At 64.8% G+C, this 57,247-nt stretch carries 54 protein-coding genes and 1 tRNA gene (2 of these 55 cut by a window edge); 15 read left to right on the forward strand and 40 right to left on the reverse strand.

Features of this window, described 5'->3' with window-relative positions:
• On the reverse strand, positions 1-675 hold the 5' portion of the coding sequence (locus tag CXX84_RS14495) for an AI-2E family transporter (RefSeq protein ID WP_189337607.1). 657 nt of this gene lie to the left of the window's left edge; only the first 675 of its 1,332 coding nucleotides appear in the window; it begins with the start codon at positions 673-675; its stop codon lies beyond the left edge, outside the window.
• 39 nt (positions 676-714) lie between these two features.
• A complete protein-coding gene (locus CXX84_RS14500) occupies positions 715-1,674 on the reverse strand; it encodes an aldose 1-epimerase family protein (RefSeq protein WP_102977424.1) in 960 nt (319 codons plus the stop codon).
• Positions 1,675-1,775: 101 nt separating this feature from the next.
• Between CXX84_RS14500 and galT the strand changes: the two genes are divergently transcribed.
• Positions 1,776-2,933, forward strand: coding sequence for a galactose-1-phosphate uridylyltransferase (galT, locus tag CXX84_RS14505; RefSeq protein ID WP_102977425.1), 1,158 nt, complete (start codon positions 1,776-1,778; stop codon positions 2,931-2,933).
• Positions 2,930-4,117, forward strand: a complete 1,188-nt coding sequence (galK, locus tag CXX84_RS14510) for a galactokinase (RefSeq protein WP_189337608.1) — start codon at positions 2,930-2,932, stop codon at positions 4,115-4,117. Before galT ends, galK begins: the two co-directional genes overlap by 4 nt.
• Positions 4,118-4,212: 95 nt before the next feature.
• Here the strand turns inward: galK and CXX84_RS14515 are convergent, their stop codons facing one another.
• On the reverse strand, positions 4,213-5,112 hold the full coding sequence (locus CXX84_RS14515; RefSeq protein ID WP_102977426.1) for a Bax inhibitor-1/YccA family protein: 900 nt from the start codon (positions 5,110-5,112) through the stop codon (positions 4,213-4,215).
• A 347-nt stretch (positions 5,113-5,459) separates the two neighbouring features.
• Between CXX84_RS14515 and CXX84_RS14520 the strand changes: the two genes are divergently transcribed.
• The 4 genes from CXX84_RS14520 to CXX84_RS14535 are packed head-to-tail and all read left to right on the forward strand — an operon-like array spanning position 5,460 to position 9,591.
• Entirely contained in the window at positions 5,460-6,755 is a 1,296-nt protein-coding gene (locus CXX84_RS14520; RefSeq protein ID WP_223253103.1) for a branched-chain amino acid ABC transporter permease, read from the forward strand.
• A 9-nt stretch (positions 6,756-6,764) separates the two neighbouring features.
• On the forward strand, positions 6,765-7,733 hold the full coding sequence (locus CXX84_RS14525; RefSeq protein WP_102977428.1) for a branched-chain amino acid ABC transporter permease: 969 nt from the start codon (positions 6,765-6,767) through the stop codon (positions 7,731-7,733).
• Complete coding sequence (locus CXX84_RS14530) at positions 7,730-8,821, forward strand: ABC transporter ATP-binding protein (protein WP_102977429.1); 1,092 nt, start codon at positions 7,730-7,732, stop codon at positions 8,819-8,821. The genes CXX84_RS14525 and CXX84_RS14530 overlap by 4 nt, the downstream gene beginning before the upstream one ends.
• The gene (locus CXX84_RS14535) at positions 8,818-9,591 is read left to right on the forward strand and encodes an ABC transporter ATP-binding protein (RefSeq protein ID WP_102977430.1); all 774 of its coding nucleotides are present in this window, start codon (positions 8,818-8,820) and stop codon (positions 9,589-9,591) included. The genes CXX84_RS14530 and CXX84_RS14535 overlap by 4 nt, the downstream gene beginning before the upstream one ends.
• Positions 9,592-9,660: 69 nt before the next feature.
• Here the strand turns inward: CXX84_RS14535 and CXX84_RS14540 are convergent, their stop codons facing one another.
• The 24 genes from CXX84_RS14540 to CXX84_RS14655 form a co-directional block, all read right to left on the reverse strand.
• A complete protein-coding gene (locus CXX84_RS14540; protein WP_102977431.1) occupies positions 9,661-11,016 on the reverse strand; it encodes an ABC transporter substrate-binding protein in 1,356 nt (451 codons plus the stop codon).
• Positions 11,017-11,224: 208 nt separating this feature from the next.
• A tRNA-Leu gene (locus tag CXX84_RS14545) sits at positions 11,225-11,298 on the reverse strand.
• A 20-nt stretch (positions 11,299-11,318) separates the two neighbouring features.
• Positions 11,319-12,263 carry an N-acetyltransferase gene (locus CXX84_RS14550; RefSeq protein WP_102977432.1) on the reverse strand — a complete coding sequence of 315 codons (945 nt, stop codon included), beginning with the start codon at positions 12,261-12,263 and terminating at the stop codon, positions 11,319-11,321.
• A gap of 134 nt (positions 12,264-12,397) precedes the next feature.
• Positions 12,398-13,885, reverse strand: a complete 1,488-nt coding sequence (locus CXX84_RS14555; RefSeq protein ID WP_102977433.1) for an NAD(P)/FAD-dependent oxidoreductase — start codon at positions 13,883-13,885, stop codon at positions 12,398-12,400.
• Between the two features lie 59 nt (positions 13,886-13,944).
• A complete protein-coding gene (locus CXX84_RS14560) occupies positions 13,945-15,360 on the reverse strand; it encodes a S8 family serine peptidase (protein ID WP_102977434.1) in 1,416 nt (471 codons plus the stop codon).
• Between the two features lie 5 nt (positions 15,361-15,365).
• Entirely contained in the window at positions 15,366-16,313 is a 948-nt protein-coding gene (locus tag CXX84_RS14565) for a Ppx/GppA phosphatase family protein (RefSeq protein ID WP_102977435.1), read from the reverse strand.
• Positions 16,310-16,981 carry a DUF501 domain-containing protein gene (locus CXX84_RS14570; RefSeq protein ID WP_102977436.1) on the reverse strand — a complete coding sequence of 224 codons (672 nt, stop codon included), beginning with the start codon at positions 16,979-16,981 and terminating at the stop codon, positions 16,310-16,312. The genes CXX84_RS14565 and CXX84_RS14570 overlap by 4 nt, the downstream gene beginning before the upstream one ends.
• A gap of 28 nt (positions 16,982-17,009) precedes the next feature.
• Entirely contained in the window at positions 17,010-17,705 is a 696-nt protein-coding gene (locus tag CXX84_RS14575) for an FtsB family cell division protein (protein ID WP_102977437.1), read from the reverse strand.
• 125 nt (positions 17,706-17,830) lie between these two features.
• Positions 17,831-19,111, reverse strand: a complete 1,281-nt coding sequence (gene eno / locus CXX84_RS14580; protein ID WP_102977438.1) for a phosphopyruvate hydratase — start codon at positions 19,109-19,111, stop codon at positions 17,831-17,833.
• Between the two features lie 132 nt (positions 19,112-19,243).
• Positions 19,244-19,837, reverse strand: a complete 594-nt coding sequence (locus tag CXX84_RS14585; RefSeq protein ID WP_102977439.1) for a MazG nucleotide pyrophosphohydrolase domain-containing protein — start codon at positions 19,835-19,837, stop codon at positions 19,244-19,246.
• A gap of 73 nt (positions 19,838-19,910) precedes the next feature.
• Positions 19,911-21,047, reverse strand: a complete 1,137-nt coding sequence (locus CXX84_RS14590; protein WP_102977440.1) for an adenosine deaminase — start codon at positions 21,045-21,047, stop codon at positions 19,911-19,913.
• Positions 21,048-21,086: 39 nt separating this feature from the next.
• Positions 21,087-21,815: a DedA family protein gene (locus CXX84_RS14595; RefSeq protein WP_102977441.1), complete on the reverse strand. Its 729-nt coding sequence runs from the start codon at positions 21,813-21,815 to the stop codon at positions 21,087-21,089.
• A 126-nt stretch (positions 21,816-21,941) separates the two neighbouring features.
• A complete protein-coding gene (locus CXX84_RS14600; protein WP_102977442.1) occupies positions 21,942-22,571 on the reverse strand; it encodes a DedA family protein in 630 nt (209 codons plus the stop codon).
• A 6-nt stretch (positions 22,572-22,577) separates the two neighbouring features.
• On the reverse strand, positions 22,578-23,909 hold the full coding sequence (locus tag CXX84_RS14605; RefSeq protein WP_102977443.1) for a thymidine phosphorylase: 1,332 nt from the start codon (positions 23,907-23,909) through the stop codon (positions 22,578-22,580).
• The gene (locus tag CXX84_RS14610; RefSeq protein WP_102977444.1) at positions 23,906-24,343 is read right to left on the reverse strand and encodes a cytidine deaminase; all 438 of its coding nucleotides are present in this window, start codon (positions 24,341-24,343) and stop codon (positions 23,906-23,908) included. The genes CXX84_RS14605 and CXX84_RS14610 overlap by 4 nt, the downstream gene beginning before the upstream one ends.
• On the reverse strand, positions 24,330-25,655 hold the full coding sequence (locus tag CXX84_RS14615) for an ABC transporter permease (RefSeq protein WP_102977445.1): 1,326 nt from the start codon (positions 25,653-25,655) through the stop codon (positions 24,330-24,332). Before CXX84_RS14615 ends, CXX84_RS14610 begins: the two co-directional genes overlap by 14 nt.
• Positions 25,652-27,025 (reverse strand): ABC transporter permease, encoded by a 1,374-nt coding sequence (locus CXX84_RS14620; protein WP_102977446.1) that lies wholly within the window; start codon positions 27,023-27,025, stop codon positions 25,652-25,654. Before CXX84_RS14620 ends, CXX84_RS14615 begins: the two co-directional genes overlap by 4 nt.
• Positions 27,018-28,592 carry an ABC transporter ATP-binding protein gene (locus CXX84_RS14625; protein ID WP_102977447.1) on the reverse strand — a complete coding sequence of 525 codons (1,575 nt, stop codon included), beginning with the start codon at positions 28,590-28,592 and terminating at the stop codon, positions 27,018-27,020. The genes CXX84_RS14620 and CXX84_RS14625 overlap by 8 nt, the downstream gene beginning before the upstream one ends.
• 176 nt (positions 28,593-28,768) lie before the next feature.
• Positions 28,769-29,839: a BMP family protein gene (locus CXX84_RS14630; protein WP_102977488.1), complete on the reverse strand. Its 1,071-nt coding sequence runs from the start codon at positions 29,837-29,839 to the stop codon at positions 28,769-28,771.
• Between the two features lie 296 nt (positions 29,840-30,135).
• A complete protein-coding gene (locus CXX84_RS14635; protein WP_102977448.1) occupies positions 30,136-31,146 on the reverse strand; it encodes an NADP-dependent oxidoreductase in 1,011 nt (336 codons plus the stop codon).
• Complete coding sequence (locus CXX84_RS14640; protein WP_102977449.1) at positions 31,143-31,571, reverse strand: organic hydroperoxide resistance protein; 429 nt, start codon at positions 31,569-31,571, stop codon at positions 31,143-31,145. The genes CXX84_RS14635 and CXX84_RS14640 overlap by 4 nt, the downstream gene beginning before the upstream one ends.
• 58 nt (positions 31,572-31,629) lie before the next feature.
• Positions 31,630-32,064, reverse strand: coding sequence for a MarR family winged helix-turn-helix transcriptional regulator (locus CXX84_RS14645; RefSeq protein WP_102977450.1), 435 nt, complete (start codon positions 32,062-32,064; stop codon positions 31,630-31,632).
• A 99-nt stretch (positions 32,065-32,163) separates the two neighbouring features.
• On the reverse strand, positions 32,164-33,363 hold the full coding sequence (locus CXX84_RS14650) for an amidohydrolase (RefSeq protein ID WP_102977451.1): 1,200 nt from the start codon (positions 33,361-33,363) through the stop codon (positions 32,164-32,166).
• Between the two features lie 70 nt (positions 33,364-33,433).
• Positions 33,434-34,567, reverse strand: a complete 1,134-nt coding sequence (locus CXX84_RS14655; protein WP_102977452.1) for a mannose-1-phosphate guanylyltransferase — start codon at positions 34,565-34,567, stop codon at positions 33,434-33,436.
• Positions 34,568-34,851: 284 nt separating this feature from the next.
• Here CXX84_RS14655 and sdhC point away from each other — a divergent pair, with 284 nt between their 5' ends.
• The 5 genes from sdhC to CXX84_RS14680 all read left to right on the forward strand — a co-directional run bounded on the left by sdhC (position 34,852) and on the right by CXX84_RS14680 (position 39,313).
• Positions 34,852-35,232 (forward strand): succinate dehydrogenase, cytochrome b556 subunit, encoded by a 381-nt coding sequence (gene sdhC, locus CXX84_RS14660; protein WP_074446982.1) that lies wholly within the window; start codon positions 34,852-34,854, stop codon positions 35,230-35,232.
• A 3-nt stretch (positions 35,233-35,235) separates the two neighbouring features.
• Positions 35,236-35,697, forward strand: a complete 462-nt coding sequence (locus tag CXX84_RS14665) for a succinate dehydrogenase hydrophobic membrane anchor subunit (protein WP_102977453.1) — start codon at positions 35,236-35,238, stop codon at positions 35,695-35,697.
• 108 nt (positions 35,698-35,805) lie between these two features.
• The gene (gene sdhA / locus CXX84_RS14670; RefSeq protein WP_102977454.1) at positions 35,806-37,605 is read left to right on the forward strand and encodes a succinate dehydrogenase flavoprotein subunit; all 1,800 of its coding nucleotides are present in this window, start codon (positions 35,806-35,808) and stop codon (positions 37,603-37,605) included.
• Position 37,606: 1 nt separating this feature from the next.
• Positions 37,607-38,389 carry a succinate dehydrogenase iron-sulfur subunit gene (locus CXX84_RS14675; protein ID WP_102977455.1) on the forward strand — a complete coding sequence of 261 codons (783 nt, stop codon included), beginning with the start codon at positions 37,607-37,609 and terminating at the stop codon, positions 38,387-38,389.
• A 153-nt stretch (positions 38,390-38,542) separates the two neighbouring features.
• Entirely contained in the window at positions 38,543-39,313 is a 771-nt protein-coding gene (locus CXX84_RS14680) for an alpha/beta hydrolase family protein (protein WP_102977456.1), read from the forward strand.
• 36 nt (positions 39,314-39,349) lie between these two features.
• On the opposite strand, the gene CXX84_RS14685 is transcribed toward CXX84_RS14680, so the two are convergent.
• The gene (locus tag CXX84_RS14685; RefSeq protein WP_102977457.1) at positions 39,350-40,651 is read right to left on the reverse strand and encodes an ABC transporter substrate-binding protein; all 1,302 of its coding nucleotides are present in this window, start codon (positions 40,649-40,651) and stop codon (positions 39,350-39,352) included.
• Between the two features lie 121 nt (positions 40,652-40,772).
• Here CXX84_RS14685 and CXX84_RS14690 point away from each other — a divergent pair, with 121 nt between their 5' ends.
• The gene (locus tag CXX84_RS14690) at positions 40,773-41,717 is read left to right on the forward strand and encodes a glycoside hydrolase family 43 protein (RefSeq protein ID WP_102977458.1); all 945 of its coding nucleotides are present in this window, start codon (positions 40,773-40,775) and stop codon (positions 41,715-41,717) included.
• Between the two features lie 62 nt (positions 41,718-41,779).
• Positions 41,780-43,978, forward strand: coding sequence for a hypothetical protein (locus tag CXX84_RS14695; RefSeq protein ID WP_189337613.1), 2,199 nt, complete (start codon positions 41,780-41,782; stop codon positions 43,976-43,978).
• A gap of 64 nt (positions 43,979-44,042) precedes the next feature.
• Here the strand turns inward: CXX84_RS14695 and CXX84_RS14700 are convergent, their stop codons facing one another.
• From CXX84_RS14700 to glyA, 10 genes are all read right to left on the reverse strand, one after another.
• Complete coding sequence (locus tag CXX84_RS14700) at positions 44,043-45,113, reverse strand: YihY/virulence factor BrkB family protein (protein ID WP_102977459.1); 1,071 nt, start codon at positions 45,111-45,113, stop codon at positions 44,043-44,045.
• 37 nt (positions 45,114-45,150) lie between these two features.
• Positions 45,151-45,858: a 2'-5' RNA ligase family protein gene (locus tag CXX84_RS14705; protein ID WP_223253104.1), complete on the reverse strand. Its 708-nt coding sequence runs from the start codon at positions 45,856-45,858 to the stop codon at positions 45,151-45,153.
• A gap of 4 nt (positions 45,859-45,862) precedes the next feature.
• Entirely contained in the window at positions 45,863-46,906 is a 1,044-nt protein-coding gene (gene trpS, locus CXX84_RS14710; protein WP_102977460.1) for a tryptophan--tRNA ligase, read from the reverse strand.
• A gap of 19 nt (positions 46,907-46,925) precedes the next feature.
• The gene (locus CXX84_RS14715) at positions 46,926-47,759 is read right to left on the reverse strand and encodes an exodeoxyribonuclease III (RefSeq protein ID WP_102977491.1); all 834 of its coding nucleotides are present in this window, start codon (positions 47,757-47,759) and stop codon (positions 46,926-46,928) included.
• Positions 47,760-47,769: 10 nt separating this feature from the next.
• On the reverse strand, positions 47,770-48,330 hold the full coding sequence (locus tag CXX84_RS14720) for a hypothetical protein (protein ID WP_102977461.1): 561 nt from the start codon (positions 48,328-48,330) through the stop codon (positions 47,770-47,772).
• A gap of 62 nt (positions 48,331-48,392) precedes the next feature.
• Positions 48,393-49,226 (reverse strand): ABC transporter permease, encoded by an 834-nt coding sequence (locus CXX84_RS14725; protein WP_102977462.1) that lies wholly within the window; start codon positions 49,224-49,226, stop codon positions 48,393-48,395.
• Entirely contained in the window at positions 49,223-50,068 is an 846-nt protein-coding gene (locus CXX84_RS14730) for an ABC transporter permease (RefSeq protein WP_102977463.1), read from the reverse strand. Before CXX84_RS14730 ends, CXX84_RS14725 begins: the two co-directional genes overlap by 4 nt.
• Positions 50,061-51,044 carry an ABC transporter ATP-binding protein gene (locus CXX84_RS14735; RefSeq protein WP_411266218.1) on the reverse strand — a complete coding sequence of 328 codons (984 nt, stop codon included), beginning with the start codon at positions 51,042-51,044 and terminating at the stop codon, positions 50,061-50,063. Before CXX84_RS14735 ends, CXX84_RS14730 begins: the two co-directional genes overlap by 8 nt.
• Before the next feature lie 144 nt (positions 51,045-51,188).
• Complete coding sequence (locus tag CXX84_RS14740) at positions 51,189-52,094, reverse strand: bifunctional methylenetetrahydrofolate dehydrogenase/methenyltetrahydrofolate cyclohydrolase (protein ID WP_102977464.1); 906 nt, start codon at positions 52,092-52,094, stop codon at positions 51,189-51,191.
• A 4-nt stretch (positions 52,095-52,098) separates the two neighbouring features.
• Positions 52,099-53,397 carry a serine hydroxymethyltransferase gene (gene glyA / locus CXX84_RS14745; protein WP_102977465.1) on the reverse strand — a complete coding sequence of 433 codons (1,299 nt, stop codon included), beginning with the start codon at positions 53,395-53,397 and terminating at the stop codon, positions 52,099-52,101.
• Between the two features lie 273 nt (positions 53,398-53,670).
• Between glyA and purU the strand changes: the two genes are divergently transcribed.
• Positions 53,671-54,531: a formyltetrahydrofolate deformylase gene (gene purU, locus CXX84_RS14750; protein WP_102977466.1), complete on the forward strand. Its 861-nt coding sequence runs from the start codon at positions 53,671-53,673 to the stop codon at positions 54,529-54,531.
• Between the two features lie 59 nt (positions 54,532-54,590).
• Positions 54,591-55,109: a gamma carbonic anhydrase family protein gene (locus CXX84_RS14755; RefSeq protein WP_102977467.1), complete on the forward strand. Its 519-nt coding sequence runs from the start codon at positions 54,591-54,593 to the stop codon at positions 55,107-55,109.
• Here the strand turns inward: CXX84_RS14755 and CXX84_RS14760 are convergent.
• Both CXX84_RS14760 and CXX84_RS14765 read right to left on the reverse strand, forming a co-directional pair.
• A complete protein-coding gene (locus CXX84_RS14760; RefSeq protein WP_189337609.1) occupies positions 55,106-56,839 on the reverse strand; it encodes a flavin monoamine oxidase family protein in 1,734 nt (577 codons plus the stop codon). The genes CXX84_RS14755 and CXX84_RS14760 overlap by 4 nt on opposite strands.
• A gap of 5 nt (positions 56,840-56,844) precedes the next feature.
• Positions 56,845-57,247, reverse strand: the 3' end of a protein-coding gene (locus tag CXX84_RS14765; RefSeq protein ID WP_102977468.1) for an amino acid permease. Its footprint extends 1,136 nt past the window's final position; only the last 403 of its 1,539 coding nucleotides appear in the window; its start codon lies off the right edge, out of view; its stop codon occupies positions 56,845-56,847.

Raw genomic sequence — 57,247 nt, forward strand, 5'->3', positions numbered from 1 at the left:
CCGTGCCTTCCTGGGGAGCAGCCGGACCAGGAAGACCCAGATGCGGTCGCCCTCCAGCAGGAAGAAGATGAGGATAAACAGCGCAAGGATCAGCCCGGCGGCAAAGTGTCCGGCTGTGCTGCCGAAGGACAGTGCCCCGCTGACAATGCTGCTGGTGTTGTTCTGGAGGGCAGTGGTGGCGTCCTGCAGGTACTGGTCCATCTGGGCCGCGGTCAGGTGGAGCGGCCCGTCGGACAGCCAGCCCTGGATCTGCTTGACTCCTGCGAGGGCCTCCGACCAGAGTTCCCCGAATCCTGAAACCAGTTGGCGCCCAACCAGGGCCAGTGATCCGCCGATCAGGCCGATAAAGCCCACAACGGTCACGGCAACGGCGGCTCCGGGCGGCAGCCTGTGGCCTTTGAGCCACCGCACCACCGGACTGAGGAGTCCGGCCAGCAGGGCAGCCACCATCACCGGGATGATGAGGAAGCTGATGCGGCTCAGCAGCCAAACCAGCGCTCCGCCCACCAGGAGGATGAGTCCCACCCGCCAGGCCCAGGATGCTGCTATCCGCACACCGTAGGGTATGTCGCGGTCCAGTTCACGGTCAGCGAGGACCCGTAAGGGCTGGCTGGAGGCCGGCAGTTGCTGGGCCGGAGTAGGGCGGGAGGTAGCGGCATCCTCTGCTGGCGTCATAGGTTCATCCTTCACCAGCGGACGCCTATTCGGAAACCGCTACCCCCGGGGCCCGGGGCTGTAGTCAATGCCCCAATCAACACTGAAGGATTTCCCCGGGACCAGCCAGTGCAGGCCGTCGCCTGAGTTGAAGGCGTTGGCCGGACCTGTCATGGGTTCAACGGCAACGGCCCGGACGCGCCCCGGGTACTGGGTGCTGACAAAGACGTGGACATACCGGCAGGCCTCGTCCTGCCACAGGCTTACCTGCCTCCCGTCCGGCGCTGAAAGCGTATGCCGCGCCCTGCCCTCCTCGTACGTCAGGTCCGTCAGGGCGACGTCAACGGTGATCCCGGCAATGTTCTGGCCTGACCGGAAGTCAGTATCCCCGTGCACCGGCGCGGAGCTGCGGGGAATCAGACGGTCATCAGCCACCAACCGGGTATCGGCAGCTACCGTCAGGACGAGTTCCTCAATGGGCGCGTCGCCGAGCCTGAGGTAAGGGTGGGCGCCCAGGACGAAGGGCGCCGGCTCTTTCCCGTCGTTCAGCAGGGTCTGGCGCACCGCAAGCCCAAGGTCATCGGTGAGCTGGTACTGCACCCGGTGCCGGAGCAGGAAAGGGTAGCCATGCTGCGGAAAGATGGTGGCCTCAAGGGTGACAGAGTGCTCCGACTCGTCCACCAGGGAATAGGCGGCGTTTCGGAGCAGTCCGTGGCTGGCGTTGTTCCTGGCGACCTCGGTGATATCCAGTTGCTGCTTTTTTCCGTTGAGGAACCATGTTCCGTTCTCGACCCGGTTGGCCCAGGGCGCGAGTGTTATGCCGGCAGCACCCGGTGCAATTTCATCATCGCCGTAGGTCTCCGTCAGGAGCATCCCTCCCCTGGTGAAGGAGCGCAGGCCTGCGGCAAGCTCTGTTACCACGGCCAGGGCGTCGCCCCGGCGGAGCTCATACTGCCTGCCTGTGGCATAACCCTGAAGGGTGGACCCGGCTGGGGATTCCTGGGCTGAACTGGAAGTCATGAGCTTTACCGTACCCCGGTCCTGCTCCCCGGGCACCAGTAAGCGGTGTGCGGTTTTGTTGTTAACTATTCTTTTTTGATCGAATGTGCCAGACTTTTCCCATGACAGGAATCACGAGCACCAGCCTTTCCGATGGCAGGGAGCTGATCTATTTCGACGACGCCGGGGCGCCAAAGTCCCGCACCGCCGAGCTGACCACCGACCACCGGGGCCTTCCCCCGCGGGGAGAACCTGGGGAGGTCCGCTACGACGCGCTGACGGATGAGTGGGTGGCCGTGGCCGCACACCGCCAGACCCGCACCCACCTCCCGCCGGCGGACCAGTGCCCCATCTGCCCCACCACCGCCGGCAATCCTTCCGAAATCCCTGCTGCAGACTACGACGTGGTGGTGTTTGAGAACCGGTTCCCGTCCCTCGGCCCTGCGCTGGGCCCGATACCGGATGAAACAACCTGGGGTACCAAGGGGCCCGCGTATGGCCGCTGCGAGGTGGTGGCGTTCACGCCCTCACACACCGGATCCTTCAGTGAACTGGGCGAAGTCCGCGCCCGCACCGTTATTGAAGCGTGGGCGCACCGCACGGAAGCCTTGAGCGCGCTCCCCGGCATCAAGCAGGTCTTCCCGTTCGAAAACCGCGGCGCGGACATCGGCGTAACGCTCCACCACCCTCACGGCCAGATCTACGCGTACCCCTACATCACGCCCCGCGCAGGAGTGGTTGGGGCGGCCGCCAGGAAGTTTTATGATGCGCAGGGCGGCCGGGATACGCTCACGGGTTCCCTGTTGCGCTCCGAGCGCGAAGACGGCAGCAGGATGGTCCTCGAGGGCGAAAACTTCAGCGCCTACGTCCCTTTTGCTGCCCGGTGGCCGCTGGAGATCCATCTGGTGCCGCACCGCCAGGTTCCGGACCTGGCGGCCCTGAGCGGCGAAGAGAAGGATGAACTGGCGTCCGTCTACCTCGACCTGCTCCAGCGGGTGGACGCCCTGTATCCCACGCCCACCCCGTATATCTCTGCCTGGCACCAGGCTCCCCTGGATCCTGTCCTGCGGCCCGCCGGCTACCTCCACCTCCAGCTGACCTCCCCGCGGCGGGCAGCCGATAAGCTCAAGTACCTGGCCGGGTCGGAGGCCGCCATGGGCGCTTTTATCAACGACACGACCCCGGAGAGCGTCGCCGAGCGCCTCCGCGCTGTCAGCCGTCCGTCTTCCGCCGCAATCCCCGCCGCCCTGGCGGCCATGCCCGAAGGAGCCCACGCTTGAACACCGCACACGACCCCCTGGCCACCCGCGCACAGGCGGGGACAGAGGACCTGGCTGCCCGGTTCGCCAAGGAGTTTGGCGGGAACCCGGACGGTATCTGGCAGGCACCCGGACGGGTGAACCTCATCGGTGAGCACACGGACTACAACGAGGGCTTCGTCCTTCCCTTCGCCATCGACCGTACAGCCCGCGTGGCCGTCAAAGTCCGCCCCGATGCCTCCGTACGGCTGCTCTCCACCTTTGGGGACCAGGGCGTCGTGACCGCCACCCTTGGCTCCCTGCGGCCGGGATCCGCCAAAGGCTGGACCAAGTACCCGCTCGGCGTGATGTGGGCCCTCAGGGAGCGCGGGATCGACGTTCCGGGCATGGACCTGCTGCTCGACTCAAACGTTCCCCTGGGAGCGGGCCTCTCTTCATCCCATGCCATTGAATGCGCCGTCATTTCGGCGCTGAACGACCTCACCGGGGCGGGGCTCGAAGCAGAGGAAATGGTGCTGGCAACCCAGCGCGCGGAAAATGACTTCGTCGGCGCTCCCACAGGGATCATGGACCAGTCCGCCTCGCTCCGGGGCTCGGAAGGCCATGCGGTCTTCCTGGACTGCCGTGACCAAAACGTCCGCCTGGTTCCGTTCGAGACGCGCCCGGCGGATCTTGTGATGCTGGTGATCGATACAAAGGTCTCGCACTCGCACGCCGACGGCGGTTACGCTTCGCGGCGTGCATCCTGCGAGCTGGGCGCCGAGGTAATGGGAGTCAAGGCGCTTCGCGACGTCCAGGTGGGCGACCTGGCGGAAGCCGCCGGCCTCCTGGACGAGGTCACCTTCAGGCGCGTCAGGCATGTGGTCACCGAAAACGACCGCGTGCTCCAGACCGTGGAGCTCCTGGCCGGTGAGGGACCTGCCGCGATTGGTCCCCTGCTGGACGCCAGCCATGCCTCCATGCGCGATGACTTCGAGATCTCATGCCCTGAGCTGGACCTGGCAGTCGAAACCTCCCGCGCCAGCGGTGCTATCGGTGCCCGAATGACCGGTGGCGGTTTTGGCGGTGCAGCCATAGCGCTGACGCCGGTGGGCTTGGAGCAGGCGGTGCGTGACGCCGTCGTCAAGGCCTTCGCAGACGCGGGCTACAAGGTGCCGGACATCTTCACGGTGTCTCCTGCGGCAGGAGCCCGGCGGATCGCTTAGCGGCTTCCGGAACTGCTCTTAACAGCTGAGGGCCCCACCGTGCGGTGGGGCCCTCAGCCGTTAAGAAAGGCTCGACGGCGGGAGCCGCCGGGGTGTTACTCGTCCCCGCGCAGAATGGCCAGCAGGCGGATGATTTCCACGTAGAGCCATACCAGCGTCACCGTCAGGCCGAAGGCGGCCGTCCAGGAGAAGCGCTGCGGAGCACCGCTGCGGACGCCCGCCTCGATGCTGGTGAAGTCCATGACCAGCGAGAAGGCCGCGAGGCCGATGGCCAGGATGCCGATAACGACGCCGATGATGCCGCTTCGCAGTCCGAACGGTTCCGTGGTCAGGCCCGTCACCATCATGATGAGGTTCACCACGGAGAACAATGCGTAGCCAACCATGGCGATCATGAAGAACTTCATGGCCTTTGGCGTGGCGCGTACCTTGCCGCTCTTGAAAAGGAGGAGCGTCACGGTGAAGACGGACAACGTGCCGAGGACAGCCTGAAGCCCCACTCCCGGGTACATGGTGTCCAGGACCCGGGTAAGTCCACCGAGGAAGAGGCCTTCAAGGCCTGCATAGGCAAGAATCAGCGCCGGCGACGGCTGCTTCTTGAAGGTGTTCACGAGCGCCAGCACGAAGCCGCCCAGTGCGCCCACGATCATGAGGAGCGAAGCGAGGCCCATGCTGACGAACATGGTGACGGCGGCACCGACGAGCAGCACTCCGAGGCAGGCCGCGGTCTTGACGATGACGTCGTCGAACGTCATCCGGCCGGTGTCAGCCGGGCCGGCAGCAGGCTGGTTGTACATCTGCTGCAGCTGTTCGTTGGTCATATTCTGCGGCTGGCCGTAGGCCTGCTGGCCATACGGCGCCTGTCCGTACGGCTGCTGGCCGTAGGGGGCCTGGCCGTACGCCTGCTGTCCGTAGGGAGCCTGCGGAACAGGCGGTGCCTGGGTGGCTCCACGGAAGCTCTTTCCGTTGAAGATCGGGTTGCCGCCAAGTGCCATTACGGGATTCCTCCATAGGGATGTGTTGTGAACCTTAAGGTTTACGCTACCAATTCTCACGTAATTGCACCCGCAAAAGTTCCCTGCCGGATCAGGAGCGCGGAGTTGTTATCCGATCGCTACCAACAGCACTTGAACCTCGTCATATCCCGCTACTTCCGCGCTGTAGCATAAGCCAAGCAGGGTGACGGAACTCACATATGTGGTGGTGCCGGGCCTGAGGGCATCGTTCCATCCCTGCATCCGTTCGCAGCGGCTGCAATGGCGCAGCCGAGACCACCCCCAAGTGGAGGTTTTTCAATTTGAGAAGTACACCGCAAGGCCCGCCGGCTGGAAGACGTCGAGGGTTGCTGAGAGTACTGGGAGCCATCAGCGCTTCCATCCTGGCGATCCTCCTCGTGGCCGCACCGGCATCCCAGGCCACTTCCCCGTCACCGACACCATCCCCGTCGAACCAAACCTTCCAAAACAACATCAGCGGATTCCTCCGTGATGACACCCGCGCACCCCTGGCAGGCGTGACCATCACGGCCACAAAGGACGACTTCACCGGTACCGCCACGTCGTCCGCGAACGGAGCCTGGAGCATCGGAGTGCCGGAGCAAGGCACCTACACCGTGGAACTGGACGAAGACACCCTGCCGGAAGGCATCGCCCTGGCAGAGGGCCAGGAAAATCCCCGCGACGTCACCTTCAGCCAGACGTCAAACCTGTCCGTCATCTTCGCCTTCGGCAAGGGCATCGTGGTGCAGCAGCAGGACTTCGGGCAAAACCTGCTCAACCGGCTCGTGGCGGGGTTGAGCTTCGGCCTTCTGCTTGCCCTCGCCTCCGTAGGATTGTCCCTCATCTTCGGCACCACCGGGCTCACCAACTTCGCCCACGGTGAGATGGTGACACTGGGCGCAGTGCTGGTATTCGCATTCAATGCCCTGGGCCTTCCGTTCTGGCTTGCCGTTCTTCTGGCACTGCTGGGCGGCGGACTCTTCGGGTACGCCCAGGACAGAGGGTTGTGGCGGCCGCTGCGCCGCCGCGGCACCGGCCTTGTACCCATGATGATTGTCAGCATCGGCCTTGCACTGGCTGTCCGCTACGTCATCCAGTTCTACTTCGGCGGCGCCACCCAGCAACTGCCGTTCGCACAGAGCCCCGAAATCCAGCTCGGACCGGTCTCCATTTCGCCGAACAACCTCTGGTCCCTGGGGATCAGTGCAGTGGTGATCGCCCTGATCGGCATCGTGCTGCTCAAGACCAGGCTGGGCAAGGCAACCCGCGCGGTGGCGGACAACCCCGCCCTCGCAGCAGCCTCCGGCATTGACGTGGACTCGGTGATCCGGATTGTCTGGATCACCGGCGGCATGCTCGCCTCCCTGGGCGGCATCCTGTGGGCCTACTACCGTCCGGGCGTTACTTTCGACATGGGCTCCGCCATTCTCCTGCTCATCTTCGCCGGCGTCACCCTGGGCGGACTCGGAACAGTCTTCGGGGCCCTGATCGGCTCCATCATCGTGGGTATCTTCGTGGAGCTGACCACAGTGTTCGGCCTCGCCGCGGACCTTAAGTACGTGGGCGCCCTGTTCATCATGATCGTTGTCCTTCTGTTCCGGCCCCAGGGGATCCTGGGCCGGCGCGAGCGCGTGGGTTAGGAGACAGCCATGGACTTTGGATTCATTCTTGCCAGCGCTGCCAGTGAGATTTTCAGCCCGACCACGGCAGCGTATGCCCTGGCCGCGCTCGGCCTTGCCGTGCACTTCGGTTACTCCGGCCTGCTGAACTTCGGGCAGGCCGGCTTCATGGCGGTGGGAGCCTACGGCTTCGCCATCTCCACCCTCAGCTTCGGCGTGCCCTTCTTCGTGGGACTGCTGATAGCCATCATTGCCTCGTCAATTTTTGCCCTGTTGCTTGGCATTCCCACCTTGCGGCTGCGGGCGGACTACCTTGCCATCGTGACCATCGCTGCAGCGGAAATCGTCCGTTACATCGTGACCACCAACCAGCTCACCGCCGTGACCGGATCCGCGAACGGCCTGGCAGCCTTCGAGGGCGGGTTCTACAGCATGAACCCCTTCCCTGAAGGCTCCTACTTCGGCATGAACAACCGCGACTTCTTCATCCGGGTGGTGGGCTGGGCGCTGGTGGCGGTCTGCTGCACCCTGGTATGGCTGCTGATGCGCAGCCCGTGGGGACGTGTCCTCAAGGGCATCCGCGAGGACGAGAACGCAGTCCGTTCCCTGGGTAAGAACGTCTACGCCTACAAGATGCAGGCGCTGATCATCGGTGGTGTCCTCGGAGCACTCGCCGGTATGATCTTCACCCTCCCCCGGGGTGCGGTCCAGCCGGCGAACTACGGTACCGAACTGACGTTCTTCCTCTATACCTGCCTCCTGCTGGGCGGCCTGGGAACCGTGCTGGGGCCGGTGATCGGCGCCATGATCTTCTGGGTTGTGCTGTCACTGACCCAGGGCATCCTGTACGGCCTGATCGAGTCAGGTGCCGTCACCTGGCTGAACACGGTCCAGGCCGGGCAGCTGCGGTACATCCTGGTTGGCGTCGCCCTGATGCTGTTGATGATTTTCAGGCCCCAGGGCGTCTTCGGAAACAAGAAGGAGCTGGCGTTCGCATGAGCATGCACAGCGAAGAAACCACACCTGCCGGGCCCGGCGGGCTGGATTACATGACGGACACCCGTCCCATCGCGGCAGGTGAGGCCGGACCCGGCTGTAAGAAGCGGGATCCCATCGTGGTGGCGGAGAACGTCACGCGGAGCTTTGGCGGAATTAACGCCGTCGACGTGAACTACCTCGAAATCCCCCGTCACAAGATCACCGCGCTGATCGGCCCCAACGGCGCCGGCAAGACAACTCTCTTCAACCTCCTGACCGGCTTTGATACACCCAATACCGGCAAGTGGCAGTTCGAAGGCAAGAGCCTCGCCGGAGTGTCTCCCTACAAGGTGGCGCGGATGGGCATGGTGCGCACCTTCCAGCTCACCAAGGTGATGGGCAAGCTGACCGTTATGGAAAACATGCGGCTTGGTGCCGCAAACCAGCCCGGCGAGCGGCTGTCCAAGGCGCTGTTCAAGGGCATGTGGGGCGGCCGGGAGAAACAGATCACCAACGAGGCCAACGTCCTGCTGGAGAAGTTCAAGCTCGACGCCAAGAAGGACGACTATGCGGCATCGCTCTCGGGAGGGCAGCGCAAGCTCCTGGAAATGGCGCGGTCCCTCATGGTGCGGCCCAAGCTCGTGATGCTCGACGAACCCATGGCCGGAGTCAACCCGGCCCTGACGCAGTCGCTGCTGGACCACATCAAGAATCTCAAAGCGGAAGGCATGACGGTCCTGTTCGTTGAACACGACATGCACATGGTCCGGCACATTGCCGACTGGGTGGTGGTCATGGCCGAGGGCAAAGTGGTGGCTGAGGGTCCCCCGAATGAGGTCATGAAGAACCCTGCCGTCATCGACGCCTATCTTGGCGCCCACCACGACGTGGACCTCGGCGACTCCGAGGGCCTCAAGGAACTCGCAGCCGAACTCGAGGCTGACGAGGAATCGATCGTCGGCACCGAAAATGCCGGGATCATCTCGCTGGACGTTGTGGCCGCGGAGGCTGAGCAGAAGCGCCGGGACGGGGAACAGTCCGGCAGTGACAGGCCGCGGGGCCGCCATGGAAGCACGGACACAGGCAGCACAGAGAAGGACGCCCAATGAGCAGCACCAGCGCGGCACCGGCCGCACAGCCCGTGAGCGACAGCGGGTCCGTCGTCAAGGTCACCGACCTTGTCGCGGGCTACCTTCCCGGGGTGAATATCCTGAACGGCTGCAGCATCGAGGCCAGAAAAGGTGAGCTGATCGGGATCATCGGCCCCAATGGAGCCGGCAAGTCGACGCTCCTGAAAGCCATGTTTGGCCTCGTGAAGGTCCATTCCGGCACTGTGGTGGTGCGCGGCCAGGACATCACCGGGTTGAAGGCGAACAAGCTGGTCAGCCGCGGAGTAGGGTTCGTCCCGCAGACAAACAATGTGTTTGCCACCCTGACCATTGAGGAAAACCTGCAGATGGGCATGTTCCAGCGGCCCAAGGACTTCGCCGAACGGTTCGAGTTTGTGACCGGCCTGTTCCCTGAACTGGGCAAGCGCCGGGCACAACGGGCCGGTTCACTCTCCGGCGGTGAACGCCAGATGGTGGCAATGGGCCGTGCGCTGATGATGGATCCTGCCGTGCTGCTCCTGGATGAGCCTTCTGCCGGCCTCTCCCCCGTGAAGCAGGACGAGACCTTCCTGCGCGTCCACGAGATCAACCGCGCAGGCGTGTCGGTCATCATGGTGGAACAGAACGCCCGGCGCTGCCTGCAGATCTGTGACCGCGCCTACGTCCTGGACCAGGGCCGGGATGCCTACACCGGTACCGGACGGGAGCTCATGAAGGACCCCAAGGTCATCCAGCTCTACCTCGGCACCCTGGCCGACACCGTGGAGTAGGCCCAGCCACTACACAAGGAAGCCCCCGTCCTGCTGGACGGGGGCTTCTTTGGTGTTCAGGAAGGTTTCCTAGAGCTGGCCGAACTCTTCCTTGACTGCGGTGTACTTGTTGTCATCCTGGTACTGGTAGATGCCGATGTACGCCTCGGTCGGGTCCCCGGCGTCGGAGAAGGTTACAGGTCCGGACTGGCCGTCGTAGTCAGCGTCCTTGCCTTCCCTGATCAACGTGACACAGGCGGCGTAGGACGTGCACTTCTCGCCGCCTTCGGAAACTTCCTTGAGCTTGGCTGCGATGTCCACGCCCTTGGTGCTTCCGGCTGCCTCTGCGGCCAGTGAAATCAGGTTGACGGCATCGTAGGACTCGCCGGCGTAACTGTAGTCCTTGAGTGCCGGGTCGATGGCGAGCAGCTTCTTCTTGAAGTCTTCCTGGGCGAACGTGCCCGGGATAGTGCCCTGCGCGCCCTTCAGGGTGCCCGGCTGGAAGTCCTTGCTGTAGTCGGAGGTGTTGCCGTCCACCAGGAACATCTGGGTGGGCTGGACGCCCTTGCCGGTCATCAGCGGAACGATGCTCTTAGCCTGGTCAAAGGTGATCAGGGCGATGGCATCCGGCTTGGCGGCAATAATCTTGTCCACCTGGCTGCTGAACTGGGTGTCGCCCTCATTGAAGAGTTCTTCCGCCACAACCTGGCCGCCTGCTGCCTCAAATGCCGACTTGATATTGGTTGCCAGGCCCGTGCCGTAGGCGTCGTTGAGGACAATCATGCCCACGGTCTGCGCCCCGCAGGTGGCCATGTAGTTGCCGAGCACCTTGCCTTGGAGGACGTCCGAGGGTGCTGTGCGCCAGTACAGGCCCTTGTCATCCCACGTGGTGAAGTCCGGCGAGGTGTTGGCCGGCGAGAACTGGATAACACCTGCGCCGGTGATCTGGTTGATCACTGTCTTGGAAACACCCGAAGATGCCGCACCGATGATGGCGCTGACGCCCTGGCCCAGCAGCGCGGAGGTGGACTGGGTGGCGATGTCGGTCTTGGTGTCACCGGAGTCGCGGTGGATTACTTCAACCGGCTTGCCCAGGACGCCCCCGGCCTTGTTGACTTCATCGATGCCGAGGTTGACGCCGGCGATTTCGGGTGGACCGAGGAATGCCAGGGATCCGGTGGTGGGAAGCAGCGAACCAATGCGGAGCGGAGTTTCAGTGGTGGCGGTTGACGGCGGTACAGAGGGAGTCTCCGCAGGCTGGCTGGCGGCTGCGCCTCCACCGCCTTCAGGCGCCGGACAGGCGATTCCTGACGCTGATCCGGTGGCGGACGACTCGGTCGCCGTGGGTGTGGACGAACCGCCGCAAGCCGTTGCCATAAAGGCGACGCCGATGCCAAGCGCTGTCAGCTTGGCAACACGGGTTCCCGCCTGGGGGAATAAAGTCATTTACGAGCTCCTCGATCTAAAGGTGCGAACGGCCTTTGACACGAAAAACCAGGTGTTCCTGATTTAGCTTCAAGCTAGTGCAAATCGGAGCCGAAGATAAGTGACTGAGGTCACATCCTTATAACAGTAGTTGCATATGTGGAATTAAATGCGGGAAGCCGCCCCCGGTGGGACGGCTTCCATTTCCTGCGCCTGCTGACACTGCTTGTACCCCAGGTGGGACTCGAACCCACAACACGCGGATTTTAAGTCCGCTGCCTCTGCCAATTGGGCTACTGGGGCGCCCGGTCAATGGTATCCCGTCAGATGAGTGCGAAGGGTTCGGCGTACCGGAAAGTGCCATGGACGCCTCCGGGCCAGAGCGCCAGTGGCAACAGCTGGAAGTAGTCGCCCCACGATGGATCGGGCGGGAGTACTCCCAGCGAGGCGGCGGGGACAAAACCAAAGCGCGAGTAGTATTCGGGGCTGCCCAGGAGGGCGATGCCGCTCTCCCCTGCCGCGTTGGCCCGCTTGATGGTTTCCCTCATCAGGAGTGAACCTATGCCATGGCGCTGGAGCCTCGGCGTGACCCCGAGCGGACCCAATCCCAGCAGCCCGTGGTCACCCACCCAGCCCCGGGTGCTGATGACATGGCCCACCACCGCGTTGTCCTGGACTGCCACCACACTGAGATCGGGCAGGTACTCAGCGGCCTCGAAGAGCCCGGCGAGCACTTTAACTTCCAGGGGCTCGCCGTCCGCGGGAAGACCGGTGGCAGGTGAGATGGCAAAGGCTTCGGCTGTGAGGGCCAGGATGGATTCCCGGTCACCGGGCGCCTCTGTGCGGACCAGTACCTGGGGCCGCGGCGCCTGGCTGCTGCGTGCGGACAGCCCGGCAAGGGTCTCAAGCGCCCGGGGCGCATCCGCGACCGGGACGAGCAGGTGGTCATGGTGGAAACCGGCCAGGACGTTGCAGCTGATCATGGCGCCGGCCAGGGCCTTGCTGACAGCCGCGGTCAGGCCCACTGCTTCCAGCGCGGAGTGGACCTGCAGTGTGATCCAGGCGCCCACGAAACTGTAGGACAAGCCTTCCCTGTCAGCCACTGCCCGTGGCAGTACCACCGTGAGCCCTTCCGCTTCACGGACTGCCGCCGCGACATCAGGTACCAGCGGCTTTCCGTCCGGCCACAGGACGTAGACGTACTCGCCGTCGCGCTGCACCGGCTGCATCGCCGCCAGCAGTGCCTCGAGGTTCTTTTCGCCAGTCATGGTGCCAGTCTAGAAGGCCGGCACCAACGGAGCGGTCTGTCCCCCGGCCGGAACCTGACCTGCTTCAAGAAACGCAAAACGGCGGCTGCCCCTCGTGGGGACAGCCGCCGTCTGGCGCTTACTGGGCGTGTGCCTTACTTGGCCTTGGCCGCCACGGCTTCCTTGGCGTCAGCAGCCGCCGGGGACGTTGCCGTGGAGCCGGAGCCGCCGGCCACGGGGGCGGGGGCCGGAGCCGGAGCAGCAGCCGGCTTGGGCGCCGGGGTGGCTGCCGCGACAAATGCGCCGCGCGGGTTGTCCAGGTCCATGAGCTGCGTGGTGTCACGGCCCGCAAAGAAGCTGAGGAGCCAGTTGATGATTACCCGGAACTTGCGTTCGAAGGTGGGCATTGCCAGGCCGTGGTAGCCGCGGTGTGCCAGCCAGGCAAGTCCGCCCTTGAGGCCGATGCTGCCCACCAGGTTGATGTTGGCAACACCCTTCCACTGGCCAAAGCCGGCCACAGCACCGAGGTTCTTGTGCTTGTAGTCCTTCAGCGGCTTGTCCCAGCGGGAGGCCCACAGGTTCTTGGCGAGGCGCTTGGCCTGGCGGAGAGCGTGCTGGGCGTTGGGGACGCAGGTGCCGTCGGGCAGGCCCTTGCCCGTGAGGTCCGGCACGGCGGCGACGTCGCCGGCTGCCCAGGCGTTGTCGATGATGCCTTCGTCGCCGGACACGCGGAGGTCCGGGAGGACGCGGACGCGTCCGCGCGGCTCCAGCGGGAAGTCGGTGGAGCGGACCATCGGGTTGGCCTGCACGCCTGCGGTCCAGACGAGGGTGTCGGTTTCAAACTCCTGGGCGGGGGTCTTGTCCGGGAGGTTGATCAGCTTGAGGGAGCCTTCGGCGTTGTCCAGGGAGGTGTTCAGCAGCACCTCGATGCCGCGGCTGCGGAGGTGCTCCACAACCCATTCAGCCTGCTTTGCGGTAACTTCCGGCATGATCCGGCCCATGGCTTCAACCAGGACGAAGCGGACTTCCTCCTGCTTGATGCGCGGGTTGTTCCGCACGGCGGCCCGGGCGAGGTCTTCCATCTCCGTGATGCACTCAATGCCGGCAAAACCGCCGCCCACGACGACGAAGGTCAGGGCGCGGGCACGGGCAACAGGATCGGTCATGGTTGAGGCAACTTCGATGCGCTCCAGGACCTTGTTGCGGAGCGCAACGGCTTCCTCAATGGTTTTCAGGCCGATGCCCTTGTCCGCAAGTCCCTTGATGGGGAAGGTACGGGTGATGGCCCCGGCGGCGAGGACGACGTCGAAGTAGGGAACCTCGAAGTTTGCGCCACCGTCAGCGGGAGCCACGACGGCGGTGCGGTTGGCGTGGTCGATCGAGGTGACGCGGCCCTGGATCAGTTCCGTCTGCTGCAGGTGCTTGCGGTGGGACACCACGGCGTGGCGGGCCTCGATGTTGCCGCCGGCCACCTCCGGAAGGAAGGGCTGGTACGTCATGTAGGGCAGTGGATCCACGAGGGTGACAATGCCACCGGCATTCGCGATCTTCTTCTGCAGTTTGAGTGCTACGTACAGGCCGACGTACCCGCCGCCGACGACGAGTACCCTGGGACGGTCCTGGAGCTGTGGGGTGGTTGCCATGGTTTTAAGGATACAACAGTTTGTGAAAATCTTCACTAGCTGAAGTGGGCGCCCGTAACTTAGGGGTTGGGACCAGTTTCCACCTTCTCCGCCACCCCGGTTTCGGCGTCTTCATGGAGCAGGGCAGGGTTCCTGGCGGCCCGCCTCAGCTGGATGGCGGCTGCCCCGATGATGGCAACAAAGAGGACGGAAAAACCGATCACGACGGCGGCGCTAACGGCAGTGTCGCGCTGGGAGGGCGCCTCCGCCACGGGTACCGTCGCTTCAGGCAGCGTAGGTGCTGCGCTGGGGACGTCGGCGGTGGGCAGCGGGGCGGGAGTGGCAAGGTTTCCCCGGCGGTGTACACGGATCCACTCAGCAATGGAGCCCAGCGGGTTGGCTGCAACCTCCGGGACGGTGTCCTTCAGCGCGGCCTCGGCGTTCAGCACCCCGAAGCCGTAGAGCGGGTCCTTGCCCGGCGCACCCGCGTCCTTGGCTGTAGTAATAATCCGGTTGATGACCTGCTCGGCACTCATCGCCGGCCATTTGGAGCGAATCAGTGCCGCTACGCCGGCCACGATAGGAGTGCTGCCGGAGGTTCCGGCCCACTCGGCATAGCCCCCGCCCGGTACGCCGCCGAGCAGGGTTTCAGCCGGCGCAGCCACACCGATACTGATGCCCTGGGAGGAGGCGTCTACACTTGCTGCCCCTTTCCGGTCCAGCCCGGCAACTGTCAGGACACCGGGGATGGTGGCCGGCGCCCCCACCTGGATGTTGCCGCCAATACGGTTTCCCGCAGCGGCAACGATCACCACGTCCTTTTGCTCTGCGTAAAGGAACGCCGCGTCCCAGCTCTGCGGCCACTGTGGCGTAGTGCTCCCCAGCGAGATGTTGATGACCCTGGCGCCGTTGTCCACCGCCCAGCGCACGGCCTCCGGGATCTGGTCCTGGTCGCTCTTGCCGGAGGGATTGCTGGACCCCAGCCAGGTGGAGACGGAAAGGATCTGGGCTTCGGGGGCCACGCCCACCATGCCGTCAGGTGCCACCCCGGAAGGGGACGGCGCCGGACTGGGGCCGGGACTGGGACTCCCACTTGGGCTGGGACTCGGGCTTGCCGGCTGATGGCCGCGTCCGGCCAGCATCGTGGCCACCAGGGTGCCGTGCTCAGGTTTGATGCCCACGCCTTTTTGTCCGTCCGGACGGCCCGACCCTGATGCGTCGTAGCCTCCGGCTACAGCGCCCTTCAGGTCCGGGTGCGACGCGTCCACTCCGCTGTCGATGACGGCCACCTTAACGCCGGCGCCTTTGGAAACCTCCCAGGCCTTGGTAATGCCGGACTCGGCCAGCCAATACTGCTTGTCCCGCCATTCATCCGCCTGCGCTGCAGGAGCCGCAAAGAGCCCGGAGGCCAGGCAGCAGGCAACGAGCGCCAGCGCCAGCAGGGCCGACGCCGCCTTGCGGAGCGGGGGCGCTGCCCGTGGAGTAAGGAAGGGCATGTTTGTCAGCCGATGCTCAAGGCAATGCCGTCGAGGATGTCGTGTTCGCTGGCCATGGCGGTGGCGATCCGGCCGCCGGTGAGCTCCCCCAGCTGTTCCAGGATGCGCCCCCAGACGAGTCCGCCGGCTCCGATGACGTCCACCCGTCCAGGATGCATGTACGGCAGGGCGGCCCGCCGGGACCGCGGCATTGCCAGGAGATCGGTGGCGGCTGCGCGGACAGTGTCCAGTGGGAGTTCGGCGCCGTGGATCGCATCCGGTGAGTATTCGGTCAGTCCCAGCGCATGCGCGGTAATGGTGGTGATGGAACCGGCAACCCCGACGACGGCGGTGGCGCGTTCCAGCGGAACCTCCTGGCGGGCACGGGCAACGGCCGCGTCCACGTCAGCTTGCGCGGCTGCTATTTGGCCGGCAGCGGGAGGATCATCCCGGAGGTGGCGTTCCGTGAGGCGGACGCAGCCGATGTCAACAGACTTTGCGGCCGTGACGCCTGCGGCTGTACCCATGACGAACTCGGTGCTGCCGCCGCCCAGGTCCACCACCAGCACTTCCTGCCCGTCCAGGACGGGCAGCACGCTGCTGGCTCCGGCGAAGGACAGGGCGGCTTCCTCGTCGCCCGAAATTACTTCCGGTTCAACGCCAAGCAGGTCCCGGATTCCATCCACGAAGACGTCGCGGTTCCGCGCGTCCCGGCTGGCCGAGGTTGCAACGAACCGGATTTTGGTGGCTCCGGAAGCCCGGATGAGCCGGGCGTAGTCGGCGGTTGCAGCGAAGGTGCGTTCCAGTGCCTCGGGCGCGAGCTCGCCCGTGGCGTCCACTCCCTGGCCCAGCCGGACCACCCGCATTTCCCGGACCACGTCCCGAAGGCGGATGCTGCCATTGTTCCGCTCGACGTCAGCGATCAGGAGGCGGATGGAGTTTGTGCCGCAGTCAATGGCGGCCACGCGCGTCATTCCACGGCCCCTGCGGCGTCGGCCGATTTCCGGACCGGCGCCGGCCGGCCCACGATGTCCGGCAGGCCCTGCGGCCCGTGCCGGCTGAGGTCCCGGGAAGGAACCTCACCTGAGGTGTCCCAGGCGCCGTCGCAATAGCACGTGTCTGCGGTCCACCACTCGGTGATCCTTGCCAGGGCTTCATCTCCCAGGGGATTGACGCCCGGGCCGGCCGCCAGCGAATGCCCCACCAGGACATGCAGGCACTTGACGCGGGTGGGCATACCCCCGGCCGAGATGCCGTCAATTTCGGGTACAGGGCCAATCCCGGACCGCGCGCCAATGGCATCACGATCCGCAAGATATGCCTCATGCGCCAGGCGATACCGGGCGGACAACGCCTCATCGCCGGCCAGCTGCTCATTCATCTCGTTCATGACACCTGCGGCCTCAAGCCGCGAAACTGCCGAGGTGATCACCGGGTGGGTCAGGTAGAACGTGGTGGGGAACGGCGTTCCGTTGCTGAGCCGCGGGGCGGTCGCTGCCACCAGGGGATTGCCGCAGACGCAGCGTGCAGGAATTTCCACCACGTCACGGACCGGCCGTCCCAGCTGGCGGCTCAGTACTTCCAGGTCGTGCACGGATGGTTGGCGGGATTCGTCCCGGGCGGCTGCCGTGTTATTTTCCACTGTGGCGGGCCGTCCTTCCTGTTGCGGTTCAGTCTGTAGCCGCGCGCGTAATGGACTCCCACAGGGAATCCACCCACGGCAGATCGGCGGGGTCTTGTGCTGCTGCACCGGTCTGGCTGCCGGTCTCTCCGGCCGGAAGATCGCTGCCGAAAACCCAGTAGCCGGTTTCTCCCGGCATAACCATGTTAATGCGGTCGCGTGCCTGCTGTTTCACGTAGTTGGGATCCTGCCAGCGCGAGACCTGCTGCCGGAGGACGTCACCTTCCGCCTGGCGAGCAGCGATATCTGCATTCAGGGCGTCGATCTCAGCCTTCTTGTCGAAGAAGATCTTGACCGTGGGCGCGAGCATGATGGTGATGGCAATCATCACCACGGCAAGGGCAAGCATTCGCCCGGAGAAGGCCTTGGCCGGTACGGGCTGCTGGTCGTCGTCGTCAGTCTCGGGGTGCGGGTGCCTTGCGGATTGTCCGGTAGCGCTGCTCCCCTTGCGGCCGCCCGCCTGCCGGCTGCCTCTGCCGCCATGCGGCTCGCGGCGTCCGGTTGCCGGGCCGGCCGGTCGCTTACCGGCAGGCGGCGGACTGGCGGGCTGCGGGCGGGCTGGTTCCCCTGCCTTGGTGTCCTTGCCCGGGCCAAATTCCGCCCGGATGATGTCCGCGCCGTCGGAAGCTTCCGTTGCGGAGCGGGGTGGGGCAACCTTGGGAACTTTGGGACGGCGGGTAGCCATGACACTCCTGAAACGCGCAGCCTGCCTGGGCCGCCACTATCTGTGCTGAAACAAGTGCTGCTTGAAAAAGCAACGGTGGCTATGGTCTTCCAACCATAGCCACCGTTCAGTGCTTTACGCGGCTACTAGCCCTTGAAACGCGGGAAGGCGCTGCGGCCGGCATAACGTGCGGCGTCGTCGAGTTCCTCTTCGATGCGCAGCAGCTGGTTGTACTTGGCAACGCGCTCGGAGCGGGCCGGTGCGCCGGTCTTGATCTGGCCGGCATTGGTGGCTACCGAGATGTCGGCGATGGTGGTGTCCTCGGTTTCGCCGGAACGGTGCGAGGTGATGGTGGTGTAGCCGGCGCGCTGGGCCAGGCTGACAGCATCCAGCGTCTCGGTCAGGGAGCCGATCTGGTTGACCTTGACCAGCAGCGAGTTCGCGGTCTTGGTGTCGATCCCGCGCTGCAGGATGGCGGGGTTGGTGACGAACAGGTCGTCGCCCACCAGCTGCACCTTGTCGCCGATCGAGTCGGTGAGGGTCTTCCAGCCGTCCCAGTCGTTCTCGTCCAGCGGGTCTTCGATGGAGACCAGCGGGTAGTCGGCGACGAGTTCGGTGTAGTACGCGCTCATCTCGGCGGAGGTCAGCGACTTGCCTTCGAACTGGTAGGCGCCGTTGGTGAAGAACTCGGAGGAGGCAACGTCCAGGGCCAGTGCGATGTCCTTGCCGGGGGTGTAGCCGGCGTTCTTGATGGCTTCCTGGATCAGGTCCAGTGCTGCGCGGTTGGACGGCAGGTTCGGGGCGAAGCCGCCTTCGTCGCCGAGGCCGGTTGCGAGGCCCTTTTCCTTGAGGACGGACTTGAGGGCGTGGTAGACCTCAACGCCCCAGCGCAGGCCCTCGGAGAAGGTCTCGGCACCCAGCGGAACGACCATGAATTCTTGGATGTCGACGTCGGAATCGGCGTGGCTGCCACCGTTGAGGATGTTCATCAGCGGGACGGGCAGGACGTGGGCGTTCGGGCCGCCGAGGTACTTGTACAGCGGCAGGTCAGCGGAGGCAGCGGCTGCGTTGGCGACGGCCAGGGAAACACCCAGGATGGCGTTGGCGCCCAGCTTGCCCTTGTTCGGGGTGCCGTCCAGGTCCAGCATGGCCTGGTCGATGCTCCGCTGGTCGGTCGCGTCGAAGCCGGTCAGGGCCGGGGCGATCTGGTCGATGATCGCGTCGACGGCCTTCTGGACGCCCTTGCCGAGGTAGCGGCCCTTGTCGCCGTCGCGCAGTTCAACGGCCTCGTGCTCACCGGTGGATGCACCGGAGGGAACTGCCGCGCGGCCGATCTGGCCGTCGGAGAGCAGAACCTCAACTTCTACGGTCGGGTTGCCACGGGAATCGAGGATCTCGCGGGCGTGGATGGCATCGATAAGCGCCATGAATTTGCTCCTTATGGGCGATTAACGGGGGGATCTTGCAGAAAGACTCGACGTACTCGTCACTGACCAGCGTAGTCGAGAGTGGTCCGGGTTACGGAAACTCCTCCAGCCCCGGACGTCATGATGGCGGGGTTATCCCGGTGCCGCCGGCGGCGGAGCCTGCTCCTGGTAGCGCCGGACAGCGCCACGCAGGGCACGCTCAGCATCCAATCCGCTGCCGTGGGCGGAATAGACGACGGCGAGCAGCAGCTCCCCCAGCTCATCCTCCGAGGCGAAGGGACCGGCTTCCACCGGTGGCCGGGATTCGCGGCAGCCCGCCCTGGCCGCCCTGTCGATGGACTTTTGCGCACGGGCGAGTGCCGGGAGGGCCTGCGGGATCCCTTCGAAGGGATCCCGCCGCTCCGGCCGCTCCGCCCGCTTCACGGCGTCCCATTTCTCCACAATCTCAGTGACAGTTGCGGGAAAGGCCTCCTGGAGGGAGCCGTCCGGGCGGAACACATGGGGGTTGCGGCGGACCATTTTGGCACGCAGGCCGCGTGCGACGTCGTCGAACCTGAAAGCACCCCGTTCCTCGGCAAGCCGGGCGTGGAGCACCACCTGCAGCAGGACGTCGCCCAGCTCACCGAGCAACTCGGCGTCGGGATGCCGCGCCTCGATTGTTTCGGCAACCTCGTAGGCCTCCTCGAGGAGGTACTCCACCAGGGACGCGTGCGTGAGCGCACCCATCCAGGGACAATGCTCACGCAGCGACGCGATCGTGGACAGGAGCTCCCCCACCGGCGAGCCGTCGTCCGCCTCGCTAGCCAAGGTTCGCGTAGGCGTCGTTGATGTACTCCACCAGCGCTTCCTTCTCCTCGAGCGGCAGGAAGGACGCCTCGGCGGCGTTCAGGGTCAGCTCCAGCAGGTCGTCGAGATCGTAGTCGAAGGTTTCCACCAGGAGGTCGAATTCGTCGGTCAGGGTGACACCGCTCATGAGCCGGTTGTCCGTGTTGACGGTGACGTTGAAGCCGAGCTGGTACAGCATGTCCAGCGGGTGGCTTTCGATGCCGTCGCCGAACCCTGCGATCGCGCCGGTCTGCAGGTTGGAGGAAGGGCAGATTTCCAGGGCGATGCCCCGGTCCCGGATCCAGCTGGAGAGGTCACCCAGGGTCACCAGGCCGATGGTGTCCCCGGTGTCGTCATCGTCGTCGAACTCCACCAGAATGTCTTCGGCGATCCGGACGCCGTGGCCCAAGCGCAGGGCACGGCCGTCCACCAGCGCGGACTGGATGCTTTCCAGCCCTGCAGCCTCACCCGCGTGGACGGTGGCCGGGAAGTTCTGCTGCGCGAGGTAGGTGAAGGCGTCCTTGAAGCGGGAGGGCAGGAAGCCGTCCTCGGCCCCGGCGATATCGAAGCCGACTGCCCCCTTGTTGCGGTGGCGGACGGCGAGTTCTGCGATTTCCTGGCCGCGGTCCGCGTGGCGCATGGCGGTGATGAGCTGGCCCACCTGGATCTCGCGTCCGCTCTCCCCCACGGCCTCGACACCGGCTTCAAGCCCTTCCTGCACAGCCTCCACTGCGTCATCCAGCGAGAGGCCTTTCTGGAGGTGCTGCTCAGGGGCCCACCGCACCTCGCCGTAGACCACGCCGTCGTCAGCGAGGTCTTCAACGAACTCCTTGGCCACGCGGAACAGGCCTTCGTGGGTCTGCATGACAGCAACGGTGTGGTCGAAAGTTTCCAGGTAGCGGACCAGCGAACCTGAGTTGGCGGACTCACGGAACCACTCGCCCAGCGCCACGGGATCGGTGGATGGAAGGGTGTGGCCAACTGCTTCCGCGAGTTCGATGATGGTTGCCGGACGCAGTCCTCCGTCCAGATGGTCGTGGAGGGAGACCTTGGGCAGGTTCTTCAGGTCGAAGTCAATGGCAGGGGCAGCGTCAACAATGGGCTCAGTCACGTTCCCACCTTAGGGTGGCCCGTGGTCCAAAGCCAGCCGCTACTGTGCCGTGGGTTCGCCGTCCCCGGCAGCGGAAGCAAGGACGGCTGAACTGCCGTTCTGTGGGTCGCGGGCGCCGGACGGGCCGCCGTCGAGCCAGCCATCCACCTCCCCGGCATCCTTTCGGGCGAGATGCTTGTGCCACCACCGGAGCACGTGGTCCAGGAGGATGCCCAGCACGATCGCGAAGACAACGGCGATGCCGGCGCTGAGGAGCGGGTTGTGGTGCAGCCACGGGAAGGAGCTCGCCAGCAGCCCGATGCCGATGGAATAGCCCACCCAGGTGACGCAGGCGAAAGCGTCGAGCAGGAAGAAGCGGCGGTGCGCATAGCCGGTACTGCCTGCGACGTAGTTGACGGCCACCCGTCCCCAGGGAATGTACCGGGCGGTGAAGATCAGCACGGCTCCGCGCTTTTCCAGTTCGTAGCGCGCCCAGCTGAAGGCTTTCTGCACTCTGCGGCGGCGCATCCACTTCCACCGGTTCAGGCCGATGCGCCGGCCCAGCATAAACGCCATGTTGTCCCCGGCGATGGCTCCCACCAGGGCTGTGAAGCCGAGGATCCAGAGATTGGGTTCCCCGCTGTGCCGGGAAAAGGCGGCAAGTGCCACGATCAGGGTCTCGCTGGGAACCACCATGGCGAAGCCGTCGACAAAGAAGAACGCCAGCAGGACCGGGTAGATCCACCACTGGCCCGCTGCATGGAGCACGGCCTCATTAATAAACTCCACGCAGGTCTTGCTCCTATGCAAAATGGCCCAGCCGTCAGTGACGCAGCCAAAGCGGAAATCGTTCCTAAGTCTCCCACGGCCAAGGCGCCATTCGCTACGCCCTCACCTGCTGGAACAACGGTTCACCTACGCTTCAGGTTCCTTCATCCGCTCCATCATGGACGTCCGGTGGCGGACACGGTTGATGGCCAGATCCACCACGATGCCCAGCGCCACGGCACACACGATGGCGATCACGGCACCCAGCAGGTGGTTGTCCTCGAACCATTGGCCGAAGAAGAGTCCGATTCCCACCGAGTAGCCCGCCCACAACGTTGCCGAAAGGAACGTCAGCCCCACAAAGCGAACGTGCGGATACTGCGTCACGCCGGCGGTAAGGTTCACCGCCACCCGTCCGATCGGGACGAACCTGGCCACGAGGATGAGCGACGCCGGCCGCTTCCGCAGTTCACGCCCTGCCCACCTGAAAGCACTCTGCATCCGGGGTCCGCGCATCCAGGACCAGCGCCGGGTACCCACCCTGCGGCCAATCAGGTAGGCGATGTTGTCCCCCAGGAATGCACCCAGCGCCGCCACCAGCATCAGGAGCCAGGGGTTGGGAACATCGGCGGTGGCGGCGACGGCAGACAGGCCCACCACCACCGATTCGCTCGGAATGGGCGGGAAAAAGCCGTCAATGACACAGCAGGCGAGGACCACAAACAGCACCCATGGCTGTCCGGCGGCGGCGAGGATGAAGTCATTGATGGCCTGCATGGGTTCCTATGCTATGCGGTCAATGATCAGCCGTTGTGCAGGCCGCGACCCCTCCGGTGCGATAACCACCGCGTGTTCCAGGGCTTCCCTGGCCCGGGCAAAGCGTTCCGGAGTGTCCGTCAGCAGGGTCATCAGGGGTTCCCCGGCACGGACGACGGCGCCGGGCTTGGCGTGCATCCGGACTCCCGCGCCTGCCTGCACGGCGTCTTCCTTGCGGGCCCGTCCCGCACCGAGGCGCCAGGCTGCAACACCGACGGCAAGGGCATCCAGCTCCACGAGCACCCCGTCCGCAGGGGCGTAGACCACCTCGGATTCGCGGGCGACGGGAAGGGAGGCCCGCGGATCCCCGCCCTGGGCTTCAATCATGCGGTTCCAGACGTCCATGGCGCGGCCGTCCTTGAGGGCAGCGGCCGGATCGGCGTCGTGCACTCCTGCACACGCGAGCATTTCCTGGGCCAGCCTGACCGTTAGCTCCACCACGTCGGCAGGACCGCCCCCGGCCAGTACTTCCACGGATTCCTCCACCTCGATGGCATTGCCCGCGGTGAGCCCAAGCGGGGTGTTCATGTTCGTGAGCAGGGCAACCGTGTTCACGCCCGCGTCCTTGCCCAGCGCCACCATGGTCTCCGCGAGTTCGCGGGCCCTGGCCTCGTCCTTCATGAAGGCCCCGCTGCCTACCTTGACGTCCAGGACCAGCGAGCCGGTACCCTCGGCGATTTTCTTGCTCATGATGGAGGAAGCGATGAGCGGGATGGCCTCAACCGTGCCGGTGACGTCCCGCAGGGCGTAGAGCTTCTTGTCTGCCGGTGCCAGGCCTGCACCGGCAGCGCAGATCACCGCACCCACATCCTGCAGCTGGGCCAGGATCTCGTCGTTGCTGAGGGAGGCACGGCACCCGGGAATGGACTCAAGCTTGTCCAGGGTGCCACCGGTATGACCCAGGCCCCGGCCGGAAAGCTGCGGAACGGCTACCCCGAACACCGCAACCAACGGCGCGAGAGGCAGCGTGATCTTGTCCCCCACGCCGCCCGTTGAGTGCTTGTCCGAGGTGTACTTCAGGCCGCCGTCGGGCCTGCGTAGGCTGGAGAAGTCCATCCGCTCGCCTGAAGCGATCATGGCCGCCGTCCACCGGGCGATCTCCGTGCGGTTCATGCCGTTCAGCAGGATGGCCATGTTCAAGGCAGCCATCTGCTCATCGGCGATGGCACCGCGGGTGTAGGCGTCGATGGTCCAGTCGATCTGTTCTGGACTCAGGACACCCTTGTCCCGCTTAACGCGGATGATATCCACGGCGTCGAAGGGTTCGGCATTGTGGTTCTCTGTCACCGTTTCAGTCACCGTGTTTCCTCCAGGTGTTCGGGACCGAAGGCATCAGGCAACACCTGGTCCATGGATTTGATGCCTTGGGTCGTCATGAGCTCCATGTCCGGTGCGCGGAACTCGTACAGGAGCTGCCGGCAGCGTCCGCATGGCATCAGCACGTTGCCGCTCCCGTCCACGCAGTAGAACGCGCGGAGCTGTCCGCCGCCGGTCATGTGCAGGTTTCCCACCAGCGCGCATTCGGCGCAGAGTGTCAGGCCGTAGCTGGCGTTCTCCACATTGCAGCCGCTGACCAGCCGGCCGTCGCCGGTCAGGGCCGCGGCCCCCACCGGGAACTTCGAATAGGGAACGTAGGCGTTGTGCATGGCGGCGAGGGCGGCGGCCTTCAGTGCCTCCCAGTCGACCGGCTCCGGCGTGCCCCCGGTGCCGGCCACGCCGTCAGCCCTTGACATACGGAATACCACTGGCTGCCGGTCCCCTGGATTTACCAACCAGCCCTGCCACTGCCAGGACCGTCACCAGGTAGGGAAGCATGGCCATGAACTGGCTGGGAACGGGCGTGCCGATGATGGTGACGATGCTCTGGAGGTTGTCCGCGAATCCGAACAGGAGCGCTGCGAAGAAGGCCCCGATCGGGTTCCACCGGCCGAAGATCAGGGCGGCAAGGGCGATGAAGCCGCGGCCTCCCGAGATCTCCTTGGTGAAGCTGTCGATAGCCACGAGTGTGAAGAACGAGCCGCCGATGCCGGCCACGGCACCACCCAGCGTGACGTTCCAGAAGCGGGTGGCATTCACGTTAATGCCCAGGGTGTCGGCGGCCTGCGGATGCTCGCCGACAGCCCGTACGCGCAGGCCCCACCTGGTCTTGAACAGGCCCACCCAGACCACCAGGACCGCAATATACATCAGGTAACCCACCAGGGACTGCCTGAAGAGGATGGGACCGATGACCGGGATGCCGGACAGGACGGGTATTTCGATGATGTCCAGCCCGGGCGGTGAATTGAACTGCGCCTTGTTGGCCTGCATCACGGTGCTGAACAGAAAGCCCGTCACGCCCGAGACCAGCACGTTAAGGACAACGCCGACGATGATCTGGTTGACCAGGTACTTGATGCTGAACAGGGCCAGCACCATGGACACCGCTGCACCTGCCACGGCAGCGGCCAGAAGCCCGATAAAGGGGTTCTGCGTGATGCTGGCAACGATGGCGGCCGTGAACGCTCCGCCCAGCAGCTGCCCCTCGATGGCGATGTTCACCACGCCCACCCGTTCACAGAGGACGCCGGACAGCGATCCGAACACCAGCGGAACGGCGAGGGTGACGGATCCGGCAATAAGCCCGGCCAGCGAGATGCTCGGGGTGCGGGCCCCGCCCACGACCCAGATGAGGAACGCGGCCACAAACAGGACGATGAACGCCACCGTGAGCCAGCCCGGGGCGGCCTTGTCCCGGGTCTTGAGGTACACGGCGTACGCCGCAAGCCCCAGCATCAGGATGGACAGCACCAGGCCGCCGGCGAAAGCGTTCACTTCGAGGGCCGGAAGCTGGAAAAAGTCACTGCCGGTCGAGATCCCGAAACTGGCGGTCTGGCTGGGTGCCAGCAGTCCGAAGAACACCAGCGCAATCAGCCCGAAGGCAGTAAGGAGCACCGGTGTTTTCCAGCTCACCGGCTTGGCTGAGACCGTGGCGGCACTGGCGTCCTTGCCGGCGCTTTCCGGTTGCGGGTTGCCGGACCTGGATGAGGAGACTGTCGTGCTCATGCTGCACCTCCGGTGGTTGCTGCCTCGCGGGACGTGGCCGGGCGGGCCGGTTTCCGGCGTCTGGGGTTCAGTCCGAAGATGGCCCGGACCAGCGGCGGAGCCGCAATGAACAGGACAATCAGGGACTGGACCACCAGCACGATGTCGATGGGTGTCCCGGTCTGTATCTGCATCTGGACTGCGCCTGCCCGGAAGGCACCGAACAGCAGGCCGGCCGCGAACGTGCCCCACGGCGTCGAGCGTCCCAGCAGGGCCACCGTGATGGCGTCAAAACCGTAGGTGGCGGCAACGCCGTCGGTAAGGACCTTTTCGGTACCCGCCACCTGCGCGACTCCGGACATTCCGGCCAGGCCGCCTGCGATGGCCATGACGAGGATGGTGGAGCGGGACACGTTAATGCCCGCCGTCTGTGCAGCCTTGGGGTTTGCTCCGACTGCACGGAACTCGAAGCCCACCGTGGAACGGTTTAAGAGCCACCAGACCAGGACCGTGGCAGCGATGGCCAGGAGGAAGCCCAGGTGGAGGCGGTACTGGCTGCCAAGAATCTGCGGGTAGACGGCAGTGGGGTCCAGGATCGGCGAGATGGGGTTCGACTCCCCCGGCCGCTGGAAGGCGGGGGTGTTCAGGAGATAGCGCAGGAAATACAGCGCGATGTAGTTGAACATGATGGTCAGGATGACTTCGTGGGCGCCGGTACGGGCCTTGAGGAGGCCGACGAGTCCGCCCCAGAAGGCACCGCCGATAATGCCTGCCACCAGGACCAGGAGCAGGTGCAGGCCCATTGGCAGCTCGAGCGCAAAGCCCACCCAGGCGGCCAGGATGCCGGCCACGATGATCTGGCCCTGCGCGCCGATGTTGAAGAGTCCCGCACGGAATGCCAGGGCAACGCCCAGGCCGGCCGTGATGAGCGGGGTGGCGATGGTGAGGGTCTCCATGAAAGGCGCGAACTGCGACGCAATGCCGTTGCCCCTCGGGTTGAAGACCGACCCCTGGAACAGGGCAATGTAGGAACGGGTAGCCGCGTTCCAGACGGCGGCCAGGAAATCGGTGGGCCGGGCGAACAGGTAGGTGGACGTGGTGGCCACCTGCTTGTCCGTGCTGGCGATGAGCAGCCCGCCGATGATGAGGGCCAGCAGTACGGCGAGGACCGAGACCATGCCGCTGCCGGTGAAGATTTTGCGAAGCAGGGTGTCGGGGCCGCCCGGGAGCTGGCCGCTTTGGGCGGTGGCCGGGACCGCGGACGGCTCCATGGCGCCGCCGGCGGTATCAACGGATACGACGGCGGCCGTCTGCTCCTCTGCGGAGGAGGCTTGCCGTGATGTGCCAGCGGGGCCGCTGGAAGAGTGCTTAGGGGAATGCTTGTCAGACATGGTCGCCTCCTTCGGCGTCGGAAGTGGCAGCCGTGGCGGTGCCGGCGGGAGCGGGATGGGTGTGCTCCTCAGGCGCGATGCCGGCCATCATGAGGCCCAGGACGTCGCGGCCCGTGCCGGCCGGTACGATCCCCACCAGCTTGCCTTTGTACAGCACCGCAATCCGGTCGGCCAGTTCCATCACCTCGTCCAGTTCGGTGGAGATGATCATCACGGGCGTGCCCTGGTCCCGTTCAGCCACGATCCGCTTGTGCAGGAATTCGATGGAACCCACGTCCACGCCGCGGGTGGGCTGGGAAGCGATGAACAGGCGCAGCGGGCGGGACAGCTCGCGGGCCATCACCACTTTCTGCTGGTTGCCGCCCGACAATGTTCCGGCGGCCAGGGCTCCTGACGGGGTCCGGACATCGAATTCCTCGATCCGGCTCTTGGCGTTTTCCAGCACCTTGGCCGGGCTCATGCCAATGCCCTTCGCAAAGGGGGCTTGATCGTAACGGTCAAGGATCAGGTTTTCAGCGATCGAAAAGGTGCCGATCAGGCCGTCCACGGAGCGGTCTTCGGGGACGAACCCGACACCGGCATTCAGCACCTCCTTGACGCTGCGGCCCAGGAGTTCCTTGCCGTCCAGCAGGATGGAACCGTGCACGCGATCCTGGAGGCCAAGAATGGCTTCAGTCAGCTCCGTCTGTCCGTTGCCCTGCACGCCCGCAACCGCAAGGATCTCGCCCCGGGAAATGTCGAAGCTGAGGCCGTCCACCACGTGCTGGCCGTTGGGAGCGATCACCGTAAGGTCCCGGACCTCGAACGTCTTTTCCTTCGGCTGGGCCGGGGCTTTGTCCAGAGTGAGGCTGACTGCACGGCCCACCATCATGGAGGCCAGCTCCGTCGTGGACGCCGCGGGATCAGCCGTGCCAACCACTTTTCCGCGCCGGATCACGGTGATCGTGTCCGAAACCGCCTTCACTTCCCGCAGCTTGTGTGAAATGAACACGATGGACGTGCCGCCGGACTTGAGCTGGCGCATGATGTCCAGCAGCTCGTCGGTCTCCTGTGGTGTCAGGACGGCGGTGGGTTCGTCCAGGATCAGGACCTTCGCGTTGCGGACCAGGGCCTTGATGATTTCCACGCGCTGCTGCACGCCCACCGGCAGATCCTCCACCAGGGCGTCCGGGTCCACGTCGAAGCCGTACTGGTCAGAGATTTCCTTGATCCGGCGGCGGGTCTCGTCCAGGTTCAGGAAGCCGGCTGCCTTGGTGGGTTCGGCGCCGAGCGCTACGTTCTCCGCGACCGTGAAGACGGGGACCAGCATGAAGTGCTGGTGCACCATCCCGATGCCTGCCTCCATCGCATCGCCGGGTCCCCGAAAGGAAACAGGGGTGCCGTCAATGAGGATTTCGCCTTCGGACGGCTCGTAGAGCCCGTACAGCACGTTCATGAGGGTGGACTTGCCGGCACCGTTCTCGCCCAGGAGACAGTGGATCTGTCCGGGCTCAACCACCACGTCGATGTGGTCGTTGGCGAGCAGGGTGCCAAAGCGTTTAGTGATCCCTCTGAGTTCAAGTTTCAAAACTCTGACCAATCTCGAAGCGTCCGGTGATCGACCGGACGGGATATATGGCTGCAGCACCAGCCTAGTGGGTGCAGTCCTGGATACGCGGGCTGCTGCCTGGTGAGGGGCAGCCAGCAAAAAGCGCCACCGCCCGGCCAGTCCGTAACCGGCCGGGGGTGGCGCTCAGGCGGGGATCAGGCCTTCGGGCTTGCCGCGGATTCGACCTTCAGTTTTCCGTCAATGATGTCCTTCTTGATCTGGTCCAGCTCGGACTTCAGTTCTGCCGGGACCTGGGAGTCGAGGTCGTGGAAGGGTGCCAGCTGGACGCCTTCATTGGCCAGCGTGCCCACGTACGGGGTGTTGTCGAAGCTGCCTTCCTTGTCTTCCTTGACCACGTTTTCAACTGCCTCGCCCATCGTCTTCATGACGGAGGAGAGCATGATGTCCTTGTAGTCCGGAGCCGTCAGGTAGCCGTCGGAGTCAACCCAGATCAGCTTGACGTCCTTGCCGGCGGCCTTGGCTTCCTTGAGCGCGGAACCTGCACCCTTGCCCACCGGACCGGCCACCGGCATCACGATGTCTGCGCCCTGGTCCAGGAAGTTCTGGGTGAGCTGCTTGCCAACATCCTGCTTTTCGAAGTCGCCGGTGAAGCTGCCGTCCTGGGCTTCCTTGTTCCAGCCAAGGAGCTTGACGTCCTTGCCCTTCTGCTCGTTGTAGTACTTCACGCCGTCCGCGTAGCCGTCCATGAAGATCGTCACGGTGGGAAGCTTGATTCCGCCGAACGTGGCCACCGTGCCGGTCTTGGTGGTGCCGGCCGCGAGGTAGCCGGCCAGGAATGCCGCCTGGGCGGTGTCGTAGATGATCGGCTTGACGTTGGCGATCGGCGTCTCGTAGCCGAAGTCGACAATCGCAAAGTGGCTGTCCGGGTTGGCCTCGGCCTGTGCCTTGGTGGCATCACCGAGCAGGAACCCTACTGTGACCGTAAGGTCGCAACCGGCGCTGACCATGGCACGCAGGTTCGGTTCGAAGTCGTTGTTGGTTTTGGACTCAACCTGGTTGACCTTGATGCCCAGGTCCGTCTCGGCCTTCTTCAGTCCCTCGTAGGAGGACTGGTTGAAGGACTGGTCATCGAACCCGCCGGAGTCCGAGACGATGCAGCCGGTGTAGTCGCTGGCTCCCTCGGTCGAGGTGCTTCCGGCTTCAGGGGCTGCGCCGCAGGCGGTCAACAGAAGCGCTGAAGCACCGAGGGTAGCCACGCCGGCCATTGAACCGCGTTTGAAACTTGCACGCAGTGAGTTCTTCAATTTTCCTCCAGGATGAAGAGAGTGGCGCTACGGCTCGAATTCAATGAGTGTCCGTTTCTGCACTGAAATTCTGTTTTCACTGAGGGCACGCAGCACTGCGCCGGAGCGCACTGATGGCACCCACTTTAGTGGCCTGCGCCACGTCCCAATAGCACGGCAGCCGGGTATCCGGAAGATCGTTTACAAGTTGTTACCAACCAGTAGGGGGCGCCGCGACTAAGCGGCGCCCCCTTGAGGTTTGGGTGGATCGGCGTTTCCTAGAGGCGGACCAGCATTTTTCCGGTGTTGGCTCCGTCCAGGAGATCCATGAAGGCCTGCGGTGCGTTTTCCAGCCCCTCCACGATCGTCTCGTCGTAGCGGACAGTGCCGTCAGCAAGCCAGCCGGCCATCTTCTCCGCGAACTCCGCGGCGTGCTGCCGCTGGCCGCCTACCAGGAACCCCTTGAGCGTCAGCTGCTTGCCGATGGCCAGCATCAGGTTGCGGGGCGCAGGTGTCGGTTCAGTGGAGTTGTACTGGGCTATGGCACCGCACATCGCCACGCGTCCGCCAACGTTGAGGACGGAAAGCGCCGCCTCGAGGTGTTCCCCGCCCACGTTGTCGAAATAGACGTCGATACCGGCGGGACCGGCAGCCTTTTCCAACTGCCCGCGCACCGGACCGTCGTGGTAATCGAAGGCGGCGTCAAACCCGAGCTCCAGCAGCCGCGCCACCTTGGCCGGGGAACCGGCCGAGCCGATGACCCGGGAAGCGCCCATGGCTTTTGCGATCTGGCCCACCAGTGAGCCCACCGCTCCTGCCGCGCCGGAGACGAACACCGCATCCCCTGGCATGAACTCAGCGACTTTCAGCAGTCCGGCGTAAGCGGTGAGACCCGTCATGCCAAGGGCCCCCAGGAACGCGGACGCCGGCGCCAGCTCCGTGCGGGCAGGAGTGACGGCGTTTGCGTCCACCACCGCGTAGTCCCGCCAGCCGAGGGAATGCACGACGACGTCACCCTCCTGGTGCCCGCCTGAACGGGACGCGATCACCTCACCCACCGCGCCGCCGTCGAGCGCCTTGTCCAGGGCGAAAGGTGCCGAGTAGGACTTCACGTCATTCATGCGTCCGCGCATGTAGGGGTCGACGGACATGTAGAGGTTCCTGACCAAAATCTGGCCTTCGCTTACTTCCGGCAGCGCGGACTCGGCAAGCCGGAAGTTCTCCTGGACAGGCCGGCCCACCGGGCGGGAAGCGAGCTGGATTTCGCGGGCTGTGGCAGGAAGGCTCATGCTGCGAACTCCAGGATCTTGATGTCCACCGGGATGTTTCCCCGGGTGGCGTTGGAATACGGGCAGATCTGGTGGGCCTTGGCCACGAGCTGTTCCGCCGTGGTGAGGTCCAGCGCAGGCAGGGCGATTTCGAGTTCCGCTGCGATGCCAAAGCCGCCGTCTTCCAGCTGGCCGAGATGCACTTTTGCCGCCACCGCCGAGTCGGTCAGGTCGGCGCGCTCCTTGCGGCCAACCAGCCGCAGGGCGGAGTGGAAGCATGCAGCGTAGCCAGCTGCGAAAAGCTGCTCCGGGTTGGTGCCCTGCCCGCTGCCTCCGAGTTCCACCGGGCTGGCAAGCGCGACATCCAAAATGCCGTCGTTGCTCCGGGCATTGCCGTCGCGGCCTTCGCCGGAGGCCAGGGCCTCCGCTGTGTAAAGGGTCTTCATGTCATATCCGTCCTGTAGTGGGCATGGAAAAGTAATGGGCCGGCAGGCTTGCCGCCGGCTATTGGGCGTTGTGCAGTGCGGCAGTGAGCCTGCCCAGGGTGGCCCGCAGCTGGTCGAGTTCCCCGGCCGAGAGGCCTGCAGCGTCAGCCAGCCGCTGGGGAATGGTGCCGGCCTTGCCACTGAGGTCCCTGCCGGCCGGCGTCAGGTGGATGGCCACGCGCCGTTCATCCTCGCCCGAGCGGCGCCGTTCTACGAGTCCCAGCGACTCAAGCCGCTTCAGCAGGGGCGACAGCGTCCCGGAATCCAGCCCCAGCTCCTCGCCCAGCTCTTTGACCCCGCGCGGCTCGTTTTCCCACAGCACCAGCATGACGAGGTACTGCGGATACGTCAGGCCAAGCTCTTCGAGAACCGGCCGGTACACAGCGGTTGCAGCCCGGGAGGCCGAATAGAGCGCAAAGCAGACCTGGCGGTCCAGCCGTGGTGCATCAATCATGAGAATACGATAACGGACAATTAAGTTGTGCACAACTTACCTGTCATGCCCGATCGGAAGGACATGCATAAGGGGTCGACGCCGGGGAGCCGGGTCCGCCTAAAGGTCGCGAATGGTGCGCAGCGCCGCTGCCGTGAGCACGCGGATGCCCAAACCCAGCGCCTGTTCGTCCACGATGTAGTCCCCGCGGTGCAAGTCGTATTCCTCGCCGCCAGGGGTCTTGGTGCCCAGCCGCATCATGGCGCCGGGCAGTTCGGCAAGGAACCAGGCAAAGTCTTCCCCGCCCATGGACTGCGGGGTCAGCACCACTGCGCTTTCGCCGATTTCGGCGCGCGCGGCCGCCTCGATGATGGCTGTTTCATGCTCGGAGTTGACTACCGGGGGCACTCCCCTGGTGTGCTCCAGCCGGACGTCCACGCCGTAGGGTGCCGCCACCTGGTGGACCACCTCGTCCAGGAGCTCACCCGCTTCGTGCCACGCGTCGCGGTCCAGGCAGCGCATGGTTCCAGCCATGTAGCCGGTCCCCGGAATCGCGTTGGGTGCCGAACCAGCGGAAATCTGCCCCCACACCACCGACACTCCACTGCGGACATCCACCCGGCGCGAAAGGACGGCGGGGACATTCACCGCAATCTGCGCCAGAGCAAACACCAGGTCTTCGGTCAGGTGCGGCCGCGAGGTGTGGCCGCCGCGGCCGGACAGCTCAATCCGGATGGTGTCAGAGGCTGACGTAATGGCGCCGATGCGGGTGCCGATCCTGCCCACGTCGATCCGGGGGTCGCAGTGCAGGGCCAGGATCCGCGGCACGCCGTCCAGCACGCCCTGCTCAATGCAGGAGTGCGCGCCGCCGGGCATGGTTTCCTCGGCAGGCTGGAAGATGATCCGCACAGTGGCCCCGAGCGGCTCCTCCTGGTGCATCCGGTGCAGCACCAGCGCGATGCCCAGCATGGTGGTGGTGTGGACATCGTGCCCGCAGGCGTGGGTCACACCATGATTCTTGGAAGCGAAAGGAAGCCCGGTCTCCTCGATGATGGGTAGGGCATCGATATCACCGCGCAGCGCAGTGGCAATGGGGCCGGCCCCCACGTCCACCGTGAGCCCGGTCCCGTCCAGGCGGCGGGGGCTGAGTCCCGCAGCCTCGAGCCGCTCAGCCAGCTTGTCCGTGGTGCGGAACTCCTTGAAGGACAGTTCCGGGTGCGCATGAAGATCCCGCCGGAAGTCGATCAGTTCCGGCAGGAGCGGCTCGAGCCACGGAGCCACCAGGGCGGTGGGCTCGGCTTCAGTAGTGTAATTGCGCACTGTTTCACTCTAGCGAGACTCGCGTGAATACAGGCCATCACGGGTCGCTGCGTTACAGCCCCGCGTTGCATCAGAGGACGTCGGTGTCCCCGCTGGCCTTGAGGGCGTCGACGGCGGCCTTGACCCGCTGGGAGTTTGCCATGGTGGTGACCAGCAGCGCGTCGGGCGTGTCCACGATGACAACATCCTGGATTCCGATCAGTGCGATGACGCGTTTGGTGTCCGTGACCACCACGCCGCTGGAATTCTCGGTGAAGACGCGCGCGCCCTCCCCCAGCACAGTGACGTCATCCACTTCCTTTGCACTGTTCAGCCGGCCAACCGAGGCAAAGTCGCCAACGTCGTCCCAGCGGAAAGAGCCGGGCACGACGGCGACGTCCCCCGCTTCGGCGGCGGGCTCGGCAACCGCGTAGTCGATGGCGATCTTTGGCAGTGTGGGCCACACCCGGGCGGTGACCTCGTCACGGGCCGGGGTGTCCCAGGCCTGGGCAATTTCCTGCAGGCCCCGGAACAGTTCCGGCTGGTTGGCTTCCAGGTGCTTGAGCAGCAGCGCAACCGGCGCCACGAACATTCCGGCGTTCCATACGTAGTTGCCGCTGTCCACGTACTGTTGGGCCACTTCCTCGTCCGGCTTTTCGACGAACTCCACGACGTCGAGGGCGCTGGGCGCGCCGTCGACATGGAGGTCCTGGCCGGAGCGGATGTAGCCGAATCCCGTGGAGGGGTGGGTGGGCTTGATGCCGATGGTCACGATCTTGCCGGCGGCAGCAGTGTGGATCGCCTCGCGGACAGCCTCCTGGAAGAGGTGGTCGGGGCTGATGACCTGGTCCGCAGCGAAGGAACCCATGATGATGTCCGGATCCCGCTGGTGCAGGATTGCTGCTGCAAGGCCGATCGCGGCTGCGGAGTCCTTGGGCTCGGATTCGAGGACGAGGTCCGAATCATGGAGTTCAGGGAGCTGCCGGCAGACGGCGTCCTTGTGCGCTTTCCCGGTGACCACCAGCACTTTGGTCCCGGCCAGCGGGTGCAACCGGTCATAGGTGGCGCGCAGCAGTGTGCTGCCCGAGCCCGTGAGGTCGTGAAGGAATTTGGGAGCTGCGGCTCGTGACAGGGGCCAGAGGCGGGTCCCCACGCCGCCTGCCGGGATCACCGCGATGAAGCGGTCAAGGGGTGATGCCGGGCTTGTCACTTTGTCTGTACTCATCACCGCCTACTTTAGCGGAACCGCACCGGGCCGCCCCCGGGTGCTGGTTTTGCGTCGTTTCTGCCTGCCGCGAGCTCCTCGCACCACCCGCACCGGCCGGCAGTGTGTCCTTTGTCTCAAATTTTCGGAACATCCGCGCCACTGCTGGTCACCAAGGAGCTCCTAAATTGAATAAGCTGTTACCGGAGCCTAGATTTAGGCCCGAGCTACGAGTGCTCTCGCAGCAGGCGTTCCCCCCGCGTGGATCTCATGCCAGCGCCGCTGTGTTGCAGGGAGGTTTATCAGTGCCGACAAAACCAGCTGGCACCTTGTACCGCGGCCGTGAAGGCATGTGGTCCTGGGTAGGACACCGGATTACCGGTGTAGTGATCTTTTTCTTCTTGTTGGTCCACGTTTTGGACACCTCCTTGGTGCGTGTGTCTCCCGAGGCCTACACCGCCGTGATCGGTGCGTACAAGAACCCCCTCATGGCCCTGGGTGAGACCGGCCTGGTTGCCGCCATTGTTTTCCACGCTTTCAACGGCCTGCGGATCATCGCGGTTGACTTCTGGAAGAAGGGCGCCAAGTACCAGCGCCAGATGCTGTGGGCAGTCCTGGGCCTCTGGCTCGTCACCATGGTCGCCTTCTCCATCCGCCACCTGTCCCTCGCCCTCGGAGGTCACTAAGCCATGAGTGCAACTATCGAGAGCCCCCGCAGCGGGCGGATCGCTCCCCAGTACCGTCGCCACGGCGGAAGCAGGGGCAACTTCGAGATGATCGCATGGCTCTTCATGCGTCTCTCCGGCGTCGTCCTGGTGGTCCTTATTTTCGGGCACCTGTTCGTGAACCTCCTGGTGGGCGAAGGCATCAAAGCCATCGACTTCGGCTTTGTGGCCGGCAAGTGGGCTGACCCGTTCTGGCAGTTCTGGGACCTGGCCATGCTGTGGCTTGCCATGCTGCACGGAACCAACGGTGTGCGCACCATCATCAACGACTACGCCGAGAAGGATTCAACCCGCCGCTGGCTGAAGACGGTCCTGTACTCCGCCACCGTGGTCATTCTCGTGCTGGGCACGCTGGTGATCTTCACCTTCGATCCCTGCCCCGTGGTTGACGGCGTTCCCCTGCCTGGCGGATTCTGCCCTGCCTAGCACCAGCACCATCCCGGGCCCGCGGGTACAACCGCGGGCCTGTTTTTGCGGAGCAGGCAACGCCGGCCCGTTGTTTTATAGCGAATTTTGAGAGAAAGAGCATCTGGTATGCAGGTCCATAAGTACGACGTCGTCATCGTCGGTGCCGGTGGCGCTGGCATGCGCGCCGCGATCGAATCCGGTCAGCGCGCGCGCACAGCAGTACTGACCAAGCTCTACCCCACCCGCTCGCACACCGGTGCGGCGCAGGGTGGCATGTGTGCCGCCCTTGCCAACGTCGAGGAAGACAACTGGGAGTGGCACACGTTCGACACCGTCAAGGGCGGTGACTACCTGGTGGACCAGGACGCCGCCGAGGTGATGGCCAAGGAAGCCATCGACGCCGTGCTTGACCTGGAAAAGATGGGCTTGCCGTTCAACCGCACGCCCGAAGGCCGGATTGACCAGCGCCGCTTCGGCGGCCACACCCGCGACCACGGCAAGGCACCGGTCCGCCGTGCATGCTACGCCGCCGACCGCACGGGCCACATGATCCTGCAGACCCTGTACCAGAACTGCGTCAAGCACAACGTCGAGTTCTACAACGAGTACTACGTCCTGGACCTGCTGACCGTTGAAGAGGACGCTGTCCGCGAGGACGGCACCCCCTACAAGCAGAAGCGCGTAGCCGGCGTGGTCTCCTACGACCTCGCTTCCGGTGAGCTTCATGTCTTCCAGGCCAAGTCGGTGGTGTTCGCTTCCGGTGGCGCGGGCAAGGTCTTCAAGACCACCTCCAACGCCCACACCCTTACCGGCGACGGCATGGGCATCGCCTTCCGCCGCGGTATCCCCCTTGAGGACATGGAGTTCTTCCAGTTCCACCCGACCGGCCTCGCCGGCCTGGGCATCCTCCTGTCCGAGGCCGCCCGTGGTGAGGGTGCCATCCTCCGCAACTCCGAGGGTGAGCGCTTCATGGAGCGTTACGCCCCCACCATCAAGGACCTGGCACCCCGCGATATCGTGGCCCGCTCCATGGCCAACGAGGTCCGTGAAGGCCGCGGCTGCGGCCCCAACAAGGACTACGTCCTCCTGGACCTGACCCACCTGGAGCCGGCCCACATCGACGCCAAGCTGCCGGACATTACCGAATTCGCGCGCACGTACCTGGGCGTCGAGCCGTACACCGAACCGGTTCCGGTGTTCCCGACCGCGCACTACGCCATGGGCGGCATCCCCACGAACATCACCACGGAGGTCCTGCAGGACAACGACACCGTGGTTCCCGGACTGTACGCAGCCGGCGAAGTGGCCTGCGTTTCGGTGCATGGTTCCAACCGCCTGGGCACCAACTCGCTGCTGGACATCAACGTGTTCGGAAAGCGTGCCGGCATTGCCGCGGCTGAGTACGCCAAGACGGCCGACTTCGTGGAGCTCCCCGAGAACCCCATCGCCTACACCACCGAACTGCTGGACATTGCCCGGAACGGCACCGGCGATGAAAAGGTGGCGCTGATCCGCAAGGAACTCCAGGACACAATGGACGCCAACATGCAGGTGTTCCGCACGGCCGACACGCTGAACCAGGTCCTCCGTGACATCGCATCCTTTGAGGAGCGGTACAAGCGGATCAACGTCCAGGACAAGGGCAAGCGCTTCAACCTTGACCTGCTCGAAGCCGTTGAGCTCGGCTTCCTGCTGGAGCTTGCGAAGGTCATGACCGTGGCCGCCCTTTACCGTGAGGAATCCCGCGGCGGACACTTCCGCGAGGACTTCCCGGACCGCAACGACGAGAAATTCATGAAGCACTCCATGGCGTACAAGGATGACCACGCCCCGGCGGACGGATCGGCGGAATCAATCGCCGGTATCCGCCTGGCCACCAAGCCGGTTGTCTTTACCCGCTACGAGCCGATGGTGAGGAAGTACTAAGATGTCAGCCGAACTTGCTGAGCCAGCCTCAAAAGTTGAACTGCCTGCCGGCGTCGGCGGTGGCGGAGAGATCCCCACGTTCGACGTCCACATGCGGGTCCGCCGGTACAACCCGGAGGTTTCCGAGGAAGCCACGTGGGACGACTTCCACCTGACCATGTACGGCACGGACCGTGTGCTGGATGCCCTGCACAAGGTCAAATGGGAAACAGACGGCACCCTCTCCTTCCGCCGCTCCTGCGCCCACGGCGTGTGCGGCTCGGATGCCATGCGCATCAACGGCCGCAACCGCCTTGCCTGCAAGACGCTCCTCAAGGACCTGGACACGTCCAAGCCCATCACGGTGGAACCCATCAAGGGCCTGCCGGTGGAAAAGGACCTCATCGTGGACATGGAGCCGTTCTTCCAGTCCTACCGCGAGGTCATGCCCTTCCTCATCAACAAGGGGCACGAGCCCACCCGGGAACGCCTGCAGTCCGCCGAGGACCGTGAGCGCTTCGACGACACCACCAAGTGCATCCTGTGCGCAGCCTGCACGTCCTCCTGCCCCGTGTTCTGGACCGACGGCCAATACTTCGGACCGGCCGCAATCGTCAACGCACACCGCTTCATCTTCGATTCACGCGATGACGCCGGCGACATGCGCCTGGAAATCCTGAACGACAAGGAAGGCGTGTGGCGCTGCCGCACCACCTTCAACTGCTCCGAAGCGTGCCCCCGCGGCATCCAGGTGACCCAGGCCATCGCCGAGGTCAAGCAGGCTATTCTCTCCCGCAAGATCTGACAAAGGATTAAGCGGACGACGGCGCCGTCCCCCACTCGAGGGGGACGGCGCCGTCGTCGTTCCTCCCCACACGCCCCCTGACCTCGCAAGCCCGGCCAGGTAACCCGGCGGGCGTGGACCCACAGCCATTCGTATCAAACGAAAGGGGACGCCTTGTCCCGCTCCGAAAAAGTCACCTTCGAAGGTTCCACCGGCGAGACGCTTTCCGGCATCATCGACTTCCCGGAAGGTCCGGTCAAAGGCTGGGGTGTGTTTTCGCACGGCTTCACGCTCGGCAAGGACAGTCCCTCTGCCTCCCGGATGTGCAAGGCGCTGGCGGACAGCGGTGTGGGCATGCTGAGGTTCGACAACCTGGGCCTGGGCGGCTCCGCCGGTGAGTGGGCAGCGGGTTCGTTCAGCCACAAGGTGGCCGATACCGTCAAGGCGGCGGAGTTTATGCGCAGCGAAGGGAAGCAGATCTCCCTCCTGGTGGGCCACTCCTTTGGCGGCGCCGCCGTGCTGGCAGCGGCGCGGGAGATCCCGGAACTCGACGCCGTCGCAACCGTTGGCGCCCCGTTCTCGCCGAAGCACGTGGCGCACGTCTTCGACGCAGCGCTGGACAAGATCCTGAATGAAGGCAGCGCCGAAGTGGACCTGGGCGGGAAACGGGTGGAAATCCGCAAGCACTTCGTGGAGGACCTGGAGAACGCGGACCTGACGGACTGCATCAAGCAACTGAACAAGCCGCTGATGGTGCTGCACTCCCCCACGGACAACACCGTGGGCATCGAAAATGCCAGCAGCATCTTCCAGACAGCCCGCCACCCCCGGAACTTTGTTTCCCTCGAGGGCAGCGACCATCTCCTGACCGGAAAGGGCCAGGCGGCGCGGGCTGCCCGGATCATCGCCGCCTGGGCCGACCAGTACCTCGACGCGGGGCAGTAGCCGGCTGGCGTCCCCCTGCTGCCCCGGTGCCGGCGCCTATTTTCCGATCGCCGCTTTGCTTTCGCTGATCCACTGCTCAGCCGCTTTCTCCGGTGAAAGCCGCTTGAACAGGACATCCGTGTTCATGCGGGCAGTGATCTCGGAAACTGCAGTGGATCCGGTGGGGCCAATGTAGGTAGGGGCGAAGTCCATCTTGCCAATCTGGTCGATGTACTCCGCTTCCACTTTCCCCTGCGGGGTCAACAGGTCCTGGATGGCGGTACGCATTCCGGAATTGCTGGGGACACCCCGGTCGCTCTGGATAATCTTGGCGGCGGACTCGTTGTTGACCAGGAAGTCCACGAGCTTGGCTGCAGCCTCAGGGTGCCTGGTGCGGGCAGAGATCGTGTAGAACTGCGACGACTGGAGCCAGATTCCCGCCGTGGGTGTCTCACCGGGAAGTTTGAACAGCTTCAGGTCATCACCCGAGGCCTTGCTGAGTGCGGACAGGGAGTTGCTCCAGGTAAGCATCATGCCCGCCTGGCCCATGCCCATCAGGGTCTGCTCCGTGCTGACGTTCAGTTTCTCCACGGTCTCGGAGGCGTTGGGCGCGGCGCCTGTCTCGCTGAGTTTCAGCGAGTAGTCGAAGTAGTCCTGCACTGTCTCCTTGCCCAGTCCCAGTTGGCCGTCCTGGGTGTACAACGATTCACCGCGCTGGCGGGCAAACGCGTCCAGGGAATCGTGGGTGAGGACCGTTGCCGTTCCGTAAGTACCCTTGGGGCTCTTGGCTGTGACGTCGGCCGCGGTCTTTGCGAAGTCCTCCCAGCTCCACGTGGTGTCGTCCGGGAGCGGGACGCCCGCTGCGTCGAACACAGCGGGGTTGACCACGATGGCCAGCGCGTTGGCGCCGGTGGACACTCCATATTGGGTGCCTTTGACCTGGCCGTTTTCCAGTGCGCCCTGGTCCATCTTCGAGAGGTCCAGCGAGTCGCTGACCTTGGACAGGTCCAGCAGTGCGCCGCGGTTGGCGTATTCGGCCGGATAGGCTCCGCCCATCGTGATGACGTCCGGGGCGTCATTGGCGGCCACCTGGGTGGCCAGCTTGTCGAAGTAGCCGCTGATGTCGCCGTATTCGGGCTTGACCTTGATGCCGGGATTGGCGGCCTCGAACTCCGCGATGGCCTTGGTGGTCAGCTGTGCGCGCCCCTCGTTGCCCCACCAGGAGAAGCGGATCTCGACGGGACCGTCCTGCGCTTCGTTGGACGGACCACTTGAACATGCCGCTGTGGCGCCGACCAGTCCCACTGCTGCAAGAAGTGCCAGGGATTTACGGAAAGTCCGGACATGTTTACGCACCATTGGGTAAGCTTCTTTCTGAATCGGAAACCGGTTTCGTGAAACGTATCAAGGTGACTGCAGACGGTCAATAGGCGCTCCAAGCCCTGGCCCTGCGGCTCCAGCCCTTGAGAGAACGGACAGCATGGCACTGCCACTGAGTGCGATACAAATTCGTGACCCTTTCGTCCTTTCCATGCCCCAGGACAGCGAATACTGGTTATTCGGAAGCACCGATCCCAATATCTGGTCCGGCCCGGCCACCGGATTCAACTGCTACCGGAGCCGGGACCTGATCCACTGGGACGGGCCCTTTCCGGCTTTCCGGCCCCCGCCCGGCTTCTGGAGCCGCGAGCAGTACTGGGCTCCGGAGGTCCATCCGTACCAGGGCAAATACTTCATGTTTGCCACCTTCACAGCGCCTGGCCATTTCCGTGGTACCCAGATACTTTCTGCTGACCGACCGGAGGGTCCGTACGCTCCCTGGAGCGATGGCCCCGTCACCCCCCGCAACTGGCAGTGCCTTGACGGAACGCTTCACATGGACGGGGACGGGACGCCCTGGATGCTCTTCTGCCATGAATGGAAACAGGTCCACGACGGAACCATCGTGGCGCAGCGCCTCAGCCCGGACCTCCGCTCTGCAGTGGGGACTCCCGTCTTCCTGTTCAGCGCTTCAGAAGCACCCTGGTCCCGGCCGCTGGACGTTCCTGCAACGAGGAGCCGGGAATTTCCCGTCTACGTCACCGACGGCCCCTACGTCTTCAGGCTGACCAGCGGCAAGCTGATCATGCTGTGGTCAAGCTTCGGAGAGCAGGGATACACGATGGGGATTGCGCGCAGCACGTCCGGAACCGTCCTCGGCCCGTGGGTCCAGGAAGATGAGCCTCTGTGGAGTAAAGACGGCGGCCATGGCATGATTGCCCGCACTCTTGACGGCCGGCTTTTCCTCACTTTGCACCAGCCGAACAACAGCCCCTTCGAGCGGGCCTTCTTCCATCCCCTCAAAGAACTGGAGGACACTGTGGTTCTCGATCTGCCCTCCGGCACTGCCGGCAACCGAACAGCTGCAGGAAGGCGGGCACAGTGAACACCCAGCCCATCGCTACCGGGCCAGAGTTGCCTTCCACAGGCGCGGTCAACGACGGCCGCATTGACCGGAAAGCGCTGGTCCGGCGGCACAACGTTCGGCAGGCCCACGTTGATTCCCGGAGCCCTGTCTCCGTGGGTAACGGCGAGTTCGCTTTCACGCTGGACCTTACCGGCCTCCAGTCGCTTCCGGATTCCTATCCCGTTGGTGCAAGGGACGAACTGCCGCCCGGGACCCTCCTCGGCACCCAGGCCCAATGGGGTTGGCACGCCATACCGCCCGCCCGGCCCTATGACCTCTCGGCGTCCACGATCCACTACGACTCACCGCGGGGACCTGTTCCCTATGTGGACATGGTGGGGGACATTGTCAATGACCGCGAGACCGGCACTGTACGCGCGGAGACATGGCTGCGCGCCAACCCCCACCGCCTGGATTTGGGGCGCATCGGCTTCAAGCTGGTGGAGGACGGGACGGAACGCGCCCTCTCCGAAGCTGACATCACCGATGCAGAGCAGACGCTGGACCTGTGGACGGGCGTTGTGACAAGCAGCTTCATGCTCGCCGGCCACCCGGTACACGTCACGACGACGTGCCACCCCCAACGCGATGAACTCGGTATCCGGGTGGAATCCCCGGCGCTGCGTGAGGGCCTGGTGGTCACCGTCGATTTTCCCTACGGGTCGGAGGCGTGGCACGATGCCGCGGACTGGACCAGCCCGGACGCCCACAGCACCCGGCTCAGGGAATCCGAAGCTTCCCACCTGCATGCCGGCTCCACCGCCTGGACCTGCAGCCGGGAGCTGGATAATTCCCGCTACCAGGTAGTGGTTGCGGGAGCTGACCTCGCCGTCGAACAGAGCGGGCAGCATCACCTCCGAATAACTCCCGGCCCGGGCCAGGGCCTGATGGACTTCAGTGTTGCCTTTATCTCCGCCGGCGACGGCGACTGCATCCCCCGGGGTGAACCCGGGATGTCCCGGGCGGCAGTCGCGGGGGCCGGCCCCGCAGAGGTGACGGCCGCCGTCGGACGCCTTGAAAATTCCGCGCTCCCAGCAGGCAGCAGTGTTGCAGCCGCCTCGGAGGCATACTGGCCCGGGTTCTGGTTGTCCGGTGGAGCAATTGAGCTTGCCGCAACCGACGATCCCCGGGCACAGGAGCTGGAGCGCCGGATCGTCCTGTCGCAGTACCTGACGGCCATCAACTGCTCCGGATCGCTGCCACCGCAGGAGACAGGGCTCGTGTGCAATTCCTGGCGGGGGCGCTTCCACCTGGAAATGCACTGGTGGCACGCCGCACACTTCGCCCACTGGAACCGGGTGGAGCTCCTGCTCCCGTCGTTGCGGTGGTACTCCACCGTGCTGAAGGTTTCCCGGCAGACCGCCGAAATGCAGGGTTTCGACGGCGTGCGCTGGCCAAAACAGGTGGGCCCGGACGGCCGTGAAAGCCCCAGTCCCATCGGGACGTTCCTGATCTGGCAGCAGCCGCACCCCGTCCACCTGGCCGAACTTGTCTACCGCGCCAACCCCAGCCGGAAGGTCCTTGAGGAGTTCGCGGAAATCGTGTTCGAATCCGCCGCGTTCATGGCCAGCTTCGCGCACCCCACACCACGGGGTTTCGAGCTCGGTCCCCCCTTGATTCCAGCGCAGGAGAGTTACGGCTCCATCCGGGCGTCCGTCACGAATCCCACGTTCGAGCTGGCCTACTGGCAGTGGGCCCTGCGAGTCGCAGCAACCTGGCGGGAACGGTTGGGACTCGAGCCCGTTCCGGCCTGGCTGGAAGTAGCTGACGGCCTGGTCAGTCCGCGCGTTATCGACGGCGTTTACGCTGCCATCGACGTGGAGCCCTTCACCATCCGGACGGATCATCCGTCGATGCTGTGCGCACTCGGTGTCCTGCCCCAGACCAGCCTGATAGACAAGGACATCATGCGGGCAACACTCGCCGGTGTTCTTGCTGACTGGGACTGGGACAGCACGTGGGGCTGGGATTATCCCGTGATGGCCATGACCGCCGCCCGGCTGGAGGACCCGGAAGCAGCTGTGAACGCACTCCTGCTGGGTGTCGGAAAGAACACCGTGCTGCCCAACGGGCACAACCGCCAGACAGACTCACTGCCGCTGTACCTGCCCGGCAACGGCGGTCTCCTCGCCGCTGCCGCACTGATGGCTGCCGGCTGGGACGGCGGGCCGGAGCGCCACGCTCCCGGGTTCCCGCCCGGCTGGGCAGTGGCATGGGAAGGGCTGGTGCCTGCACCGTAAAGTATCCGCGAGGCCTGAAGCGGCCCTTGCCTGCGGCCCATCCGTGCTGGCTGCCCCGCAGGGGCTACTGTTTCTGCCGGCCCCTGCCCCGGCGCCGGGCTGTAGCGGCGCGGGCTATGGTCTGGGTGCCACCCTCGGTGTGCTTTGGCTGGACCGGTACTTTCCCCGGCTGGACCTGCCGCGCACCCCAGGTGCTCTTCTCATGGCCGCTGGACAAGGTGCCCAGGTCTGCCTCACGGATCGCCGCCCAGCCTGCTGCCACCAGATACACCTGGCTCACCAGGTTAAACCAGATCAAAAGGCCGATGATGATGGCAAAGGGTGCCAGGATGGGGTTGCGGCCGGCGCCGGCCAGAAGCTCCGTGCTGAAGATTTGCAGGACCGTGGTGCCCAGCGCTGCCAGGACGGTGCCTTCGAGGAGCGCCCTGCGGGACAGCTTCAACCCCCCGGCCAGCCGGAACATGATGAGGGCCGTCACCCAGCTGAGCACAAGGGGCACGGCAATCTTGATGGACGTGGTCAGCGGCCCCGCCACAACCTCGTCCAGCCGCAGGAAGTCCGCGACCCAGCCGGCGGCTGTCCCAAAGACCAGGGAAGCTCCTGCGCTGATCACCAGGGCAACCCCCAGAAGAATCAGGGTGCCGGCGTCGCGCAGCTTCAGCAGGACGGGATTAACCAGCGGCGGGGGCAGTTCCAGCACGCCCCGGAGCCCGTCCCGCAGGCTGGCGATCCAGCGGAGTGATGTGAAGACTGTCACGGCGGCCGCGATGGCCGCGGTCCACCCCAGCCCGTCGGGATCCAGCAGGTCCTGCGGGTCTACCAGCCCTTCGCCGCCATTGACTTTCAAAAGCCCGGGCGCGCTCTGGGCAACGCTGCTGATGATGGTTTCCAGCAGCGCGGGCTGGCTCCTCAGGACCAGGCCGGCGACGGAAAAGCCGGTGGCGAGGAGGCCGGTGATGGAGAAGAACATGTTGAAGCCGATGCCGGCACTCATGAGCGGGCCGTGCTGGAGGGTGTAATGCCGAAAGGCACGCATGGGGCGAAGCGCGTTGAGGCGGGCCACCAGCCACTGCACCATGGCCATCAGGCCGCCGAGAGCTCCGCTGCCGGACCTGCGTGCTTTGTTCCACTCCATCCGTTTCTGGATGACCGCCAGCTTCAGGTGCGCGTGGTCAGTGGGAAGCGGCAGTTGTCCCGCCCGGTCCGGCTGTGTCCGCGGATCGGGTGCCGTCGTCGTCAGTTTGGGTACCAAAGTCCAGCTCTTCCCGTAGCTGCCAAATGCCGTCAGCATCGTGCTCGTAAAGTCCCATGCTAACCACGGGGAAGGTGGCCCTGTAGTTCCTCAGCACCGTTTCGGCTTCATCGAGGCTCTCAGGCGCTACATCATGGGCAATAGTGACGTGCGGATGGTAGGCAAACGGCAGCTCACGGTGGAGAGGGCCCTGCTGGAGCTTTTGATGCAGGACCACGCAGTCCTCAAACCCGTCCTCCACGTTGATGAAGACCACGGGAGAAACCGGGCGGAACGTTCCGGTTCCTGCGATGGTGACGTCGAAGGGACGCTGTTCACGCGCCACCTCCCGGACATGCTCCAGGGTGGCTTCCCAGTCCCGGGTAGGTGTGGTGGTCACCAATGTGATGTGGGCCGGCACTGTGTCCGCCAGCGGGTCACCGAAGGAAGCCCGCCACCGCTGCAGTTCCGCCGCAATGTGGGGCGGGAAGCCCAGGATGACGCCCACGCTGATGTCCTCGGAACGGGACACGGGGCTAACGGCCGCAGCACGGTGGCCGGCAGGATCGCCGTGGGAACTGCCCTGCGTCCCCGCCACCCGGTGGGTGGCGCGGGAAGCTTCCCTTGCCGCGACTTTGCTGGAGGACATGGTGCTAGCGGACTCCGGCAAGGCTCAGGGACGGAAGGAAGCCCATCCGCTCATACACCTGCGCCAGGGTGACAGTGGCGATCTCGCGGGCCCGCTCTGCACCATGGGCGAGCAGCCTGTCCAACTCTGCAGGATCAGCCATAAGCTCGTTGGTCCGGTTGCGCAGGGGCGTCACGAAGTCCACCACTACTTCCGCGAGGTCCACCTTCAGGTGGCCGTACATTTTGCCCTGGTACTCGGCCTCGAGTTCAGCCACGGACTTTCCGGTCAGGGAAGAGTAGATCGTCAGCAGGTTGGAGACGCCGGGCTTTTCTTCGGCGTCAAACCGGATTTCCGTCCCGGCATCCGTCACGGCAGACTTGATGCGCTTGGCAGCGGTCTTGGGATCCTCGAGAAGCTGGATGGCCCCGTTGGGCGATTCCCCGGTCTTGGACATTTTCGCGCTGGGGTTCTGCAGATCGTAGATCTTTGCGCTTTCCTTGACGATGGTCGCTTCGGGGACCGTGAAGGTGGGTCCAAACCTCGTGTTGAAGCGCTGGGCCAGGTTCCGGGTGAGCTCCAGGTGTTGGCGCTGGTCCTCCCCCACAGGCACCAGGTCGGTCTGGTAAAGCAGGATGTCCGCGGCCATGAGGGTGGGGTAGGCAAAAAGGCCCAGGGTTGCCGCGTCAGCGCCGGACTTCTGCGTCTTGTCCTTGAACTGGGTCATGCGTGAAGCTTCGCCAAAGCCGGTGATGCAGTTCAATGCCCAGGCCAGCTGGGCGTGCTCGGGAACGTGGGACTGGACAAAGAAGATGCTCTTGTCAGGGTCGATGCCCGCCGCAATGTACTGCGCTGCCACGATCCGGGTGCGCCTGGCCAGCTCGGCAGGATCAAAGTCCACGGTGATGGCGTGCAGGTCCGGAATGAAGAAGACTGCATCGTACTGCGCCTGCATGTCCACCCAGTTGCGCACGGCACCGATGTAGTTGCCGAGGTGCAGGGAATCAGCAGTGGGCTTTGCACCGGAGAGGATGCGCTTCTTGGCGGCCGGCGAAGTAGGGCTGGTCATGGGGAGGAAACCTTCGGGCTCAGAGCTGGTAATCCACTACCAGCGGTGCATGGTCGGAGAAACGGGTGTCCCACGAGGCTGCGCGGTCCACAACGGCAGAGATGGCAGACGCAGCCAGGGCCGGGGTAGCCAGGTGGTAGTCGATGCGCCAGCCGGTGTCATTATCAAAGGCCTTGCCGCGCTGGGACCACCACGTGTAGGGCCCGTCAACCTGGCCCGCGAGGTTCCGGTGCACATCGTGCCAGCCGATCTCCTCGCCCAAGAACCTGTCAAAGTACGCCCGTTCTTCCGGCAGGTGGCCGGCCTTCTTGACGTTGCCCTTCGAGTTCCGGATGTCCAGGGGTGTGTGGGCCACGTTAAGATCCCCCACCACGAGGGCGTGGTCGCTGTGCTTGGTCAGCTCGGGGAGCCTGGTGCTCATGACGTCGAGGAAGCGGTATTTGTCGTCCTGCTTGGGCGTACCGACTTCGCCGGAGTGGACGTAGGCGCTTGCAACCGTGAGCTGGACAGCATGTCCGGACGCATCAGGGAAACGGAAATCTGCCTCCACCCAGCGGCCTGCCGTGGAAAAGTAGTCATCACCAATGCCGTCCCGGGTTGCCAGTGGTTCCTCACGGGAAGCTATTGCGACGCCGGCGCGGCCTTTTGCTTCGGCCTCGGCATGCAGGATGTGCCAGCCTTCGCCCAGCAGCTGCCGGACGATTGCGTCCGGGGCGCGGACCTCCTGCAGGCAGAGGATGTCCACTTCGCGCGGCTCAAGCCAGGCCGCCATGCCGTTTTTGTAGGCAGCCCGGAGGCCGTTCACATTAACGGATGCGATGCGAAGGTGGTCCTTCTTCAATGCCGAGATCACCCGCTCCACTCTAGTCGATGATGGTTCCGGTAACCGGCTCTCCACTGCCGCCCGAAGACTTGATCATGTCCCTGGCGTTCGTGGCTGTGATCTCAATGGTTTCGAGGGCACGGTTGATCGTGTCCTGGTTGGCAGCGGCACCCTTGGCGCGCTCCTCCTCCACCACACGGACCTGCACCTGGACAATCTTGAAGGAGTGGTCCAGCTTCAGGTCGCGGACTTCCTCAGCCTGGCTGCGTTCACCAACAACCCGGGTTCCTCCCTGGTCAGCGGCCGTGTACGGGCCGCGGCCCGCAGCCGTGGTGAAGGCATTGTGGGCTTCGTTCAGCTTTGCGCCGGCCTTCTTTGCGGCCTTCTGGATGCTGAACACCACGAAGCAGGCGAGTGCCAGCCAGAAGGCGGCAATGACGGCAACAACCCATCCCACCACGTCGTTCTGGTTGGCCGCGAAGATCACGGCCACCACAAACGCCGTCACGAGGACCATCAGTCCCGGCCCGCTGATTCGGAACATGGAGAATCCGCCCCGGGCGGGTTTGGAGGATGACCTGGAGCTGCCCAAAGATTGCATGCACCTATTGTCTCAAATGGCCGGGTATGCTTCCGCCGCCTTCCACCCCGGGCGAACACCTCCTACTTCAGGAAGAGTTGGCGCAGCCGCACCGTGGTGAGCAGCATGCCGACGGCGGTCATCACCAGGAAGTAACCGATATGGACGGGGGTGGCAGCAGTAAACGTGCCAACGCTGATCTGGCGCAGCAGTTCCACCCCGTGCCACAGGGGCATGGCCTGGATAAGCCACTGGATGGCCTGCGGGTAAACGCTCAGCGGGTAGAACGTGGCGCTGAACAGGAACATGGGCAGCATGATGAAGTTGATCCAGTCCATCTGCTGGAAGGTCTTCAGGAAGCTGGTGATCCCCATCCCGATGCTGGCAAAACCAAAGGCAATCAGGACGGAGGCCGGAACCATCAGCAGCGCCCACGGTGTGGTGATCAGGCCCATAACGCCCATCACGGCCGTGAACCCCATGGCGTAGAGCAGCCCGCGCAACAGCGCCAGGAAGATCTCCCCGAGGGCAACATCCAGCGGACCCAGCGACGTGTACAGCATGCCCTGGTAGAGCTTGGCGAAGTTCATCTTGAAGAACACGTTCCACGTCGAGTCGTAGACCGCGCCATTCATCGCCGAAACGGCCAACAGCGCCGGAGCGATGTAGGCCGCGTAGCTGATCTCTCCGCCTCCGGGCCCCTCCACCGGCCCCACGATGGCACCGAGCCCCACTCCCATGGAGATCAGGAACAGGACCGGTTCAAAGAAGCCGGACAGCATCACCAGCCAGTTGCTGCTCTTCGTGGCCAGCAGTCCACGGGCTATCACTGCCCTCGCGTTGCGGGAATACAGCGGCCCGAAGGTCCTGTTGCGCGCCCGGTCCGTCGCACCCGTAACGGGCAGCCCGGCGCTCATCGGGCCATCCTTGCCGCGAACTGCCGGCGCGTCAGGAACCAGCCCAGCACCGCGAACCCCACCAGCACTGCCACGTGCAGGACGGTCAGCAGCGGCGGTTCCTGGTACCCATAGCTGAACACCCGGCCCAGCTCCGTACCGTGCCAGATGGGTGAAATCCAGCCGATCCAGCGGACCGCGAGCGGAAGGCTGTCCAGGGGAAAGAACGTGCCGGAGAACAGGAACAGCGGCATCACGATGAACCGCATCACCAGGGCGAACTGGCCCTTGTCCTCGGTAATGGACGCGGAGTACGCCATCAGCGGCAGGCCGAAGGACAGCCCTGCGAGCGTTGCAACGAGGATGGTGACCCAACCCCAGCCGCCGGGCGCGGCGCCGAACAGGGCAACAGCCGCGAAGTACACCGCGGACTGCAGCAGGAACCGCAGCGTCACGGCCATGACTTGTCCCGCTGCGATCTGCTGCGGGGTCAGCGGCGAGGCGTGGGGCCCGTAGTAGGTCCGGCGCCATTTGAAGCCGTCCATCACAGGGAAAGTGAATTCGTTCGCGGCGGTCATGACGGCAGCGGAAACCAGCAGCGCCGGAGCCACGAAGGTCACATAGCCCACTCCCCCGAAGGCTCCCCCGCCCTGCGCGTCAACCAGGGCAGCCAGGCCCACGCCCATGGCAAACAGGTAGGCCACCGGGTGGCCCACGCTGTACATGATGATGGACCAGCTGTACCCCTTCATCACCCGGAGCACCTGCTCGGCGTAATAGAAAGCGCCCCAGCGCTTCGCCTTGGCGGCCGCTGTTTCCGCGCTGTGTGCCCGCAACGCCTCTGTGGCCGGCCGCTCAGTCAACGAGGCTCCTGCCCGTCAGCCGGAGGAACACGTCTTCAAGCGAGGACCTGCGGACCAGTGACGTCAGCGGCCGCAGGCCGCGGGAAGCCACCTTCTCAAGGGCGCCTTCGCCGTCGTGCGCGTAGATCAGCACCCGGTCCGGCAGGACCTCCAGGCGCTCCCCGATGCCGTCCAGTTCGGAGGAGATGGTGGCGTTCCGTGCGGAACCGAACCGCAGCTCAACCACTTCCCGTGTGGAATGCTCGCGGATCAGCTGGGCCGGAGACCCTTCGGCCATGATGCGGCCCTTGTCCACTACCACGAGCCGGTCGCACAGCTGCTCGGCTTCGTCCATGTAATGAGTGGTCAGGATCAGCGTGACGCCCTGTTCCTTGAGCCGGAAGAGCCTGTCCCAGAGGATGTGCCGGGCCTGCGGGTCCAGCCCGGTGGTGGGCTCGTCCAGGAGAAGGATCCGCGGTTCGTTGATCAGCGAGCGGGCGATGGTCAGCCGCCGCTTCATGCCGCCGGACAGCGCATCAACCTTCGATGTTGCCTTGTCCGTCAGCTGGGCAAACTCCAGCAGTTCATCGGCCTTCGGCTTCAGGTAGCTCATGGGCAGCCCGAAGTACCGGCCGTAGACCAGGAGGTTGTCCCGCACCCGCAGTTCTTCGTCCAGGTTGTCCTGCTGGGGAACCACGCCCAGGTGGGCGCGCACCTCCGGGCCGTGCGTGTCCGGGTCCAGGCCCATGATCTGCAGGCTGCCTGAAGTACGGCGGGTCACTCCGCCGATCATTTTCATGGTGGTCGATTTGCCTGCGCCGTTCGGCCCCAGCAGGCCGAACGCTTCGCCCGCGGGGACGCTGAACGAGATGCCGTCGACGGCGGCAATGTCACCATAGGTCTTGGTCAGGTTTTCTGCCGTGATGACAATACGCCGGGCTTCGGTGTGGGGCTCTTCGGCTGGCTGGACGGCGCCTGGTGCGGCGCTTGAGGACACGGTGGCTTTGTTGTGCACCCTCCGCAGACTAGTGGAGCGGGCGGGCAGGTGGAAGGGGACTGCCCGTTCACTGCACAAAAGCCTGACGGCGGCCCGCCCCTTGTGCGCAAGGTGCGGGCCGCCGTCGGGCGTGAAAAAAGGAAACTACTGTGTGGCTGCCGCTTTGCGTTCGGCGGCTTCCACCACATTGGTCATCAACAGTGCGACGGTCATGGGACCCACGCCGCCGGGGTTTGGTGAAATCCAGCCGGCTACCTCCGCAGCGGCCGGTTCAATGTCGCCGTGTACCTTGCTCTTGCCCGTTTCGGGGTCAGTTTCCCGGGTGACGCCGACGTCTAGCAGGGCGGCGCCCGGCTTCACGTCCGCAGCCTTAACAATGTGCTTGACGCCTGCGGCGCCCACAATGACGTCAGCCTGCCGCAGCAGCTCCGACATGTTCGTGGTGCCGGTATGGGTCAGTGTGACCGTGGCGTTGACCTCGCGCCGCGTCAGCAGCAGCCCGATGGACCGGCCGATGGTCACGCCGCGGCCCACCACCACTACATGCTTGCCCTTGAGGTCGTAGCCGTTGCGCACCAGCAGCTCGATGACGCCGCGGGGTGTGCACGGCAGGGGCGAGGTGATTTCACCGTTGACGTTGAGCACCAGCCGGCCGAGGTTGGTGGGGTGCAGGCCGTCCGCATCCTTGTCCGGGTCGATGCGTTCCAGGATGGCGTCAGTGTCCAGGTGCTTGGGGAGCGGCAGCTGGACGATGTAGCCGTGGCAGGCGGGGTCCGCATTGAGTTCATCAATGAGTGCTTCGACCTGTTCCTGCGTGGCATCCGCCGGAAGCTCACGCTGCATGGAGTTCATTCCGATCTCCACCGACTGCTTGTGCTTCATGGACACATACAGCTGGGACGCGGGGTCCGCGCCCACCAGCACGGTGGCAATGCCGGGAGTGACGCCCTTGGCCTTAAGTTCGGCCACGCGTTCCTTCAGCTCCGACTTGATGGCCGCAGCGGCTGCCTTGCCGTCAAGGATTCTTGCGGTCTGGGTGGTTTCAGTCATCGGATCACCACTGCTCGTGCTGCGGGTACAGGGGGAAGTCGGCCGCGAGCTTGTCTACGCGGGCCTGGAGCGCCTCAACGTCGGCGCTGTTGCCGGCCTTCAGCGCGGTGGCAATGATTTCGGCCACCTCGGTGAACTCGTTGGCGCCGAAGCCGCGGGTGGCCAGTGCAGGGGTGCCGATGCGCAGCCCTGAGGTGACCATCGGCGGACGGGGGTCGAACGGGACGGCGTTGCGGTTGACCGTGATGCCCACGGAGTGGAGCAGGTCTTCTGCCTGCTGGCCGTCCAGCTGGGAGTTGCGCAGGTCAACCAGGACCAGGTGCACGTCGGTGCCGCCGGTGAGCACGGACACGCCGGCTTCGGCGACGTCGGCCTGGTTGAGGCGATCAGCGATGATCCTTGCGCCTTCCAGGACACGCTCCTGGCGCTCCTTGAATTCCTCGGTTCCGGCGATCTTGAAGGCCACGGCCTTGGCGGCGATGACGTGCATCAGCGGCCCGCCCTGCTGTCCGGGGAAGACATTGGAGTTGAGCTTCTTGGCCCACTCCTGCTTTGCCAGGATCACACCGGAGCGCGGACCGGCCAGGGTCTTGTGCACGGTGGAGGTGACGACGTCGGAATGCGGAACCGGGCTCGGGTGCAGTCCGGCGGCCACCAGGCCGGCGAAGTGCGCCATATCGGTCCAGAGCAGTGCGCCCACCTCGTCCGCGATGGAGCGGAAGGCGGCAAAGTCCAGGTGGCGCGGGTAGGCGGACCAGCCGGCGATGATTACCTGGGGCTTTTCGGCGATGGCCTGCTCGCGGAGCTTGTCCATGTCGACGCGGAAGTTGTCTTCCTCCACCTGGTAGGCAGCCACGTTGTACAGCTTGCCGGAAAAGTTCAGCTTCATGCCGTGGGTCAGGTGGCCGCCGTGGGCGAGGGACAGGCCGAGGATTTTGTCACCGGGGGTGATCATGGCGGACAGCGCCGCGGCGTTGGCCTGGGCGCCGGAGTGCGGCTGAACGTTGGCGTACTCGGCGCCGAAGAGAGCCTTGACGCGGTCGATGGCCAACTGCTCGGCAACGTCGACATATTCGCAGCCGCCGTAGTAGCGGCGGCCCGGGTAGCCCTCGGCGTACTTGTTGGTGAGGACGGAGCCCTGCGCTTCCATGACGGCGCGGGGAGCGAAGTTCTCGGAGGCGATCATTTCCAGGGTGCCCCGCTGGCGGCCGAGTTCCTGATCCAGGACGGCGGCGATTTCGGGGTCAAGCTCAGCCAGCGGCTGGTTGCTGACGGCGGTTGTTGAGGTGGCTGTAGTAGTCACGAAGAACTCCTGGCTAGGGATACGGGCACTGCTTAGGTCAGGCTACCGGCTGACGCAACTTCGCACCCCCATGTGACGGGACGTGAAAGAGCGGCAGGCACTGCTCTGCTGGCGCAGGTGCAGCCCCAATTCCGGCAAGACATGACCCTCGGCCCAGGCGTACGATCCGTGGTCTTCGTGATTGCCGCTCCCTGGTGGTTAGCCACCCAACGCCAGTTGCGACCCCACCAGCCTACCAAATCCCAGGTCCGCTGCGCGGGTACCCTTGTAGGCGTGAATGAAGAGCAGCTGAACCAAGCGTACGTAGTAACCCTGTCCTGCCCGGACCGCCCGGGAATCGTCCATGCAGTGGCCGGAGCCCTGCTGGTGGCGGGGTGCAACATCATGGATTCGCAGCAGTACGGCAGCCCGGCGACGGGCAACTTCTTCATGCGCGTGGAGGTGACCACGGCTGCTCCCCAGCAGGAACTGCGGGCTGCCCTGGAGCCGGTGGCCGGGGCCTTCGGCATGCAGTGGAGCCTCAACCCCGTGGGCCAGAAGGTTCGTACCCTGATCATGGCCAGCACGTCCGCCCACTGCCTCAATGACCTGTTGTTCCAGCAGCGCAGCGGGACCCTGCCCATCGACATTCCGGCCATCGTGTCCAACCACCAGGACCTGGCCGGGCTTGCCGAGTTCTACGGCATCCCGTTCCACTACATCCCGGTCACCAGGGAGACCAAGGCCCAGGCAGAAGACAAGCTGCGTGCCCTTATGGCAGAGCACGACATCGAACTGACGGTCCTGGCCCGGTACATGCAGATCCTCTCCGATGAGCTCTGCACCGAGCTCACTGGCAAGGCCATCAACATCCACCACTCTTTCCTGCCGTCCTTCAAGGGCGCCAAGCCGTACCACCAAGCCCACGCCCGGGGCGTCAAACTGATCGGCGCCACTGCCCACTACGTGACGGCGGCCCTGGACGAGGGCCCCATCATCGAGCAGGAAGTCATCCGGGTGGACCACGCCCGGACCCCGGAGCAGTTCGTCCAGATGGGCCGTGACGTGGAAGGCCGCACGTTGGTCCAGGCAGTGCAGTGGCATGCTGAACACCGCGTCCTGCTCGACGGAAACCGGACTGTCGTCTTCAACTGACGGACAACAGGCCCCAGGAGGAGGGTCCTGCGCTCCCCCTGATGTCCTAGGCTTGGCGCATGGCTCCTCTCTACCCCTTCGCCGGGAACACCCCGGCTGTCCACGACTCCGTTTTTGTCGCGCCGTCCGCGTCCATCATTGGCAACGCGACCCTTGCCCGGGATTCCAGCGCCTTCTACGGTGTCTCCGTGCGGGCTGACACTGCCGCCATCAGCGTCGGCGAAGGCAGCAACCTGCAGGACAATGTGGTGCTGCACGCCGATCCCGGCTTCCCCTGCACGGTGGGCGAACGGGTCAGCGTGGGCCATGCCGCCGTCGTCCATGGTTGCACCGTCAAGGACGACTGCCTCATTGGCATGGGCGCCACCATCCTCAACGGGGCGGTCATCGGCGCCGGCTCGCTGATTGCGGCCGGCGCCGTCGTGCTGGAGGGAACGGTGGTCCCGCCCCGCTCACTCGTGGCGGGCGTGCCGGGCAAGGTCCGCCGTGAACTCACTGAAGAGGAGTACGACGGAGTTCGGGCCAACGCAGCCCGGTACCGTGAGCTGGCGGCCGCCCACCGGGACATGCACTCCTAATCCAGGCTGATGGGGCCCAGCTCGTCCAGAAGTTCACCCGGTCCCGGGTTGCCCGGCGCTGAAGCACCGCCGAGATGGTTGACGACGCCCCACACCGCGTTCAGCCCGGTGGTGACGGCGCCTTCTGCCCAGCCGGCGGTGAACGAGACGTCGTCGCCAGCCAGGAAAATGCCGCGCTGGGATTCAGGCAGGGCGTCCTGCTTGAAGTGGGTGAACAGCCTCTGCTGGTAGCGGTAGTGCCCCGGCAGGTTGGCCTTGAAGGCGCCCATGAAGTTGGGGTCCGCTTCCCAAGAGACGGTGATGGGCTGGCCCACGATATGGCTGGCAATGTCCACTGTGGGATAAATCTGCTCGAGCGAGTGCAGCATCAGTTCCACGCGCTCGTCCGCGTCCAGCGCCAGCCACTTCAGCGCGTCGTCGTTCCAGGTGTAGGAGAGCAGGATGACGGCGGGCTTGTCCGGTCCGTTGTCCAACAGGTAGGTGGCGCGGTTAAGGCGGTCCGTGAGCGTCATCGAGAGGACCTCGTTGCCGGTGTCCGGATCGATGTCCTTCCAGAACGGCCGGTCCACCATCACGAACGTCTTGGATGACTGCATATAGTGCGAGCGCTCGATGGCCGTCCACAGTTCTGCGGGGAACAGTGCTTCCTCGGTATGGATGCGGGTGGACAGCAGCCAGGACTGGCAGGTGGTCACGACGGCAGGGTAGCTGGCTTCGCGGCCCCAGCGTTCCCGGATCCGCAGGTTTCCGTCCGGGTCGCGGCTGATCTTCCCCACGGCGCCGCGGGGCGAGCCGGAGTGCAGCGAGGACAGGGACGTTCCTTCCGGCCAGTGCGCCATGCCCGACGGCGCGTGCTGCCACAGTGCCTCGGGCAGCCGCTGCGCTCCCCCGCTGATGAGCCGGTGCTGATCATCGGCGTCGGTGTAGACCACGCGGAGGATCTCCAGGATGGAGTTCGGGAAGTCCGTGTCCCAGCCGCCGGTCCCGAAGCCCACCTGGCCGAAGGCCTCACGGTGCGCGAACCCTGCCTTCTTAAAGGACTCGCTGGCTGCGATAAAGCCGTAGAAGGTCTGCTCATCCATGAGCGGCAGCAGTTCGTTCCAGAGTTCCTTGATCCGGGCAGTATCCCGGGACCGGATGGCCGTCTGCATCTCGGCGAAACTGGCGCCGTCGTTTACGGCTGCCTTCCAGGCGTCGGCAACTTCCCGGAAAAACGGCGGCAGGTCGCTCGGCTTTTCCGCATAGTGTTTCTGGCCGGCCAGCTCGATTACGGTGCTGGAGGTGGCCGGGGACAGCGGGTTGGGGAACTCCTGGGTGTCCAGTCCCAGCAGGTCGATGTAGTGGTACAACGCCTTGCCGGACACGGGGAACCTCATGCCGCCGAGGTCGGCCACCACGCCGGGTGCGGCGGGGAATGCCGCCGTGCGGAGGCGGCCGCCGATCTGGTCTGCCTCGTACACTACGGGCCGGAGGCCCAGCTTCATGAGTTCGTACGCCGTGACCAGGCCGGAGAGCCCGGCTCCGATGACGGCGACCTCCGTGCCCAGCAGCTCCGGGGGAACTGATCCCAGGCCGTCCGGGTGGGCCAGGTAGTGGTCGTAGCTGAACGGGAAGTCCGGGTTCAGCATGGTGATGGGACCGGCCGGGGTACCGTCTGCGGAAGGGGCAGCAGCCGGGCCGGCAGAAGTACTGGATGGGTCCGAGGCCGGCAGTTCGGTGGCGATGGTCATGGTAGTTATGCCTTTGTGGTTTCGGGGGTTTTCTGGGGTGAAGGTTGCGGACCGGACAGCTCACGGTATTCCTCGTTGCTGAGGGCCGCCACCCTGGAGTTCCGGCGGCCGTAGCCGAAGTAGGCAGCCACACCCACCAGCATCCAGACGGCGAACGTCACCCAGGTGTCGGCGCCAAGGTTGGCCATCAGGTAGGCGCACATCGCGGCCCCGAGGATCGGAGTGAGCGGGAAAAGGGGCACACGAAAGGTCCTCTCCAGTTCCGGCCGGGTGCGCCGCAGGTAGATGACGGCGACATTCACCAGGGCGAATGCGAACAGGGTGCCGATGCTGGTGGCGTCGGCGAGCGCGCCGAGGGGCACCAGACCGGCGGTCAGCGCGACGGCGGTCCCCACCAGGAGCGTGCCG

The sequence above is a fragment of the Arthrobacter sp. AFG7.2 genome (assembly GCF_002892835.1).
GTDB lineage: Bacteria > Actinomycetota > Actinomycetes > Actinomycetales > Micrococcaceae > Arthrobacter.

What these genes read in the sequence shown, in the direction of transcription:
- CXX84_RS14500 (WP_102977424.1), bottom strand. Translation starts at nt 1,674, where the DNA reads ATGACTTCCAGTTCAGCCCAGGAATCCCCAGCCGGGTCCACCCTTCAG.
- galT (WP_102977425.1), top strand. Translation starts at nt 1,776, where the DNA reads ATGACAGGAATCACGAGCACCAGCCTTTCCGATGGCAGGGAGCTGATC.
- CXX84_RS14515 (WP_102977426.1), bottom strand. Translation starts at nt 5,112, where the DNA reads ATGGCACTTGGCGGCAACCCGATCTTCAACGGAAAGAGCTTCCGTGGA.
- CXX84_RS14525 (WP_102977428.1), top strand. Translation starts at nt 6,765, where the DNA reads ATGGACTTTGGATTCATTCTTGCCAGCGCTGCCAGTGAGATTTTCAGC.
- CXX84_RS14530 (WP_102977429.1), top strand. Translation starts at nt 7,730, where the DNA reads ATGAGCATGCACAGCGAAGAAACCACACCTGCCGGGCCCGGCGGGCTG.
- CXX84_RS14535 (WP_102977430.1), top strand. Translation starts at nt 8,818, where the DNA reads ATGAGCAGCACCAGCGCGGCACCGGCCGCACAGCCCGTGAGCGACAGC.
- CXX84_RS14540 (WP_102977431.1), bottom strand. Translation starts at nt 11,016, where the DNA reads ATGACTTTATTCCCCCAGGCGGGAACCCGTGTTGCCAAGCTGACAGCG.
- CXX84_RS14550 (WP_102977432.1), bottom strand. Translation starts at nt 12,263, where the DNA reads ATGACTGGCGAAAAGAACCTCGAGGCACTGCTGGCGGCGATGCAGCCG.
- CXX84_RS14555 (WP_102977433.1), bottom strand. Translation starts at nt 13,885, where the DNA reads ATGGCAACCACCCCACAGCTCCAGGACCGTCCCAGGGTACTCGTCGTC.
- CXX84_RS14560 (WP_102977434.1), bottom strand. Translation starts at nt 15,360, where the DNA reads ATGCCCTTCCTTACTCCACGGGCAGCGCCCCCGCTCCGCAAGGCGGCG.
- CXX84_RS14565 (WP_102977435.1), bottom strand. Translation starts at nt 16,313, where the DNA reads ATGACGCGCGTGGCCGCCATTGACTGCGGCACAAACTCCATCCGCCTC.
- CXX84_RS14575 (WP_102977437.1), bottom strand. Translation starts at nt 17,705, where the DNA reads ATGGCTACCCGCCGTCCCAAAGTTCCCAAGGTTGCCCCACCCCGCTCC.
- eno (WP_102977438.1), bottom strand. Translation starts at nt 19,111, where the DNA reads ATGGCGCTTATCGATGCCATCCACGCCCGCGAGATCCTCGATTCCCGT.
- CXX84_RS14585 (WP_102977439.1), bottom strand. Translation starts at nt 19,837, where the DNA reads ATGGGTGCGCTCACGCACGCGTCCCTGGTGGAGTACCTCCTCGAGGAG.
- CXX84_RS14600 (WP_102977442.1), bottom strand. Translation starts at nt 22,571, where the DNA reads ATGCAGGCCATCAATGACTTCATCCTCGCCGCCGCCGGACAGCCATGG.
- CXX84_RS14610 (WP_102977444.1), bottom strand. Translation starts at nt 24,343, where the DNA reads ATGTCAAGGGCTGACGGCGTGGCCGGCACCGGGGGCACGCCGGAGCCG.
- CXX84_RS14615 (WP_102977445.1), bottom strand. Translation starts at nt 25,655, where the DNA reads ATGAGCACGACAGTCTCCTCATCCAGGTCCGGCAACCCGCAACCGGAA.
- CXX84_RS14620 (WP_102977446.1), bottom strand. Translation starts at nt 27,025, where the DNA reads ATGTCTGACAAGCATTCCCCTAAGCACTCTTCCAGCGGCCCCGCTGGC.
- CXX84_RS14630 (WP_102977488.1), bottom strand. Translation starts at nt 29,839, where the DNA reads ATGGCCGGCGTGGCTACCCTCGGTGCTTCAGCGCTTCTGTTGACCGCC.
- CXX84_RS14635 (WP_102977448.1), bottom strand. Translation starts at nt 31,146, where the DNA reads ATGAGCCTTCCTGCCACAGCCCGCGAAATCCAGCTCGCTTCCCGCCCG.
- CXX84_RS14640 (WP_102977449.1), bottom strand. Translation starts at nt 31,571, where the DNA reads ATGAAGACCCTTTACACAGCGGAGGCCCTGGCCTCCGGCGAAGGCCGC.
- CXX84_RS14645 (WP_102977450.1), bottom strand. Translation starts at nt 32,064, where the DNA reads ATGATTGATGCACCACGGCTGGACCGCCAGGTCTGCTTTGCGCTCTAT.
- CXX84_RS14655 (WP_102977452.1), bottom strand. Translation starts at nt 34,567, where the DNA reads ATGAGTACAGACAAAGTGACAAGCCCGGCATCACCCCTTGACCGCTTC.
- CXX84_RS14665 (WP_102977453.1), top strand. Translation starts at nt 35,236, where the DNA reads ATGAGTGCAACTATCGAGAGCCCCCGCAGCGGGCGGATCGCTCCCCAG.
- sdhA (WP_102977454.1), top strand. Translation starts at nt 35,806, where the DNA reads ATGCAGGTCCATAAGTACGACGTCGTCATCGTCGGTGCCGGTGGCGCT.
- CXX84_RS14675 (WP_102977455.1), top strand. Translation starts at nt 37,607, where the DNA reads ATGTCAGCCGAACTTGCTGAGCCAGCCTCAAAAGTTGAACTGCCTGCC.
- CXX84_RS14685 (WP_102977457.1), bottom strand. Translation starts at nt 40,651, where the DNA reads ATGGTGCGTAAACATGTCCGGACTTTCCGTAAATCCCTGGCACTTCTT.
- CXX84_RS14690 (WP_102977458.1), top strand. Translation starts at nt 40,773, where the DNA reads ATGGCACTGCCACTGAGTGCGATACAAATTCGTGACCCTTTCGTCCTT.
- CXX84_RS14700 (WP_102977459.1), bottom strand. Translation starts at nt 45,113, where the DNA reads ATGGAGTGGAACAAAGCACGCAGGTCCGGCAGCGGAGCTCTCGGCGGC.
- CXX84_RS14705 (WP_223253104.1), bottom strand. Translation starts at nt 45,858, where the DNA reads ATGTCCTCCAGCAAAGTCGCGGCAAGGGAAGCTTCCCGCGCCACCCAC.
- trpS (WP_102977460.1), bottom strand. Translation starts at nt 46,906, where the DNA reads ATGACCAGCCCTACTTCGCCGGCCGCCAAGAAGCGCATCCTCTCCGGT.
- CXX84_RS14720 (WP_102977461.1), bottom strand. Translation starts at nt 48,330, where the DNA reads ATGCAATCTTTGGGCAGCTCCAGGTCATCCTCCAAACCCGCCCGGGGC.
- CXX84_RS14725 (WP_102977462.1), bottom strand. Translation starts at nt 49,226, where the DNA reads ATGAGCGCCGGGCTGCCCGTTACGGGTGCGACGGACCGGGCGCGCAAC.
- CXX84_RS14740 (WP_102977464.1), bottom strand. Translation starts at nt 52,094, where the DNA reads ATGACTGAAACCACCCAGACCGCAAGAATCCTTGACGGCAAGGCAGCC.
- CXX84_RS14755 (WP_102977467.1), top strand. Translation starts at nt 54,591, where the DNA reads ATGGCTCCTCTCTACCCCTTCGCCGGGAACACCCCGGCTGTCCACGAC.
- CXX84_RS14760 (WP_189337609.1), bottom strand. Translation starts at nt 56,839, where the DNA reads ATGACCATCGCCACCGAACTGCCGGCCTCGGACCCATCCAGTACTTCT.